This is a genomic window from Micromonospora sp. RP3T (genome assembly GCF_003027925.1).
Taxonomy (GTDB): Bacteria; Actinomycetota; Actinomycetes; order Mycobacteriales; family Micromonosporaceae; genus Micromonospora.
The window spans coordinates 1-56590 of the sequence record NZ_PYPS01000025.1 but is presented as its reverse complement, the minus strand read 5'-3'; the positions used below and the strand labels follow the sequence as shown (position 1 = coordinate 56590).

Sequence of the window (56590 nt, the reverse complement as noted above, 5' to 3'; positions counted from 1 at the left end):
GGAAGCTGTGAACGCTCCGTATCCGCCGCCCCCGCCGCCACCGGCCGCGGGCCGGGACCGGACCACGTTCTGGGGCGTCCTCGGCATCGTCTTCGGCCTGTTCTGCTGCGGCATCCTGGGAATCGTCTTCGGCTGGTTGTCGATCCGCGACGCGCGCCGCAACGGCAAGTCGCAGCTGCTCGGCTGGCTGGCCATCGCATTCGGTGTGATCAACATCGTGGCCAGCGCCATCGTGCGGGCCCGGGGCAGCTACTACTACCCGTACTGGTACCGCTGAGCGTGAGGGGGCCGACCGGAACCGGTCGACCCCCTCGCCGTGTCAGCTGACCGCTCAGCGGCCGGACATGAGCTCCCGCATCAGCTCGGCGGTCTCGGTCGGAGTCTTGCCGACCTTGACGCCGACCGCCTCCAGCGCCGCCTTCTTCGCGTCGGCGGTGCCGGCCGAACCGGAGATGATCGCGCCGGCGTGACCCATGGTCTTGCCGGGCGGGGCGGTGAAGCCGGCGATGTAGCCGACCACCGGCTTGGTGACGTTGGCCTTGATGAACTCGGCCGCCCGCTCCTCGGCGTCGCCGCCGATCTCACCGATCATGACGATCGCGTCGGTCTCCGGGTCCGCCTCGAAGGCGGCCAGCGCGTCGATGTGGGTGGTCCCGATGATCGGGTCACCGCCGATGCCGACGCAGGTGGAGAAGCCGATGTCGCGCAGCTCGTACATCATCTGGTAGGTCAGCGTGCCGCTCTTGCTGACCAGGCCGATCCGGCCGACGCCGGTGATGTCGGCCGGGATGATGCCGGCGTTGGAGGCGCCCGGCGAGGCGATGCCGGGGCAGTTCGGGCCGATGATCCGGGTGCGCTCGCCCTTGGCCACGTTGTACGCCCAGAACGCGGCGGTGTCGTGCACCGGCACGCCCTCGGTGATCACCACGGCCAGGTCGATGCCGGCGTCGATCGCCTCGACCACGGCGGCCTTGGTGAACTGCGGCGGCACGAAGATGACCGTGACGTCGGCCCCGGTGGACTTCATCGCGTCCGCGACGGAGGCGAAGACCGGCAGCTCGGTGCCGTCGAAGTCGACAGTGGTGCCGGCCTTGCGCGGGTTCACGCCGCCGACCACGGTGGTGCCGGCGGCGAGCATCCGCCGGGTGTGCTTGGAACCCTCGGAACCGGTCATGCCCTGCACGATGACCTTGGAGTCCTTGGTCAGCCAGATAGCCATTGTCAGACCCCCGCCGCTGCCAGCTCGGCGGCCCGCTCGGCCGCGCCGTCCATGGTGTCGACCCGCTGGATGAGCGGGTTCGCCGCGCCGTCGAGGATGGCCCGGCCCTCCTCGGCGTTGTTGCCGTCGAGGCGGACCACGAGCGGCTTGGTGGCCTTCTCGCCGCGCTGCTCCAGCAGCGCCAGCGCCTGCACGATGCCGTTGGCGACCGCGTCGCAGGCGGTGATGCCGCCGAAGACGTTGACGAAGACGCTCTTCACCGACGGGTCGGAGAGGACGATCTCCAGGCCGTTCGCCATCACCTCGGCGCTCGCGCCGCCGCCGATGTCGAGGAAGTTGGCCGGCTTGACGCCGCCGTGCCGCTCCCCGGCGTACGCGACCACGTCGAGCGTGGACATGACCAGGCCCGCGCCGTTGCCGATGATGCCGACCTCGCCGTCGAGCTTGACGTAGTTGAGGTCCTTCTCCTTGGCGGCCTGCTCCAGCGGGTCCACCGACGCCTGGTCGACCAGGGCCTCGTGGTCCGGGTGCCGGAACCCGGCGTTCTCGTCCAGCGTGACCTTGGCGTCCAGGAGCAGCAGCTTGCCGTCCTTCGTGGTGGCCAGCGGGTTCACCTCGACCAGGGTGGCGTCCTCGGCGACGAACGCCTGCCACAGCCCGACCGCGACGTCGACGATCTGGTCGGCGACCTCGGCCGGGAAGCCGGCCGCGGTGACGATCTCCCGCGCCTTGGCCTCGTCCACACCGGTGTTCGCGTCGATCGGCGCCTTGACGACCTTCTCGGGGGTCTCGGCGGCGACCGCCTCGATGTCCATGCCGCCGGCGACGCTGGCGATGCAGAGGAAGGTGCGGTTCGCCCGGTCGAGCAGGTACGAGAAGTAGTACTCCTCGGCCACGTCCGCGGTCACCGTGATCATGACCTTGTGGACCGTGTGACCCTTGATGTCCATGCCGAGGATGTCGGTGGCCCGGGCCACCGTCTCCTCCGCGCCCTCGGCCAGCTTCACGCCGCCGGCCTTGCCGCGGCCACCGACCTTCACCTGCGCCTTGACGACCACCCGGCCGCCGAGGCGTTCGGCGATCGCGCGGGCCTCCTCCGGGGTAGTGGCGACGCCGCCGGCGAGCACTGGCAAACCGTGCCGCTCGAACAGGTCCCGCCCCTGGTACTCGTACAGGTCCACGATTGCGCGTCCCGTCCCGTCTCCGCGGCGCGCCGTCGCGCCGCCACCAGCGTTGGAAAATCAGTTTGACGCCTGTCATCAGAACAGACAGGCCATTTGCCGCAGCCTAACGAGATGGGAACCGGCGGCAACCGAGCGGGTGCGGGGTGTGCGGTAATGCACAACCGTCGTCGCGACAGCGCACCACGAGAGATGCGGCGTCAGCCGTCCGGGGGATGTCCGCGTCGGGGCGTAACCCCCGGTCAGGGGCGTCGTTGAGTCTGATGTCGGAGCGCTGGTCAAGCGCGACGACGGGAGCGGCCGATGCCCTGTCGGTCGAGGGGTGGCGGCGGGGCATCGTGCATAGAGGGGCCGGGCGTGTGAGGGGTGCGTCCGGCCCCTCCCCCTGCCCGGAATCAGCCGACCGGCTGGGCCACGTTCTCCCGCACCCAGTCGACGATCGACCCGGTGGTGGCGCCCGGCGTGAAGATCTTCGCGACGCCGAGCCGCTCCAGCTCCGGGATGTCGGCCTCCGGGATGATGCCGCCGCCGAAGACCACGATGTCGGCCGCCTGGCGGTCGGTGAGCAGCTCGACGACGCGCTTGAACAGCGTCATGTGCGCGCCGGAGAGCACCGAGAGGCCGACCGCGTCCGCGTCCTCCTGGATCGCCGTCTCGACGATCTGCTCGGGGGTCTGGTGCAGGCCGGTGTAGATGACCTCCATGCCCGCGTCCCGCAGCGCACGGGCGACGACCTTCGCGCCGCGGTCGTGGCCGTCCAGGCCGGGCTTGGCGACGACGACCCGAATCCGAGAGCTCATCTGCGCACACCTTTCACCGGCACCGGCACTGCTGACCTGAACGAACGGTAACCCGGGCGGACCGGCGGCGGGAAGCCGGGCTGCGCCATACCGCCCACCCGGGCCCGCCGGAAGTCGGACACCTCCGCCGATCGGTCACGGTCCGCGACGAAAGGCCAGTCGACGGGCCATCCGACCGGCGGCACGAGATGACACAAGACAGGATGTAAACGGACATAACGAAACGCCGATTCGGCGCTTCGGCTTGTGACAGGAGTGGCGGTTGGCTAACGTGTCCACGGTTGTCATCAAGTCCACGGACGGGTGACGACGCGGCACCGGACGTTCGGCAGAGCTTCACCGAACGGCCCGAGGTCGCATCGGATCCCCGACAACGGAGGGTGTGCGTGCGCCAGCGCCTGTCGTCTGAGCCCGATCGATATCGCGGTCGTCGCCGCGTACCCACCCCCCCGCGGAGCCGCTACGCGGCGGTCGTCACGACCGCCTTCGTCGGCGCCGGCATCGTCGCCCTCGGCGCGAACGCCCTCCCCGACGCCAAGAGCGTCAGCCCGTCCGTCCTCGACGAGCTCCGGCAGGCCTCGGTCGCCAGTCAGGACGCCGCGGCCCGCGCCGACAGCGCCGACCGCGCCACCCGCGACGACCGGTCGGGTGGCGACACCGCCGCCACCGAGCAGGACCCCTGGCTCCTCCCCCTGCACGGCTACGACTTCAAGTCGCCCTACGGCATGCGCTGGGGCAAGCTGCACACCGGCATCGACCTGGTCGCACCGGAGGGCACGCCCTACAAGGCGGTCCACGCCGGCACCGTCACCAAGGCCGGCTGGTTCGGCGGCTACGGCTACGCCGTGATCGTCAAGCACTCCGACGGCAGCGAGGCCATCTACGGCCACTCCTCCGCGGTCACCGTCAAGGAGGGCCAGCAGGTGAAGGCCGGCGACCAGCTCGGCCTGGTCGGCAACACCGGCCACTCCTACGGCTCGCACCTGCACCTCGAGGTGCATGTCAACGGCGAGCCGCGCGACCCGGTGACGTTCCTCCAGGAGCGCGGAGTGGACATCAAGCTCGAAACCGAGGCACTCTACGGCGACGTAGCCGCCTCCTGACACTCCGCACCGCCCGATGACCGCCCGGATCCCGCGATCCGGGCGGTTTCGCGTGGGGGCATGTCTGCCCCGTCACACCGCACGATGTGAGCGGGTCCACACCACCGGGTGATCGACGCTTGTCGTGAATCGCCCAGCCGGGCCCGATCGCGGACACGATCCGGCGACGCACCCGACCGGGCCGCGAACCCGCCACCGGCGCGCTCGGAGACCGACACCAGTATTTCCAGGTCCACGTGCCCCTCAACTGGTGAAGGTTCCCGTGCAGCACAGCAGTCCCACCCCGAACGGCGCCACCCCGGACCCCGCCCCCGCCCGACACCGGCGGACCGGCCGGCGGACCGCGTACCTGGTCACCGGCGCGCTGGCCCTGCTCGGTCTCGGCCTCGGCGGCGTCCTGGTCGCCACCGAGGACAGTCCGGCACCGGCGCCGGCCGCTGTCGACTTCGACGCGCGGGCCCGCGCCGAGGCCGCTGCCCGCGCCGACCGGTCGGCCCGCGAGTCGCTCCGCCCGGTCACCCCGTCCGCGACGCCGGCCAGCCCGTCCCCCAGCCCGAGCGCGACCAGCCCGAAGTCGAAGCAGACCGTGCCGCCGAAGCCGAAGCCGAAGCCGACGAAGAAGAAGGCCGCGCCGAAGCCGAGCTGGGTCATCCCGATGCGGGGGGCCGACATAACCTCCTGCTTCGGGCCGCGGTGGGGCACGCTGCACGCCGGCATCGACTTCGCCATGCCCGCCGGCACCCCGATCCGGGCCGCCGCGTCCGGCACCGTGGTCAAGGCCGGTGACGTGGGCGACGGCTACGGCAACTCCGTCTTCGTCGACCACCACAACGGCTACCTGACCCACTACGCCCACCAGAGCCGGCTGCTCGTCGACGTCGGCGACCGGGTCAAGGCCGGTGAGGTCATCGGCTACGAGGGCGCCACCGGTGACGCCACCGGCCCGCACCTGCACTTCGAGGTGCACCAGGGTGCGATGTGGAACCAGATCGACCCGGCGCCGTTCCTGCGCGCCCGCGGCGTCGACGTGGCCTGCTGACGGGCACCGCACGACGAGGAGGCCCGGCCCGGTTGTGACACCGGACCGGGCCTCCTCGACGCTCAGAGCTTGTCGATCGGGGCGTGCCGCAGCACCAGCCACATGGTCTGTTCGCCGAAGTCGATCTGCGCCCGGGCACCCGGCCCGGCACCCTCCACCGCCAGCACCCGGCCCAGGCCGTAGCGCTGGTGGTTGACCCGGTCGCCCACCGAGACCTTGGGCGCCTGCTTCAGGTCGCTCGCGGTGGCCAGCCGGCTGGCGTCCACGCCGAGACGCTTGGCGAGCTGCGTCGCCCGGGGCGTACCGCCGGTGAAGCCACCCCGGCCGCCGCCGGACATCCGGTCCGCCCGGCCACCGACGCCACCACCGCCGCCGCCCCACGAGGTGTACGACCCCTCGGTGCGCTCCCACCGCACCAGCTCCGGCGGCAGCTCCTCCAGGAACCGCGACGGTGGGTTGTAGGCCGGCGCACCCCAGGCCGACCGGGTGACCGCCCGGGACAGGTAGAGGCGCTGCCGGGCCCGGGTGATGCCCACGTACGCCAGCCGGCGCTCCTCCTCCAGCTCGCGGGTGTCGCCGAGCGAGCGCAGGTGCGGGAAGACGCCGTCCTCCAGGCCGGTCAGGAAGACCACCGGGAACTCCAGCCCCTTGGCGGTGTGCAGCGTCATCAGGGTGACCACGCCCTGGTGGTCGGGGTCGTCGGAGGGGATCGCGTCGGCGTCGGCGACCAGCGCCACCTGCTCCAGGAAGCCGGCCAGCGTGGCCCGCTCGTCGTCCGCGCCCAGCGACTCGATCCGCTCGGTGTACTCCCGGGCGACACTCACCAGTTCCTGGAGGTTGTCCACCCGGCCGGCGTCCTGCGGGTCGAGGCTCTCCTCCAGCTCGGCCAGGTAGCCAGAGCGGGTCAGCAGCGCCTCCAGCACCTCCTCCGGGGTGCCGGTGGCGGTCAGCTCACGGGCCGAGTCGAGCAGCCCGACGAACTCGGCGATGCCGTTGGCCGCCCGGGTGGAGATACCCGGCGCGTCCTTCGCCCGGCGCAGCGCGGCGCCGAAGGAGATGCGATCCCGGGCGGCCAGCGCCTCGACGCAGGCCTCGGCCCGTTCGCCGATGCCCCGCCGAGGGGTGTTGAGGATCCGGCGCAGGCTGACCGTGTCGTCGTCGTTGACCACGGCCCGCAGGTAGGCCAGCGCGTCGCGGACCTCCTTGCGCTCGTAGAAGCGCACCCCACCGACCACCTTGTAGGGCAGGCCGACCCGGATGAACACCTCCTCGAACACCCGGGACATGGCGTTGGTGCGGTAGAAGACCGCCACGTCGCCCGGCCGGGTGTCGCCGGCGTCGACCAGCCGGTCGATCTCCCGGGCCACCCAGTCCGCCTCGGCGTGCTCGGTGTCCGCCACGTAGCCGACGATCTGCTCGCCCGCGCCGGCGTCGCTCCACAGCCGCTTGGGCTTGCGTGAGGTGTTCCGGTCGATGACCGCGTTGGCCGCGTTGAGGATGGTCTGGGTCGAGCGGTAGTTCTGCTCCAGCAGGATGGTGCGGGCGTCGGTGAAGTCCCGCTCGAACTCCAGGATGTTGCGGATGGTCGCGCCCCGGAACGCGTAGATCGACTGGTCGGCGTCGCCCACCACGCACAGCTCGGCCGGCGGGATGCCCTCGGTGCCGGAGACCAGCTCCTTGATCAGGACGTACTGGGCATGGTTGGTGTCCTGGTACTCGTCGACGAGCACGTGCCGGAACCGGCGCCGGTAGCTCTCCGCCACGTGCGGATGTGACTGGAGCAGGTGCACGGTGGTCATGATCAGGTCGTCGAAGTCCAGCGCGTGGGCCTCACGCAGCCGGCGCTGGTAGAGCGCGTACGCCTCGGCCAGCGCCCGCTCGTTCGGCCCCTTGGCCCGGCCGGCGAACTCCTCCGGGTCGACCAGCTCGTTCTTCAGGTTGGACACCTGGGCCGCGAGACCCCGCGCCGGGTAGCGCTTCGGGTCCAGGTCCAGCTCGCGGGCCACCAACTGCATCAGCCGCCGGGAGTCGTCGGCGTCGTAGATCGAGAACGTCGACTTGAGGCCGGAGTGCTCGTGCTCGGCCCGCAGGATGCGGACACAGGCCGAGTGGAACGTCGACACCCACATCATCCGGGCGCGCGGGCCGACCAGCGCGGCCACCCGTTCCTTCATCTCGCCGGCGGCCTTGTTGGTGAACGTGATCGCGATGATCTCGCCGGGGTGCACGTCCCGGGCGGCGAGCAGGTAGGCGATCCGGTTGGTCAGCACGCGCGTCTTGCCCGAGCCCGCACCGGCCACGATCAGCAACGGGGAGCCGGCGTGGGTCACCGCGTCCCGTTGCGGGCCGTTCAGGCCGTCGAGGAGGGCCTGCGGATCCGACCGGGCGCCCCCGGAACGGCGCGGCGGGTTCGGCCGGGACTCCGGCGCGGGCGGGGACGCGGGAATGTCGAAGAGAGGATGCATCGCAGCCCGAGTCTATGCCGTCGCCCGGACACTTCCCCGTCCGCGCGCCCGGGTCCCCTTACCGCGTTCCGTCCCACCTGTTGGCCGGTTTCCTTGCGCGTCCGCCCCGCCGGTCGGCATACTCGACGACGTGTTCGACAAGCGCTTTTTTTACTACGGCACCGGGAGTCCGGCAGCCGTGGGTCGCGCCTGATCACATCAGACCTACGAAATGCCCCGGGCTCCCCGAGCCCGGGGCATTTCCGTCCCGGGATCCGGGTACCGGGTCCGAGCCCCGAGAGGGACGACGATGATGACTGACGTGGTGGAGTCCAGCGGCGGCCTGGCGCGGCACGACCGGAAGGCCAGCGGTGACCCGACCGGCGCCGCGGCGGCGCGGACCGGCACCGACGACTCGGTGGCCGCGGAGCGGATCGGTGAGATCCGGCGCCGGATCGACGAGATCGACCGGACGCTCGTCGCGCTCTGGCAGGAACGGGCCGCGCTCTCCCAGGAGGTCGGCGCGACCCGGATGGCGGCCGGGGGCACCCGGCTGGTGCTCTCCCGCGAGCGGGAGATCCTGGAACGGTTCCGTACCGAACTCGGCGCCGACGGCACGCAGCTCGCGCTGCTGCTGCTGCGCGCCGGCCGCGGCCCGCTGTGACCCGCCCCACCACGCAGACGACGAACCGCCTGCCGGAAACAACAGATCGCCTGCCGGCGTCGGGCTGACGCCGGCAGGCGGTCCGGTCTGGTTCAGGCCACCTCGTGGGTGACGACGATCTCCCGCTTCTCCGCGAAGTGGCAGGCGCTCGGGTGGTCCGACCCCGGCCGGATCTCCAGCAGCGGCACCTCCTGGGCGCAGACGTCCTGCGCCTTCCAGCACCGGGTGCGGAACCGGCAGCCCGAGGGCGGGCTGACCGGCGAGGGGACGTCACCCTGGAGCCGGATGATCGCCTTGCTCTCCCGCACGGTCGGGTCCGGCACCGGCACCGCCGACAGCAGCGCCTGGGTGTACGGGTGGGTCGGCCGCTCGTAGATCTCGTCCTCGGTGCCGACCTCCACCATCTTGCCCAGGTACATGACAGCGACCCGGTCCGACAGGTGGCGCACGACCGACAGGTCGTGGGCGATGAAGACGTACGACAGGCCGAGCTCGGCCTGGAGCTTCTCCAGCAGGTTCATCACCTGGGCCTGGATGGACACGTCCAGGGCCGACACCGGCTCGTCGCAGACGATCACCTCGGGCCGCAGCGCCAGCGCCCGGGCGATGCCGATGCGCTGCCGCTGACCGCCGGAGAACTGGTGCGGGTACCGGTTGATGTGCTCCGGGTTGAGGCCGACCAGGTCGAGCAGTTCCTTGACCTTGTTGCGTCGGCTGGCGCGCGGAGCCACCTCGGGGTGGATCTCGAACGGCTCGCCGATCAGGTCACCGACCGTCATCCGGGGGTTCAGCGAGGTGTACGGGTCCTGCATCACCAGCTGGATCTGCCGGCGCAGCCGCCGCAGCGCGCCACCGGAGAGCTTGGAGATGTCCTGGCCCTTGTAGAGCACCTGGCCGGCGGTCGGCTTCTCCAGGTTCATCAGCACCCGGGCGAGCGTCGACTTGCCGCAGCCGGACTCGCCGACCACGCCGAGCGTCTCGCCGGCCTTCAGGTCGAAGGAGACGCCGTCGACCGCCTTGACGTGACCGATGGTCTTCTTGAACACCACACCCTGGGTCACAGGGTAGTGCTTGACCAGGTCACGAACCTCGATGATGTTCTCAGTCACGGTTCACGAGCTCCTCGGCGAAGTGGCAGGCGCTGGCCCGGCCGTGGCCCAGTTGCAGCAGCGGCGGGACCGTCTCCCGGCACACCGGCTGCGCCATCGGGCAGCGCGGGTTGAAGGCGCAGCCCGGCGGGATGTTCATCAGGTTCGGCGGCAGCCCCTTGATGGTCCGGAGCTCCTGACCCTTCTCGTCCATCCGCGGGATCGAGTTGAGCAGGCCGAGCGTGTACGGGTGCGCCGGCTTGCGGTACAGGTCGTAGACGTTGGCTTCCTCGACGATCCGGCCGGCGTACATGACCGCGATCCGGTCCGCGACGTCGGCGACCACGCCGAGGTCGTGGGTGATCAGGATCATGCCCATCTGCCGTTCCCGCTGGAGCTCGCCGAGCAGGTCCATGATCTGGGCCTGCACGGTCACGTCCAGCGCGGTGGTCGGCTCGTCGGCGATCAGCACCTCCGGGTCGAGCGCGATCGACATCGCGATCATGGCGCGCTGCCGCATACCGCCGGAGAACTGGTGCGGGTAGTTGCTGAACCGACCCTTGGCGTTGGGGATCTTCACCTGGTCGAGCATCTCGATCGCGCGCTTCTTGGCGTCCGAGCGGCTGAGGCCGCGCCGGATGCGGAACTGCTCGGCGATCTGGAAGCCGACGGTGAAAACCGGGTTGAGGGCCGAGAGCGAGTCCTGGAAGATCATGGCGATGCCCTCGCCACGGATCCGTCGCCGCTGCTCGGCGGACTGCTTGAGCATGTCCTTGCCGTGGAAGCGGACCTCGCCGCCGGTGACGAACCCGGGCGGGGTGTCCAGGATGCCCATGATCGTCTGCGCGGTGACGCTCTTCCCGGAGCCGGACTCGCCGAGCACGGCGAGGGTCTCCCCCGCGTCGACGTGGTACGTCACACCGTTGATGACCTTGGCGACGCCGTCCCGGGTGCGGAACTCGACCCGCAGGTCGTCGACCTCGAGCAGGCGGCCCGAGGGGCGGCCGGATCCGTCGGCGCCGGCCGCGGACTGCTCGGACACGAGAATGTCGGACAACTCAGTTCCCCTATCGGAGCTTCGGGTCGAGGGCCTCGCGGACCGCCTCGCCGAGCATCACGAAGCTCAGCACGGCGGTGACGAGGAACGCGGAGGGGAAGAACAGCAGGAACGGCGAGACCCGGATGTAGTTCTGCGCCTCGCTGATCATGATGCCCCAGGAGACCACCGGGCTCTTCAGGCCGATGCCCAGGAAGGAGAGCGTGGCCTCCGCGCCGATGAACGAGCCCACCATGATCGTGCCGTAGACCAGCAGCGGCGCCAGGCAGTTGGGCAGCAGGTGCTTCAGGATGATCCGGCCGGTGCCGGCACCCAGCGCGCGGGCGGCGACGATGTAGTCGGCCTCCTTGGTGGCGAGCACCGAGGAGCGCATCAGCCGCATCACCACGGGCCAGCTCAGCACGCTCAGGGACAGGATGACCAGCCCCATGATCGTCCACTCGCCGTTGTCGGTGCCCGAGCCGTTGAACGTGGTCAGGATGACGATCGAGCCGAGCACGAACGGCAGGCCGAAGAAGATGTCCGCGACCCGGGACAGCACCGCGTCCACCCAGCCGCCGCGGTAGCCGGCGATGATGCCCATCGCGCCGCCGAACAGCAGCGTGAGGATGGTGGACACCAGCGCCACCACGATCGACGCGCGGGCGCCGTAGATGACCCGGGAGTAGACGTCGCGGCCCTGCACGTCGTAGCCGAACCAGGCCGACGACGACGGCTCGACCCGGCTGCGCTCCAACGCGCCGTTGACCGCGTCGCCGGAGGTGAACAGCGCCGGGAACGCGGCCATCACGATGAAGAGCAGGATGAACGCGGCGGAGATCCAGAACAGCGGCTTGCGACGGAGGTCGAGCCAGGCGTCGCCGAGCAGGCCGCGCGGCTTCTGCTGCTTGGCGCTCTCCGGCAGGCCGGCGTTGGTGGGCGCACCGGACCCGGCCTCGGTGGGCATGGTCGCGGGCGGCGTCGACACGATCGACGCGGTACTCGGGTCACTCATGCCCGCACCTCGCTGCGCTCGGCACGGGCGTGGTTGCCCGCGCAGACTGCTGGGACGATTCGTTCGCTGCGGCGCTCGTCACTCATAGCGGATCCTCGGGTCGAGGGCGGCGTAGAGCAGGTCCACCAGCAGGTTCATCACGAGGTAGACGACCACCAGCACCACCACGATGCCGACAACGGTAGCGCTCTCCTTGGTGACGATCGAGCGGAGCACCTGCCGGCCGATGCCGTTGATGCCGAAGATGCCCTCGGTCACGATCGCGCCGCCCATCAGCGCACCGAGGTCGGTGCCGAGCAGCGTGACCACCGGGATGAGCGAGTTGCGGAGCAGGTGCACGCCGACCACCCGGCGCATCGGGAGGCCCTTGGCGATCGCGGTACGCACGTAGTCGGCCCGCCGGTTCTCGGCGATGCTCGTGCGCGCCACCCGGGCGATGTACGCCATCGAGGCGCTGCCGAGCACGAAGCCGGGCACGATCAGCTCACTGAACCGCATCTCGTTGGAGACGGTCGGGTTGATGATGCCCCACTTGACGCCGAGCACCCACTGCAGCACGAAGCCGATGACGAAGACCGGCAGGGCGATCAGGAACAGGGTGGAGACCAGGACCAGGTTGTCCAGGAATCCGTTGCGTCGCAGACCGGTCAGGATGCCCGCGCCGAGACCGATCACGGCCTCGATGGCGAGCGCGACCACCGCCAGTTTCAGGGTGTTCGGGTACGACGTGGCGATGATGTCGCTGATCTCGCGACCGCCGAACGTGATACCGAAGTCTCCCTGGAACAGGTTCTTCATGTAGCTGGCGTACTGCACCCAGATCGAGTCGTCGAGATGGTACTTCTCGGTCATCATGGCCCGGTAGTTCGGCGGGCAACCGCGGTCCCCGCACTTGCCGGCGAAGGGGTCACCGGGCACCGACCAGACGAGCCAGTAGATCAGGAACGTCGTGCCGATGAACACCGGCACGAGTTGCAGCAGCCGTCTCAAGAGATAACGGCCCATGGGGTGGTCCTCCAGACAGGGAGCGCCGGGCACCCGACGCGGTGACGACAACGTGCGAGGGGTTTGTTGTACACCCCCTCGCGGAACGGCCCCGGGCCGGGCTCACCGGTAGGCGAGCCCGACCCGGGGTCAGACCGTTCGGATCAGAGTTCGACCGAGGTGATGTCGAGCTCGCCGACGTTGGTCAGCTCCAACTTCTTGATCTTCTCCGAGTGGCCGGACTGCTCGCCGCTGAAGTAGATCGGGATCGTCGGGACGTCCTGGTCGATCAGCTTGACGGCCTCGGCGAACTTCTTGTGGGCCTCCTCGATGCTGGGGGCCGCGGAGGCCTCCTTGGCGAGGGCGTCCACCTGCGGGTTGCTGTACTTGCCGTCGTTCGAGGAACCGCCGGTCACGTAGAGCGGGTTGATCCAGTTCTCGACGTCCGGGTAGTCCTGCTGCCAGCCGGCGCGGTACATGCCGGTCATCTTGTAGTTGTTGATGTTGGCACGGAAGACCGCGAAGGTCGGCACGCCGACGGCGACCGCGTCGATGCCCAGGTTGGTCTTGATCTGCTGGGCGACGGCCTCCATCCACTCCTTGTGGCTGGCGTCCGCGTTGTACGACAGGGTCAGCTTGCCCTGGAAGCCACCGGCCTCCTGGAGGAGCTGCTTGGCCTGGGCCACGTCGAACTTGCAGGCGGTGCAGTTGCCCGGCTCGGCGCCCGGGGTCAGCGGGTTGGCCCAGCTGTCGGCCGGCTTGCGGTTACCGAAGAAGATCTTGTCGGTGACGGCCTGCCGGTCGATGGACAGCGAGATCGCCTTGCGCAGCTTCGGGTTGGTGAAGCGCTTGTCGTAGATCGGGAAGGCGATGATGCCGGTCGACGGAACGGTCGTCTGGATCGCCCGCTCGCCCAGGTCGGTCTTCCACTTGTCGCCGGCCAGCGACGAGACCGGAACCTGCTGCTGGAAGTCCAGGTTGTTGGCGAGCAGGTCGTTGTAGGCCGCCGTGTCGTCCTGGTAGATCTTGACGGTGACGTCCTTGATCTTCATCTTGTCGCGCAGGCTGTAGTCGTCGAAACGAGTCAGCTTGATCTCGACGTCGTCCTGCCAGGCAACGAGCTTGACCGGGCCGTTACCGATCGGCTTCTTGCCGAACTCCGCCGGAGTGGTGGCGAAGAACGCGTCCGGCAGCGGCATGAAGGCGCTGTAGCCGAGCTTGGTCGGGAACACGGCGGTCGGCGCGGAGAGCGTGACCTCGAAGTTCCAGTCGTCGACGACCTTCAGGCCGGACATCTCCTTGGCCTTCGGCTCCGGGGCCTTCTTCGGGCCGTCCGGGCCGTCCGGGTCCTCGGTGTAGACGTCGCCGAAGCCCTGGATGTCGGAGAAGAAGGAGGCGTTCTGCGCGCCGTTCGGCCCGTACGCCGCCCAGTTCCAGGCCTTGACGAAGCTCTCGGCCTTGACCGTGGTGCCGTCGTGGAACTTGGTGTTCTGCTTGATCTTGATCTTGAAGACCTTGGAGTCGCTCGTGTCGATCGACTCGGCAAGCAGGTTCTGCGGCGCCCCACCGTTGTTGGGGTACTCGACCAGGCCGCTCCAGACCCAGTCGATGATCTTGCCGCCACCGGTCTCGGTGGTGTTCGACGGAACCAGCGGGTTCTCCGGCTGGGTGCCGTCGATGACGATGGCACCGTCCTTGCTCGCGCCGGTGTCGCCACCGTCGTTGTTCCCGCTGGAGCAGCCGGACGCGACGAGCGCGAATGCCGCGCCCACCGCGAGCGCGCCGCTCGCCCGCTTCGAGACTCTCATTGCGAGGGGCCTCCTCTTTCTAACCTGGTTCCGTCGTGGGTTTCACGCACGTGTGGGGGGTGACACCGCCGACGACCCGAACCACAGGTCGCCGGTTTACCGCAGAGGAAATCGGGACACCCCTGGGGTACCGATCCGCCGGGCGCCACACCCTTCGACGAGGACATCACGCAGGATCGACCACCACGGGGCGGCGCGGTTGCGGCGTTCCGTGGTCGTCGGGCCCGACGAGATGCCTCACACCGGGGGGTGAGGTGCTGCCACTGTGACACCCACCGGCCCTTTCCGTGAAGGTGCCGTTATCAAGCCGTTAGTTGCCCGCCACGTCGCTGATACCTGAGGAAAGATCACAAATGGCGCGGATCACACGCCTCTGACCAGGCACGACATGCCCACCTCGATCGATACCACCCCGTACCTCCGGCACGGGGGCCGGCCGCGGCCCGCCAGGGAACACCCGAACGAACGCCGGGTACGCGCAGTTTTTACCCGTACGGCTGAGGTCCTCGTCGACTGTGCGGGCACCCCCGCCGACCAGGTGGACGAGGCTGCCGGCGATCAGACCAGGCGGCGGTCGGCGGCCCAGCGGGACAGCTCGTAGCGGTTCGACATCTGGAGCTTGCGCAACACGTTGGAGACGTGCGTCTCCACCGTCTTGATCGAGATGAACAGCTCCTTGGCGATCTCCTTGTACGCGTACCCCCGGGCGAGCAGCCGCAGCACCTCGCGCTCCCGGTTGGTGAGCTGATCCAGCTCGGGATCGGCGACCGGCGCGTCCGGCCGGGACGCGAACGCGTCAAGCACGAACCCGGCCAGCCGCGGACTGAACACCGCGTCCCCGTCGGCCACCCGGCGGATCGCGTCGGTCAGTTCCTCGGGCGAGATGGTCTTCGTCACGTACCCCCGGGCACCCGCCCGGATCAGCCCGATCACGTCCTCGGCCGCGTCGGACACGCTCAGCGCCAGGAACCTCACCTGCGGGTGGGTACGCCGCATCGCCTCCAGCACGGCGCGGCCACCCCCGTCCGGCATGTGCACGTCCAGCAGCACCACGTCCGGCTGGGTGACCGCGATCCGGGCCACCGCCTCCGCCACCGAACTGGCCTCGCCCACGACCTCGACCCGGGTGCCCAGCTCGGCGCGGACGCCGGCCCGGAACATGGCGTGGTCGTCGACGAGGAACACCCGCAGCGGCCCTCGCGGCGCCGCGCCCTCGACCGGTTCCTGCTCGGACATGGTCACCTGTCCCTTTCCGCCGTGGAGCCGGCACCGGAGCCGGAGCCGCTGATCGGCAGGATCAGCCGGACCTCCGTCCCCTCGCCCGGCTCGGACCGGATCTCCGCCCGGCCGCCGTGCCGCCGCATTCGTCCGATGATCGAACCCCGGACGCCGTGCCGGTGATTCTCCACCGTATCCGGGTCGAAGCCTTTGCCCCGGTCCCGCACGAACGCGCTCACCTGCTCCGGCTCCACCTCGGCGTAGAGCGAGACGGTCTGCACCCCGGCGTGCCGGGCCGCGTTGACAAGCGCCTCCCGGGTGGCCGCGACGAGCGCGCCGACCCGCTCGTCGGTCTCCCGGTCACCCACCACCACCGCCTCGACCGTGATCGCGAACGTGTCCTCCACCTCGGCGGCGGCCTGCTCCAGGGCGGCCGCGAAGCGCTCGGTCGGCGAGGCGGCCGGCTTGTAGAGCCAGCTGCGCAGCGAGCGCTCCTGACCACGGGCCAGCCGCTGCACCGTCTTGACGTCGGCGGCGTTGCGCTGGATCAGGGCGAGCGTGTGCAGCACCTGATCGTGCACCATGGCGGCCAGTTCGGCGCGCTCCTGCTCGCGGATCCGCCCCTCCCGCTCCGACCGGAGCTGGTTCCAGGTGCGCCACAGCACCGGGCCGGTCACCACGCCCACGCCGGCCAGCCCGACCAGCGCGAAGATGACGCCGTTGAGCACCGCGTCGAAGTTCTGCGCCGGGGAGTAGACGGCGGCCACGCCGATGATGCCGACCGCGACCAGCACGCCGCCACCGATGAAGCGGAGCACGAACGCCCGCCGGTCGCTCTCCTCCACCACCGCGCCCAGCCAGGGCACCGCCGAGTCGCCCCACTGCCGGCGACGCTCCGGGCCGGACTGGTGCCAGATGACCCCGGCGCCGACCGCGATGATCGCGACCAGCCAGCCCGCGGTGCCGGCCGCCCCGACCGAGTCGAACGCGACCACCTGGAGCAGCAGCACGCCCAACCCGATCGCCACGAACGGCAGCAACTGGGCGAGATCGCGGCGGGGCGGCACGGCGGTGTCGCCGGGCCGGGGCGGGAGCACCGCCCAGAACGCGGCGTAGAGCAGCAGCCCGAGCCCGCTGAGCCCGAGCAGCACCATGAACGCCACCCGGACCCGGAGCACCGGGATGCCCAGGTGCTCGGCGATGCCGGCGGCCACCCCGGCGGCCAACCGGTGCTCGGTGGCCCGGTAGAGGCGCGGGGGATGCGGCGTGACGGTGCTGCTGATCTTCGGACTCCCGGTTCGACGCGAGGTGCCGGCGGCGGCCGACGACCCGATCGTCACACGATCGGAACGCCCCGGACCACGGGGACGCCCCGGACATTCCCCGCCGGGGGATCTCAGGGTGGGGTCAGGGTCGGTTCCGGAGGTCGTCCGGGCGGCCGGGGCACCACTATCGGAGGCATGACCGAGGACGCTGCCCGTCCGCCCCGCCCCTGGGCGGCAGCACAGGACGATCCACCGCCGCCCCCGCCGGGGCCGGACCCCACCGCCGACGACACGCCTCCGCCGCCCGGCGGCGGCGCGCCGTTCGCCGAACCACCCCCCGGCGGGTACGCCCCACCGCCCGGCGCCGCCGGCTTCACCACCCGGTACGGGCTGGTCCGCCCGCGGGAGGGCCGCTACCTGGCCGGGGTGTGCGCCGCCATCGGCCGGGCCACCAACACCGACCCGGTGCTGTGGCGCGTCCTGCTGGCCGTGCTCGGCTTCTTCGGCGGCATCGGCATCCTGGTCTACGTCGCCGCGTGGCTGATCATCCCCGGGGAGGGCGACACCGCCTCACCCGTGGAGTCGATGCTCGGCCGGGGTCGCTCCAGCATGTCCCCGGTCACCGTCATCGTGCTCGGCATCGTGGTCGCGGTCGGCTTCGCGTACGTCGTCACCGACGGCTTCCGGGCCATTCTGCTCGGCGCCGTGATCCTGATCGGCGGTGCGCTGATGCTCAACCGCGACCAGCGCGGGCCCGTCCCGGGGGCCGGCGCGTACCCCGGTCCGGTGCCGCCGTCCGGCGGGCCGTTCCCCCCGCCACCGGCTGCCTCGTGGGCCGGTCCGCCCGCCGGATCCGGGCCGACGCCGCCCGCGCCGCCGTGGCCGGGCGGACCCGCCGGGTACGCGCCCGCGGCCGGAGCCGGCACCGCGTCCCGGACCGACGAACCGGTCGAGGTCACGCCGGGATGGCCGGTCGGCGCGCCCGGAGCCGGCTCCGCACCGGCCGCCCGGCCCGCAGCGGGCGACCCGGTCACCGCGTCCACCCGGACCGAGCCGGGCCACCCCGCCGCACCGCACGCGGACACCGAGCCCGGCTACCCACCCAGCCACGCCGAACCCGGTTATCCGGCCACCCCGCTCCCCGGCCAGCCGGCCACGCCGCCCGGTCACGCCGAACCCGGCTACCCGCCGGCACCGGCCACCGGTGCCGGGATCGGCCACCCGGCCGCGCCGCTGCCCGCCCCGGGTTGGCCCGCCGCGGCCGGCACCCGCCCGGTCCGGTCCGAGCCGGTGACCGCCGCGTTGCCCGCGGTGACGTCGCCGGCCGGTGACACCGGCACCGGGCCGGGCCCCGGCGCGGCCCCGGGCTGGCCCGCCGCGCCGACCATCGGCGCGCCGCTCGGCGGGCCGTCCGCCGTGCCCCCGCCCGCCCCGGTGGGCGCGCCGCTGCCGCCGGGCGGCTACCGTCCGCCGTTCGCCCCGCACGGCCCGTACGCCGGGTCGCCGCCCGCACCGCCGCCGGTCCGGCCGCCGCGACCGCCGAAGCGGCCGAAGGAACGCTCCCCGCTCGGTGCGATCACGTTCTCGCTGATCTTCCTGGCGCTGGGCCTGGTAGCGATGCTCGACCTGCTCGGCGTGTTCCCGGTCAGCGCGGCCGGCTACTTCGCCGCGGCGCTGGCCACCATCGGCCTCGGGCTGCTCGTGGGCACCTGGTTCGGCCGCGCCCGTTGGCTGATCGCTCTCGGTCTGGTGACGGCGGCGGCGCTGGGCGTCGCCACCGTCGCCGAGTCCTACGACCGGGTGCGCGGCATCGACGGCAACGTCACCTGGGCCCCGACCGACCGCCGCGACCTGGCCGACAGGTACGAGAACAATCTCGGTGACGCGGTGCTCGACCTGCGGGCCATCGACTTCGACAGGCAGGACATCCAGGTGACAGTGGACGTGAACCTCGGCAACGCGACGGTGGTCGTGCCGGCGAACGTGGACGTGACCACGGTGGCCGACGTGAACGCCGGTGACGCCTCCGTCTTCGGCCGGCACACCGGTGGGCTGAGTGGTCGCCGCTGGGAGAGCACCGACGCCGGCGCGGACGGCCCCGGCGGGGGCAAGCTGCGTCTCTACGTCCACGTGAACGCCGGCAATCTGGAGGTGACCCGGTGAAGGCCCACCGTACGGACATCGTGTCGTTCGCCTTCGGACTTGTCTTCCTCGGGCTCGCCCTCTGGTGGCTGCTGGCCCGGATCCTCGGGCTGGACGTGCCCCCGGTGGGCTGGTTCCTGGCCGGCGGGCTGGTCGTGATCGGGTTGCTCGGCCTGGTCGGCGCGCTGCGCTCGGTCCGCGGCCCGGACCGGCCGACGGCACCGGCTCAGCCCGACCAGCCCGACCGGTACGGGCAGCCGGGCGGCGCGGAGACGACGGTGGCCGCGCCGTACCGGGACGGCACCCCGGCCGGCGACGGCCCGGCTGCCGAGCGGGCCGACGAGTGGGCCACCGACGCGGTGACCGAGGTGCCGGCGTCGGCTCGGGAGGACCTGCCGGTCACGCAAGGGGCGGACCGGTCAACGGCCGGACCGGCGACCGGGAAACCGGCCACCGCCGAACCGGAGGACCGGTCCGGGCCGGCCACCCGCGAGCTGCCCGCGGTCGACCCGGAGGCCGTCGCGCCACCGGCCGGACGGCATGCTCCCGGGGAGCCACCGGCCTGACCGCGCCGGTGCGGCGGCCCGCGGGCGCGGCCTATGCTGGGTCGAGGGAGACCTCGCCTTCCGCCGTCCGGGCCGGGCCGCCCCGACCCCGCCCGGCGCTCCCGCTCCGCGCCGGCCGGCCGGTCGCGTCGCCGTAGCGGTCCCCGTCCGTCCCTACCGCGTCAGGAGCTCGTCCGACATGACCCAGTCCCCCGCCGTGCGTGTCACCGGTCCGTCCGGTGCGGTCCGCATCGGCGAGCGCGCCGCCCGCACGCTCGTCAGCGAGTTCGCCCGGCGTAACGACCCGAAGACCGGCCTGCTGGTCGGCGCGACCCCGGAGTCCGCGGTGCTGGCCGCGGCGATCGAGGCGCTGCTCCCGGGCGACCGGCTGGTCGTGGTGCCGGCGGAGGGTGCCGCGGCGGCGGCGCTCCGCGAGCACGTGACGGCCCAGGGCCGCTGGGTCGCCGACCGGGTACGCGTGGTCGACACGCTGACCGAGGCGGACGCCGCCGCGGTGGTGTTCGTCGCCGAGCCGTTCACCGGCACCGCCGAGGAGGCCCGTGCCGCGGTGGACGGCCTGTCCAAGTACCTGGCCGACGGCGCGGTGCTCAGCGTCGCCGCGCCGCTGTTCCGCACCGGGGGCGCCGGCCCCGAACTGGAGCGGCAGGGCGTGCTGCACGGCGTCCGCACCGACGTGGTGCTGCGCAACTCGCCGCCGGTCCGCGTGCACCACCTGCGCCTCACCCCGGCGCCGGCCGCGCTGGCGGCCTCGCTGTCGCCGGCGTACCGGCCGTCGAGCGTGCCGGTGACCCGGCAGATGCACATCGACTCCAACGGGGTGGCCGCCGCCGGCATCACGCTCGGCCTGGCCGCCCTGGCCCGGGCCGCCCGGCCGAAGTCCAAGCTCTGGCTGGTGCCGGCGCTGGCCGCGGCGCCGGTGGCCGCGTTCTTCCGGGACCCGCAGCGGGACGTCCCGGAGGACTCGTCGGCCGTGGTCGCCTCCGCGGACGGCCAGGTCCTGTCCGTGCAGCGGCTCACCGACGAGCGCTTCGGCGACGGCGAGTGGCTGCGGGTCGCGGTCTTCCTGTCGGTGCTGGACGTGCACGTCAACCGGGCTCCGGTGGCCGGCAAGGTGGTCGACTACTTCGTCGCCGACGGTGGTTTCGTCAACGCCATGAAGCCGGACGCCGAGCACAACGTGGCGGCGTACACGGTGCTGGACACCGACCACGGCACGGTGGTCGTGGCGCAGCGCACCGGCCTGATCGCGCGCCGTATCGTGCAGCGGGCACCGGTCGGCTCCCTGCTGGCGAAGGGCGAGCGCTTCGGCCTGATCCGGTTCGGCTCGCGCACCGACGTCTACCTGCCGGTCGACGCCGCGGACCCGCTGGTCGGCCCCGGCGACAAGGTGATCGGCGGGTCGACGGTCATCGCCCGCTGGCGCTGACCCGCCCGCGAGGACGGAAAAGGGGCGCCGCTCTCGCGAGCGACGCCCCTTTTCGGCGTTATTTGACGCGTGTCAGGCGTCGCGGCGCTGGTGCAGCCAGAGCAGCGGGCCGCTGGCCAGGTAACCCACCACCACGAGGGCGAAGGTGAGCCGGATGTCGACGAGCGCGCCGACCACCGGGGCCGCCCAGAGCCACGGCGGCAGCTTCAGCAGCCGGGCGAGCTTGGCGTAGGGGAAGCTGGACACCATCGCGAAGGCGAGCAACGCCACGCCGGCCACCATGACCAGGCCGGGGACCGGCACGCCGATCGCCACGGTCAGGGCGAGCACCATCGCCGCCATCGTGGTCGGCACGCCGCAGAAGAAGCGGCCGTCCTTCGGCGAGACGTTGAACCGGGCGAGCCGAATGGCCGCGCATGCCGCGACCAGGGCACAGGCGACCGCGGCGGCGGCCGGCGGCACCGAGCCGGCCAGCGAGGCGTAGACCACCACCGGCGCGGCGAGGCCGAACGAGCACATGTCGGCAAGCGAGTCCATCTGCGCGCCGAACGGGCTGGCCACGCCGAGCTTGCGGGCCAGGGCGCCGTCGAGGCCGTCGAACGCGACGCACGCGATCAGGCAGACCGCGGCGAGCCGCACCTCACCCTGCATGGCCAGGAAGATGGCCAGCATGCCGAGCATGAGGCTGCTCAGGGTGCACGCGTTGACCAGCGCGAACTTGGCGCGCCGGGCGGCGGTGCGCTCGCCGGGCAGCAGCGGGATCGACATGGCCGGGGACTCGTCGACCGGCGCGGCCGGGGCGAGCGCCGGGCTGATCGGGCGTACCGCTTCGACGTCGGCGTCGAACCGGCCGTAGCGGAGACGCTGGCGGTCGGCGTAGCGGCGGTCGGGGGTGACCAGGTCGGTCCCGGGGCCGGCCAGGCCGTCCCGGCGGCCCACCCGGACCAACAGCACCTGGCGGGCGAACGTGCTGCTGCGGCGCAACCGGCCCGCCCAGCGACGCCCTGCGGGGCGCGGACTGTCAGTAGTACGACGCCGGCGCCATGGGGCTCTCGGCACGTTTCCTCCATCACCGGATCGGCTGGCCGCCCACGTCGGGGCGGGTGTCCGGCTGTCTCGTGCCGGACCTTTCGGGCCCGGCAGCCCATTTGCGGAGTACACCATTGCACAGGGGACGGGGGCTTGGCGATAGCTGCCGGCGGTACTTATATCTGCCTCAACCGCACTAACCGCTCAGTTATTCCCATCTCGGGCCGCAACGCCCTTTTCTCTCCGTCATCCCTCTTCCCGACTGTACCGGAGGTGGCCCGGGGCGGCTCGGTGAGCGGTTCAGCTCACCCCGTGCCGGGTGGCCCGGACCGCCACCTCGGTCATCGACAGACCGGCCACCTGCGGTCGGGTGAACCAGGCGGCCCGGGCGGTGGAACCGCCGGCCAGTTCGGTCACCACCGCCTCGGTCGGCGCCTCCACCCGGACCCGGTAGATCACCCGGATGCCGTGCCAGTCCAGCGGGCGGCCCTCCGGGCCGAGCGCGGCGGGCGTGTGCAGGTTGTCCACCGCCAGCAACTCGACCACGCGGCCCAGTTGCCCGGCCTCCTCGACCAGCTCACGGAGCAGCCCGGCGGCCGGCTGCTCGCCGTGGTCGGTGCCGCCGCCGGGCAGGTGCCACTTGCCGGCACCCGGATAGCCGGGGGCGATCATGGTGAGTAGCACCCGGTCGTCCGGGTCGGTGACCAGCCCGTACGCGGCGAAACGCTGCCGGCGGTCGGTGGCCGGCGCGGCCGGCAGGGCCCGGGGCAGGTCGGTCGGCAGCGGCGACACGGGCAGCCCGAGCAACTCGGCGGTGAACGGCATCAGCAGCCGGCCCGCGGCCTCGTCCGGGGTGAACCAGCCCAGCTCGTCGCTGCCGCCGCCCGGTTCGGGCCGCGGCCGTCCACCCCGGGCCTCGACCTCGAAGACCAGCCGGTCGGTGTGCACCGCCACCGCGTCGGTGCGGGAGACGGCCACGTCGGCGACCGCGGCGCGGACCGCGCCTACCGCCACGGTCAGCCCGGTCTCCGCGGCGAACCCGCGCACCACGGCGTCGGCCGGGTGCTCGGCGTGCTCGACCGCACCGCCCGGCAACTGCCACACCCCCGGGTACGGGCCCTCGTCGGCCCCCCGCGCCAGCAGCACCCGCCCCGTCCCGTCCCGGAGAACCCCGTAGGCCCCCACCCGCCGCCACCGCTCCACCCCGCACCCCTCCCCGACCCATTCCTGCGTCGATCATGAGGTTAGCGGCCCCGGGACGGACATTTCGTCCCGCCAACCTCATGATCACCGACGCGGGTAGGGCGGTGGGGTGGGCTCAGAGGAGGTGGGCGGCCTGGACGGCTTCGGCGGTGACCTCGGTGAGGCGGTCGGTGGGGAGGGCGCCGAGCTCCTCGCGCCGGAACCAGCGGGCCTCGCACGTGGAGCCGCCGACGTCCGCCACGGTGGGCGGGGCGGGCTGGTCCACGACCACCCGGTAGAAGGCGCGGACGCCGTGCCAGTCGATCGGGTAGCCCTCGGGGCCGAGCGAGGCGGCGTCCCGGTGGCTGGCCACTCCGAGCAGCTCGACCAGGCGGCCGGTCTGCCCGGTCTCCTCCACCAGCTCCCGGATCAGCGCCGCGGCGGGCTGCTCGCCGTAGTCGGTGCCGCCGCCGGGCAGGTGCCAGCAGCCGGCGCCCGGATAGCCGTCGGAGACGCGGGTCAGCAGCACCCGCTCCTCCGGGTCGGTCACCACCGCGTACGCGGCGAAGCGCTGCGCCCGGTGCAGCCCGTCCGGGCCGGGGACGGCGTAGAACGAGGGGAACTCGGGGACCTCCTCCGGCACCACGTCGTGCGAGGAGGTGGGCAGCCCCAGGGCACGCGCGGTGAACGACCGCAGCGGCAGCCCGCGGGCTTCGTCGAGGGTGAACCAGCGGGCCAGGTCGGTGGGGCGGTCGACCCGCTCGGTGAGCGTCCCGCCCCGCACCGACACGGTGTAGAGGAGGCGGTCGGTGTGGATCGTGATGTGCCGCTCGGGCAACGCCCGCATGTCGGCCAGCACGTCCTGGAGGCCGGCGACGGCGACGGAGAGCCCGGTCTCGGCCGCGGTCTCCCGGACGACTGTGTGCTTGGGGTCCTCACCGTGGTCGACCGCTCCTCCGGGGAGCGACCAGGTGCCGGGGGTGCCGGAGCGCTCCGATGCGCGGACCAGCAACACTCGGCCGTTCGAATCAGCACAAACTGCGTATGCCGCGATCCTGCGCAGCGGCTCCAGCGAGGTGGTCACGGGAGCAAATTCTCCCCGGGCCGGGTTACCTCCATCGAAAAGAGTCAGATTCCTGACTCTTTGCTGGCGCCTCAGGGACAGGTCAGGGTAGGTGTCCGGGCGGTCACCGAGGTCGCCCGCCGTGCGCCGCGCAACCGTGGAGACATGACCTCCACGAACCCCTTCCAGCCCCCGTACAAGCAGCTCCGCCGGCCGGTCAGCGACCGCATGATCGCCGGCGTGGCCAGCGGCCTCGGTCGCTACTTCGCCGTCGACCCCACGCTGGTCCGGGTGGCCTTCGCGGTCACCACCGTGCTCACCGGCGGGCTGGCCGCGCTCGCGTACCCGATCATGTGGTTCCTGATGCCGGAGGAGCCGGCCGGCGCGCCCGCCTGGCCGCACCCGGCGGGCACCGCGCCCGGCTGGCCGCCGGTCCCGCCGGCCGGGCCGGGGCCGCAGGCCGGGCCGCCGCCCGCCGCCTGACCCGGCCTCACTCCCACTCGATGGTGCCCGGCGGCTTGCTGGTCACGTCCAGCACCACGCGGTTGACCTCGGCGACCTCGTTGGTGATCCGGGTGGAGATCCGGGCCACCACCTCGTAGGGCAGCCGGGACCAGTCGGCGGTCATCGCGTCCTCGCTGGAGACCGGTCGGAGCACCACCGGATGCCCGTAGGTGCGCCCGTCGCCCTGCACGCCGACGCTGCGCACGTCGGCCAGCAGCACCACCGGGAACTGCCAGACACCCCGGTCCAGGCCGGCGGCGGTCAGCTCCTGCCGGGCGATCAGGTCGGCCTTGCGGAGCACGGCGAGGCGCTCCTCGTCGACCGCGCCGATGATCCGGATCGCCAGGCCCGGGCCGGGGAACGGGTGCCGCCAGACCATCGCCTCGGGCAGGCCCAGCTCCAGGCCGATCGTGCGGACCTCGTCCTTGAACAGCGTGCGCAGCGGCTCGACCAGGGAGAACTTCAGATCCTCGGGCAGGCCGCCGACGTTGTGGTGGCTCTTGATGTTGGCGGTGCCGGTGCCGCCGCCGGACTCCACCACGTCCGGGTAGAGCGTGCCCTGCACGAGGAACTCCACGTCACCGTGGGCGGCGATCTCCCGGGCGGCGGCCTCGAAGACCCGGATGAACTCGCGGCCGATGATCTTCCGCTTCTGTTCCGGATCGGTCACCCCGGCGAGCGCGCCGAGGAACCGCTCCCGCGCGTCGACCACCTTGAGCCTGATCCCGGTCGCCGCCACGTAGTCCTTCTCCACCTGCTCGGCCTCACCGGCCCGCAGCAGCCCGTGGTCGACGAAGACGCAGGTGAGCTGGTCCCCCACGGCCCGGTGCACGAGCGCCGCCGCGACCGCCGAGTCGACGCCGCCGGACAGGCCGCAGATGACCTCCTTGTCACCGACCTGCTCGCGGATCCGGGCGACCTGCTCGTCGATGATGTTCTCCGGCGTCCAGGTCGGGGCCACGCCGGCGATGTCGTACAGGAAGCGGGTCAGCATCTCCTGCCCGTGCGCGGTGTGCCCCACCTCGGGGTGGAACTGCACGCCGGCCCGGCGACCGGCCAGGTCCTCGAACGCGGCCACCGGGGCCCCCGCCGACTCGGCGGTCACCGTGAAGCCGGCCGGCGCCTCGGTCACGCAGTCGCCGTGGCTCATCCACACCGGCAGGTCGGCCGGCAGGTCGCGGAGCAGCACACCGGGCTCGGTCAGGCGCGGGCGCAGCGGGGTGCCGCCGTACTCCCGGTTGCCGGTACGCGAGACCGTGCCGCCGAGCGCCTGGGCCATCGCCTGGAAGCCGTAGCAGATGCCGAAGACCGGCACGTCGGTGTCGAACATCCCGGCGTCGATCTGCGGGGCGCCCGGAGCGTAGACGCTGGACGGGCCGCCGGACAGGATGATCGCGGCCGGGTTCTTCGCCAGCATCTCGGACACCGGCATGGAATGCGGGACGATCTCCGAGTAGACCTTCGCCTCGCGGACGCGGCGCGCGATGAGCTGGGCGTACTGGGCTCCGAAGTCCACCACGAGGACGGGGCGAGGCGTGCTCATGTGCGCAAAGCCTACCGACAGTCACCGGCGGCGCGGACGCGCCCCGGCGGTGTGGCGGCTCGAACGTGTTAACAAGGGGCCCCGCCTCTACCGGAGGCGTTAAGAAGGGGCCCCTCCTTTCACCGCAACGCGGCGGGGGCGTGCGGGGGGACCGCCGGCGTGCGCGGGGGGACGGCGGGCAGGCGGGTGTACGGGGAACCGGGTGCGGGGCGGGGGTCCGGGTCGCCCTTGTTGGGCCAGAACGACATGGCGCGCTCCGCCTGCGCGGTGATCGTCAGCGACGGGTTGACGCCCAGGTTCGCCGAGACCGCCGCGCCGTCCACCACGTGCAGCCCCGGATGGCCGTACACCCGGTGCCAGGGGTCCACGACGCCGTCGGCCGGTGTGGCGCCGATCACCGCGCCGCCGAGGATGTGCGCGGTCATCGGGATGTTGAACGGCTCGGTCACCGCGCCGCCCGGCGTGCCGTCGATCTCCTCGGCGAGCAGCCGGACCGCCTCGTTGCCGGCCGGGATCCAGGTCGGGTTGGCCGCGCCGTGACCCGGCCCGCTGACCAGCCGGCGGCCCCGCCAGCGGGTGGTCAGCGAGTTGTCGACCGACTGCATGACCAGCGCGATCACGGTGCGCTCGGACCAGCCCCGGACGGACAGCATCCGGGCCGCCAGCCCCGGCTGCCGGACGATGCTGCCCAGCCACCGCCGGACCCGGTGCGGCCCGCCGTCGACCAGCAGCGACTGGAGCAGCCCCATCGCGTTGGAGCCCTTGCCGTAGCGGACCGGCTCGATGTGCGTCTGCGGATCGGGGTGGAACGAGCTGGTGATCGCCACCCCCGCCGAGAAGTCCAGACCGCGCCGCCGGGCCGCGCCCGAACCCACCGAGGCGCCGAGGATCGCCTCCGAGTTGGTCCGGGTCAGCTCGCCCAGCCGGGGCGAGAGCGCCGGCAGCGCGCCGGTCGCCTTCATCTCGTGCAGCAGCCGCTGGGTGCCGAGCGCGCCGGCCGCGAAGACCACCTGGTCGGCGTGGATCACCGCACGGCGCCTGCGCAGCCAGGCCCCGGTACGCGCGGTGTGCACCGCGTAGCCGCCGGCCGGGTCGGGGCGTACCGCGGTCACCGTGGTCAGCGGGTGGACCTGCACGCCGAGCCGCTCGGCCAGCCAGAGGTAGTTCTTGACAAGCGTGTTCTTCGCGCCGTGCCGGCAGCCGGTCATGCACGACCCGCAGTGGCTGCACCCGGTGCGGTCCGGCCCCACCCCACCGAAGTACGGGTCGGGCACCCGCTGGCCGGGACGGCCGATGTGCACGCCGACCGGCGTCGGGTGGAACGTGTGCGCCACGCCCATCCGCTCGGCCACCGCCCGCATGGCCCGGTCCGCGCCGGTGTCGATCGGGTACGTGGTCACGCCGAGCATCCGCTTCGCCTGGTCGTAGTGGCGGGCCAACTCGTCGCGCCAGTCGGTGATGTCCCGCCACTGCGGATCGGCGTAGAACGCGTCCAGCGGCTCGTAGAGCGTGTTCGCGTAGACCAGCGAGCCGCCGCCCACCCCGGCGCCGGAGAGCACCAGCACGCCGCCGCCGGCCTTCCGGTCGGCGGAGCGGAGCAGCGTGATCCGTTGCAGCCCGAAGCAGCCGAGTCGCGGCGCCCACAGGAACCGGCGCGCCTGCCAGGACGTCTTCGGGAACTCCTCGTCGGCGAAGCGGCGGCCGGCCTCCAGGACGCCCACCGAGTAGCCCTTCTCGGCCAGCCGCAGCGCGGTGACGCTGCCGCCGAAACCCGAACCGATGACGACCACGTCGTAGCGCATGCACGCATCATTACCGACGGGTAGCTATGGCGCCAGCACGCGTTTTTCGCAGATCATGCAGAGCGCTTCCGGCCGCCGGTGCAACCCTCGGCACCCCCGGACGCGTCGAACACACGGGGAGAGGAAAGAACGCGTGACGAGACGACGCCTGCTCGGCCTGGCCGCCCTGGTGGCGGCACTGCTGGTCGCCGGCGGCACGGTGGTGACCACCCGGCTGGTGGGCAACCACGCGCCGACCCGGGCCGCCGCGCCGGCCACCTCGCCGCCCGGCGCGCCCACGCCGGCCCCGACCACCGCCAGCCCCACCCCGCCGCCCGGCGCCGACCTGACCGGCCCGCTCAACCTGATGCTCGTCGGCGTGGACACCCGGGTCAGCATCCCCGGCTGGGAGCCGCACGCCGACGCCGTACTGGTGCTGCACGTGCCCGCCGGGCTGGACCGGGCGTACCTGTTCTCGCTTCCCCGCGACCTGGTGGTCGACATCCCCGCCTACCCGAAGGCCCGCTACCCGGGCGGGAAGACCAAGCTCACCCACGCGATGAGTTACGGCAGCCGGGTGCCCGGCGACAAGGCCCACCCCAGCACCGCCCAGGGGTACGACCTGCTGCGGGCCACTGTCGCCCGCTACACCGGGCTGCGCATCGACGCCGGCGCGGTGATCACGTTCGGCGGCTTCGACAAGCTGGTGGACACGCTCGGTGGCGTCGACCTCTACGTCGACCAGAAGGTCGCCTCCCGGCACCGCCGGCCGGACGGGACGATGCGCCCGCTGGGCGGCGGCGGGTACACCGGGCCGCAGATGGTCTACCAGAAGGGCCGGCGGCACCTGGTCGGCTGGCAGGCGCTCGACTACGCGCGGCAGCGCTACACCGCCGGCGGCGACTACACCCGGCAGCGGCACCAGCAGCAACTGCTCCGCGCGCTCGCCGGCAAGCTCCTCGACCAGGGCACGGCCCGCGATCCGCAGCGGGTCGAGCAGGTCGTCGCCGCGCTCGGCAAGACCCTGGTGTACGTCGGCGGCGGCCGGAAGCTTGTCGACTTCGCGTACACGCTGGGCGGGATGCCGACGGACCGCATCACGCTGGTCGGGCTCCCCGGCACCGGGGTGGGCAGCGGCGGCGCGTACCGCGGCGAGCAGCTCCAGCCGCTGGGCCGCGACTTCCTCACCGCGTTGCGCGGTGGCAAGGCCGACGCGTTCCTGGCCGCCCACCCGTCGCTGCGCGTCCGGACCTGACGCGCCTCACCGGGATTTCGGCAGCGGCGGGCGCTCGGTGCCGAACAGCCACGCGTCGAAGAGCTTGTCGAGCTGCTTCCCGGCCACCCGCTCCGCCAGCGCCACGAAGTCCGCGGTGGTGGCGTTGCCGTTCTTCCGCTCGGCCGCCCAGGCCCGCAGGATGCCGAAGAACCTGGTGTCGCCCACCGCGATCCGCAGCGCGTGCACGGTCATCGCACCGCGGTCGTAGACCGAGCTGCCGAACAGGTTCTCCACCCCCGGCCGGCCCGGCGGCGTGCGCCACACCTGGGCGGAGGCGCCCGCGTACTTCTGCTCGAACGTGCGCTGCACGGTCGAGGAGCCGCTGTGCTCGGCCCAGAGCCACTCCGCGTACGTGGCCAGCCCCTCGTTGAGCCAGATGTCCTGCCAGCGCTGGATCGAGACGCTGTCGCCGTACCACTGGTGGGCCAGCTCGTGCGCCACCACCTCGGTGTTGTCGCCCTGCCGGAAGAAGCCGGCCGAGTAGACCGGCCGGCTCTGCGTCTCCAGCGCGTACCGGATCCGTGAGTCGGCGACCACCACACCCCCGTACGCGTCGAACGGGTACGGCCCGAACAGGCTCTCCAGGTAGTCGGCGACCTCGACGGTACGGGCGATCGAGCGGTCCGGCGCGCCCTCGGGCAACTGCGTGGTGACCGCGCTGAAGACCGGCCGGCCCTTGTGCTCGGCGGTGGTGACCCGGAACTTCCCGATCGCCACGGTGGTCAGGTAACTGGCCATCGGCGAGGTCTCCGACCAGCGCCAGGTGGTCCAGTCGCCGGCTGTCGATTTCCCCTTCGGCACGCCGTTGCCGACCGCCGTCAGCCCTTTCGGCACGGTGATCTCGACGTCGTAGGTGGCCTTGTCCGACGGGTGGTCGTTGACCGGGAACCAGGTGCTCGCCGACTCCGGCTGGCCGAGCGCGATCGCCCCGTCGGCGGTGTGCAGCCAACCGCCCTCGCCGAGCGCCTCGGTACGCAGCGGCGTCGGCTTGCCGTCGTACCGGATCTCGGTGACGAAGCCGTTGCCGGTGGTGAGCCCGGTGGCCGGCGTGACGACCAGTTCGTCGTCGGTGCGGGCGTGCCGGGCGGCGGCGCCGTCCACGGTGACCGAGCGGACGGTCAGCCCGGCCAGGTCCAGGTTGAACGCGGACAGGTCGGCGGTCGCGGTGGCCCGCACCGTGGTGGTGCCGGTGAGCTTGTCCGTCTCCGGGTCGTAGCGCACCTTGATGGTGTAGTTCGCGACGTCGTAGCCGCCGTTGCCGTAGCTCGGGAAGTAGCTGTCGCCGACGCCGGCCGCGCCGGGCGCGAAGCTCCGGGCGGCCGTGGGACCGGGCGCGGTCGTCGCGGCGCCCCGGTCCGGTTCGGCCGGTCCGCAGCCGGCCAGCAGCAGCGTCCCGCAGGCCAGCAGCCCGAAACCTCGTCGTCCGCGGCGCCGCGTCATCGTCCCGACCCCTTTCGAATGCCTGCTCAGCGGTCCAGGACCAGGCCGACCTTCTGGAACTCCTTGAGGTCGCGGTAGCCGCACTTCGCCATCGCGCGGCGCAGGCCGCCGAAGAGGTTGAGCTGCCCGTCCGGCTCGTCGGCCGGGCCGAACAGCAGCCGCTCCATCGAGCCGATCGGCTCGCCGGCCACCTCGAACGCGCCCCGGGGCAGCGACGGGTGACTGGCCGCGGAGTGCCACCAGGCGCCGCCGGCCGGGGCCTCCTCGCAGAGCGAGAGCGGCTCGCCGAGCATCACCGCGTCCGCGCCGCAGCCGAGCGCCTTGGCGATGTCGCCGGAGGTCTGCATGTCGCCGTCGGCGATCAGGTGGACGTACCGGCCACCGGTCTCGTCCAGGTAGTCGCGGCGGGCCGCGGCGGCGTCCGCGATCGCGGTGGCCATCGGCACCCGGATGCCGAGCACCGACTCGGTGGTCGACCAGTCGTCGCCGCCGATGCCCACGATCACGCCGGCCGCGCCGGTGCGCATCAGGTGCAGCGCGGTCTTGTAGTCGGTGCAGCCACCGACGATGACCGGCAGGTCGAGGTCGGCGATGAACTCCTTGAGGTTCAGCGGCTCGTCGGTGGTGGAGACGTGCTCGGCGGAGACCAGGGTGCCCTGGATGACCAGGATGTCCACGCCGGCGTCCAGGATCACCGGGGCCAGCGCCAGGGTGTGCTGCGGCGAGACCCGGACGGCCACCGTGCCGCCGCCGGCCCGCAGCTCGCGGACCCGCTCGGCGATCAGGTCGGGGCGGATCGGCTCGGCGTAGACCTCCTGGAGCCGCTTGGTGGCCCGGGCGTCCTCGCCGAGACCGGCCAGCTCCTCCAGGATCTTGGCCGGGTTCTCGTAGCGGGTCCAGAGGCCCTCGACGTTGAGCACACCGAGGCCGCCCAGCTCGCCGAGGCGCACCGCGGAGGCCGGGCTCATGGTCGCGTCCGAGGGGTGCGCGACGCAGGGGATGCCGAACGGGTAGGCGTCGAGCTGCCATGCGGTGGAGACGTCGTCGACGTCCCGGGTGCGGCGGCTCGGCACGATGGCGATGTCGTCCAGGTGGTAACCGCGCTGCGCGGTCTTGCCCAGCCCGATCTCGACCACGTCACGCATGGGGACTCCAGGTGTGTTCGGGGGTGGAGGGAGAGGTCAGCGGGAGTGGTAGTTGGGTGCCTCGACGGTCATCTGGATGTCGTGCGGGTGGCTCTCCTTCAGCCCCGCCGCGGTGATCCGGATGAGCTGGCCACGCCGGTGCAGCTCCGGGATGCTCTCGGCGCCCACGTAGCCCATGGCGGCGCGCAGGCCACCGGTGAGCTGGTGGGCGACCTGGGCGAGCGGGCCCCGGTAGGGAACCTGGCCCTCGACGCCCTCGGGGACCAGCTTGTCCTCGGCCATCACGTCCTGCTGGAAGTAGCGGTCCTTGGAGTACGACTTGCCCTGACCGCGCGACTGCATCGCGCCGAGCGAGCCCATTCCCCGGTACGCCTTGTACTGCTTGCCGTTGATGAAGATCAGCTCACCGGGGCTCTCCTCGCAGCCGGCCAGCAGGCTGCCGAGCATCACCGTGTCGGCGCCGGCCACCAGCGCCTTGGCGATGTCGCCGGAATACTGGATGCCGCCGTCGCCGATCACCGGCACGCCGGCCGGTCGGGCGGCCCGGGCCGCCTCCATGATCGCGGTGACCTGCGGCACGCCCACCCCGGCCACGATCCGCGTGGTGCAGATGGCACCCGGACCCACGCCCACCTTGACGCCGTCGGCGCCGGCCTCGACGAGCGCCTTCGCGCCCGCGTACGTGGCGATGTTGCCGCCCACGATGTCGATGGTCACGTCCCGCTTGAGCCGGGCGACCATCTCCAACACGGCCCGCTGGTGGCCGTGCGCGGTGTCCACGATGACCACGTCGACGCCGGCGTCGACGAGCGCGCGGGCCCGCTTGTAGCCGTCCTCGCCCACGCCGACCGCGGCGGCGACCCGGAGCCGGCCCGCCTCGTCCTTGGTGGCGTTCGGGTACTGCTCGCTCTTGGTGAAGTCCTTGACCGTGATCAGGCCACGCAGCGCGCCGGCGCCGTCCACGATCGGCAGCTTCTCCACCTTGTGGCGGCGCAGCAGGTCGAGCGCGTCGTCCTTGCTCACGCCGACCGGCGCGGTGATCAGCGGGGTGCGGGTCATGATGTCGCGGACCGGCGTGGCCGGGTCGGAGACGAAACGCATGTCGCGGTTGGTCACGATGCCGACCAACTGGCCCTGCCCGTCGACCACCGGCACGCCGGAGATGCGGTAGCGACCGCAGAGCGCGTCGACGTCGCGGAGCGTGTCGTCCGGGCTGGCGGTCACCGGGTTGGTGATCATGCCGGACTCGGAGCGCTTGACCAGGTCGACCTGGAGCGCCTGGTCCTCGACGGAGAGGTTGCGGTGCAGCACGCCGATGCCGCCCTGCCGGGCCATGGCGATCGCCATCCGGCCCTCGGTGACGGTGTCCATCGCGCTGGAGAGCAGCGGCACGGTCAGCTCGATGTTGCGGGTGAGCCGGGTGCGGGTGTTCACCCGGCTGGGCACCACGTCCGACTCGCCCGGCTGGAGGAGCACGTCGTCGAAGGTCAGCCCGAGCGGCACCACCCGGGCGGAACCGGCCGGCAACTCGGGCAGATGGCCGCCCAGCTCGCCGCCGTCGGGGCCGGTCGGGTTCTCGGTGCTGGGCGAATTCTCCACGATTGCTCCCCTGAGCTGGTCGAACGGGCTGCAGCGAGGCGGCGCGCGCGGACGCCGGCGCGCACCGGTGTGACGGCGTGTGGCCTCATCGTACCCACTGGCCCGGTGAGCCCCGGGCAGCGGCGGGCCCGGCGTAGGCCGGGCCACAGCGGGGCGGGGGGCGGGCTTTCCGGCGGCGCGGGGTCTACGGTGAGGGGGTGCACGACGAGCCCATCGACCCGTTCAACGGCGACCCGGCCGATCCGGCTGCCGGCCTGCACGACTCCGGCGAGGAGGACGCGCTCGACCCGCTGACCGAGGTCGAGCGCCAGGACGTGCTGGAGGATCTGGCCGATCTGGAGATCTACCAGGCCCTGCTCCAGCCGATCGGGGTGCGCGGCCTGGTGATCGAGTGCGAGGACTGCCGCGAGCCGCACTACTTCGACTGGGACCTGCTCCGGGGCAACCTGCGCCACCTGCTGAACTCCGGCCGTCCGCGGGTGCACGAGCCGGCCTACGACCCGGACCCCGACCACTACGTGAGCTGGGACTACGCCCGCGGCTACGCGGACGGCGTGCACGACACGCTCACCGAGGGCACGGAGGACGCCGCGTCGGAGTGAACCCGGCCGGGCTCAGGCGACCAGGCCGGCCCGGAAACCGGCGGCCACGGCGTGCGCCCGGTCCCGGGCGCCGAGCTTGCGGAACAACCGCCGGGCGTGTGTCTTGACGGTGTCCTCGGAGACGAACAACTCCCGCCCGATCTCCGCGTTGCTCTTGCCCTCCGCCATGCCGAGCAGCACCTGAAGCTCGCGCTCGGTGAGCCCGATCGCGCTGCGCGGGGTCCGCGCCGGGCGCTGGCCGGGCGGGGGCGTCTCCGACCCCTCCGTCGCCGGGTCGTTGGCGTCCTCGCCCCGCTGGACCGGCACCATCGTGGGCAGGCCCGCGGGGTCCGTCGCCGGCCAGCCCGGCCCACCCGGGGTACGCCCCGGCGTCGCCGTCCGGGTCGGCCCGCCGACCGCCGCCGCGTCCCGGGCGGTGTCGGCCACCCGGTGCCGGTTCGCCCGTCCCGGGGCGGAGAGCAGCAGCAGCGCCTTCGCCACCGCGCTGGTCAGGTCGTGGTCGGCGTTCTGGATCAGGCCACGCGCCCCGGCACTGATGGTGGCCGCCGCCGACTCCGACTCCTCGGCGCCGAGCAGCAGCACCGCGGCCTGGGGGGCGCGGGCGAGCACCCGTCGCACGAATCCGGCGCTGTCCGGCCGGGTCAGGGCGGTGTCGGCCAGCACGACGTCGACCGGACGCTCCGCGAGCCGCAACATCACCTCGGGGTCGGAGACAGCCGTCCGGACAGCGCCGGACAGCCCGAGCCGCGCCGCCGCGGAGGTCAGATGCTGGGCTGCCAGTGGGGTCCGAACGCAGATCAGAACGCTACGCACTGTGGTCTCCTCTCCGACTCAGAGCAGACCACGTGCGGGTGGGGTCGGGAGGGGGTTCCGAGCAATCATCCGAACTTTTCCGACAGATGGGGCATATGGCATCGACTGTCCGAGGTTTTCGATCACAGATGTGTGAGCCGGCGACGGCTCGGGTACCGACTGGTTCATCCGGAACCGGCATCCCGCGCGGACCGCCGCCCGGTAGCTGGCCACAACATTCTCCGCGGTGCCGCGCGGGAGGAGGGGTGCTGATGTCGAACGTACGTAGGCTGCCTGGACCCATCGTCGACCTCTGGGACTGGCAGCGGCTCGGCGCGTGCCGGGGCCGCGACAGCGCCCAGTTCTTCCACCCCGACGGCGAGCGCGGCTCGTCCCGCCAGCGCCGCGAGACCGGCGCGAAGACGGTCTGCCGTGCCTGCCCGGTGCGCGCCGAGTGCGCCGCGCACGCCCTCGCCGTCCGCGAGCCGTACGGCGTCTGGGGCGGCTTCAGCGAGTCCGAGCGGCTGCGGCTGCTCGCGCTCGGCTGGGAGGACCTGGCCGACCGCCGGCAGGCCCGGGTCGACATCGCCCGCCTGGAGGCCCGCCTCGGCCGGCCGCACAAGACCGCCGTTCCGGACCAGCGCAAGGTCGCCTGACCGCTCGCACTTCCCGCCGCCGCGCCCCGCACCTCGGGGCGCGGCGGCGCTTCGTTCGCGCCGACGCGCGCCGGACCGTCACCGCTTCTCGGCACTGCCCGCCCGTCTCGCGGAACCGGTCGCCCGTCTCGCGGAACCGGCCGCCACGCGGAACCGGCCGCCTCGCGGAACCGGTCGGTCGCCGCCCGTCGCCCCGCCGCCGGTCGCCCCGCCGCCGGTCGGGTAGTCGCCGGTCGTGCCACGACGGCCGACAGCACTGTCCGACGCCTGCAAACTTGAGCGCATCGACGACTCACGCGGGAACGGCCGCCGCACTGGTAGCCGACGCGCTCGCCGAGCCCTCGTCGCCTTCGCCGGTGCGGCGGACGGCAAGGGCTGGTCGGTCGAGGGCAGGACACCGGTCCAGCGCCGGCCGTCGGCCGCTGACCCGTTCACGCCATCAAGTTGGTAGGCGGCCATGACGACGGCCTTCACCCCGAGTTGTTCCGGCCGCCCCGCCGGTCCGCCATGCCGTGGAACCAGGTGACCAGCAGCCGGCGGGTCAGCCGACGGTCACCGTGACGGTGTGCCAGCCGGTCGCGCCGTCCGGGGCCACCGGGCTGCGCTGCTCCGGCTGCGTCTCGCCGGCCGCGTCGGTGGCGCGCACCTGGAGGCGGTGCTCGCCCGGGGTGGCGTCCCAGCGCCACGACCACTGGAGCCAGGTGTCCGAGGACACGGCCGGGGCCAGCGTCGCCTCCCGCCAGGGACCGTCGTCGACGCGTACCTCGACGCGGCGGACGCCCCGGTGCTGCGCCCACGCCACGCCGGCGACCGTCACCGGGCCGGCGGCCGGACGGCTGCGGGCGCGGGGTGTGTCGATCCGGGACTGCGTCTTGACCGGGCCCTGGGCGGACCAGCCACGCGGCACCCAGTACGCGTCGAAGTCGGCGAAGCTGGTCAGCTCCAGCTCGGTCAGCCACTTGCACGCCGAGACGTAGCCGTAGAGGCCGGGCACCACCATGCGGACCGGGAAGCCGTGCTCGATCGGCAGCGGCTCGCCGTTCATCCCGACCGCGAGCAGCGCGTCCCGGCCGTCGCGCAACACCGACGTGGGGGTGCCGCAGGTCCAGCCGTCGACCGCGCGCCCGACCACCTGGTCCGCGCCCTCCTCCGGGTCCGCCTCGTCCAGCAGTTCCTTGAGCGGCACCCCGAGCCAGCGGGCGTTGCCGATCAGATCGCCGCCCACCTCGTTGGAGACGCAGGCCAGCGTCACGTAGCGCTCGACCATCGGCCGGGCCAGCAGGTCGTCGAAGCTCAACTCGATCGGGTTACGGACCCGGCCGTGGATGCGCAGCTTCCAGGTGACCGGGTCGACCTGCGGGACCACCAGGGCGGTGTCGATCCGGTAGAACTCCCGGTTCGGCGTGACGTAGGGGGCGAGCCGGGGCAGGGACAGGTCCGCGCCGGCCGGCACCGGCGGGGCGGGCGCCGCCGGGGCGGGCAACGTCACCGCCTGCCGGGCCGCCGAGACGCCGCGCCGGCCGGCCAGCCAGTGGCCGCCCAGCCCGGCCACCGCCGCGGCACCGGTCAGCAGGCCGGCGCCGCGCAGGAACCGGCGCCGCGAATCCAGGTCCCCCCCGCGCTCCAGCGGCTCCCAACCGCCCGGGTCGTCCTCCTCACGCGCGAGCGCGGCGGCCACCGGAGACTGCGGCAGGGTGGCGGCCGGATCGCGGTCCGGTCGCAGCGGGCCGGCCACGAAGGCCCAGAGCGTGAGCCCGCCGAGCGCGCCGCCGACCAGGGCGGGAAGCGCGTCGAACGCGTCCGCGCCGGCCCGGGTCAGCGCGGCGACGACACCGAGCACGGCGAACGCGGCGATGCCGACCAGGCCGACCACCAGCCGTCGGGCCGCCGCCAGGCCGAGCAGCGCCGCGAAACCCGCCAGCAGTAGCGCCGTCCCGACCAGCAGGGCGATCTTGTCGTACGTGCCGAAGACGTCGATGGCGAACTGCTTGAGCGGCTCGGGCACCAGGTCGACCACGAGGCCGCCGACGGCGATCAGCGGGGCGGACCGGGGACCGGTCAGGACAGCCACCGGCTCGGCGACGCCGAGCGCCACCACGGCGGCGACGACACCGGACACTGCCGCGTGGCGGCGGGAGATGGTGCTCACCCGGCCCAGTCTGGCCGACCGGTCGGGCCGGCCGCCAATTCCGTCAGCGTTCCGTAAGCGGTGCGGCCGCGCCGTCAACGGCCCGAACAGGCGTCAGGGCACACCGCCGGCTCGGCGGTGTGCCCTGACGTCGGGCGTACTCCTCGGGTCAGAAGCCCGGGCCGTGCTGGTGGCCGTGGCCATGGCCGTGGCCGTGCCCACCGGCGGCGGCGGGCTCCGCCTCGGCCGGCTTCTCCACGACCAGACCCTCGGTGGTGAGCAGCAGGCCGGCGATCGACGCGGCGTTGGAGACCGCGTTCCGGGTCACCTTCACCGGGTCGAGGATGCCGGCCTTGGCCAGGTCGACGTACTCGCCGGTGGCGGCGTCGAGGCCGTGGCCCCAATCCTGACCGACGACCTTCTGCACCACCACGTAACCGTCGTGGCCGGCGTTCTGGGCGATCCAGCGCAGCGGCTCGACGAGCGCCTTGCGCACGATCGAGACACCGACCTTCTCCTCACCGGTGAAGCCCAGGTCGTCGTCGAGCACCGGCAGGATCTGGGCCAGCGCGGCGCCGCCGCCCGGGACCGTACCCTCCTCGACCGCGGCCTTGGTCGCGGCGATGGCGTCCTCGATGCGGTGCTTGCGCTCCTTCATCTCGACCTCGGTGGCCCCGCCGACCTTGATCACCGCGATGCCGCCGGAGAGCTTCGCCAGCCGCTCGGCCAGCTTCTCCCGGTCCCACTCGGAGTCCGAGGCCTCGATCTCCTTGCGGATCTGGGCGACCCGGTCGGCGACCTCGGCGGACTGGCCGCCGCCGTCGACGACTGTGGTGTTCTCCTTGTCGACCACGACGCGGCGGGCGGTGCCGAGCACCTCCAGGCCGACCTGGTCGAGCTTGTAGCCCAGCTCCGGGGCGACCAGCTCGGCGCCGGTCAGGATCGCCATGTCCTGCAGCATCGCCTTGCGACGGTCACCGAACCCGGGGGCCTTCACCGCGCAGACCTTGACGGTCTTGCGGATGGCGTTGACCACCAGCGTGGACAGCGCCTGACCCTCGACGTCCTCGGCGATGATGAGCAGCGGCTTGCTGTTCTGGAGGACCTTCTCCAGCAGCGGCAGCAGCTCCTCGATGGCCGAGATCTTCTGCGTGGTGATCAGGATGTACGGGTCCTCCAGGACCGCCTCCTGCCCCTCCGCGTCGGTGACGAAGTTCGGCGAGATGAAGCCCTTGTCGAACTGGAGACCCTCGGTCACCTCCAGCTCGGTGGTGAGCGCGGAGCCCTCCTCGACGGTGATCACACCGTCGCGGCCGACCCGCTCCATCGCCTCGGCGATCAGCTCGCCGATCGTGGCGTCCTGCGCGGAGATGGTCGCCACGTGCGCGATCGACTCCTTGCTGGCGACCTCGACGGCCTTGCCGAGCAGCGCCTCGGAGACCTTGGCGGCCGCCGCGTCGATGCCCCGCTTCAGGCCGGTCGGGTTGGTGCCGGCGGCCACGTTGCGCAGGCCCTCCCGGACCATGGCCTGGGCCAGCACGGTGGCGGTGGTGGTCCCGTCGCCGGCGACGTCGTTGGTCTTGGTCGCCACCTCCTTGACCAGCTGCGCACCGAGGTTCTCGTACGGGTTGGTGAGCTCGATCTCCTTGGCGATGGTCACGCCGTCGTTGGTGATCGTGGGCGCACCGAACTTCTTGTCCAGGACGACGTTGCGCCCACGCGGGCCGAGGGTGACCTTGACCGCGTTCGCGAGCGCGTTGACACCGTGCTCGAGCAGGTGCCGGGCGTCATCCGAGAAGCTCAGGATCTTTGCCATCAGTATCCCTTCGAAGCGACGTTGCCCCGGCCCGGCGAGCCGGACCGGGGCAACGACACTGATCGGTTGCTTACTTCTCGATGACCGCGAGGACGTCGCGGGCGGAGAGCACCAGGTACTCCTCGCCGGCGTACTTGACCTCGGTGCCGCCGTACTTCGAGTAGAGGACGGTGTCGCCGACCTTCACGTCGATCGGCACGCGGTTGCCCTTGTCGTCGATCCGGCCCGGGCCGACAGCGAGGACGGTGCCCTCCTGCGGCTTCTCCTTGGCGGTGTCGGGGATCACGATGCCCGAGGCGGTGGTGGTCTCGGCCTCGTTCGCCTGCACCACGATGCGGTCCTCGAGCGGCTTGATCGCAACCTTGGTCGCGGTAGTCACGGGCATACCCTCCTGGGGTACTTGGTGTCGTTGCCGGTCGACACGCCGACCGGCGTCAATCTGCCACATGCCACCGGGCGGGGCCGTCGTCGCGGGTGCCGGTCCGCCTGGCGTTCAACGCTCGGGCACCAGGCCCGGGCATTGGCACCCTCAGGGTGAGAGTGCTAATCGCAGGTTATTCCTCGGCTAGCACTCCGTCAAGGAGAGTGCCAGCGCGTCGCCCCTCGTGTCGCCTCCGGGACGGGTCGGGAGAATGGGCGGATGGATCTCGACCAGCTCACCGCGCTGCGTACCCCCGAGGGGTCGGCCGCGCTCGCCGCGGCGGAGCGGGTGGCCGGCGGCGACCCGCTGGCGGCGGCCGCCGCGCTGCGCTCGGCCGGGATCCCGGGCGGGCTCGCGGCGGCCGCGCTGACCCAGGCGGAGCTGCGCCGCCGGGCGGTCGGCAAGTTCGGCACGGCGGCGGCCCGAATGTTCCTCACCCGCCCCGGGCTGGAGCAGGCCACCCGCCGGGGGGTCGCCGACCGGCGGGCCGCCCGGCTGCGCGCCGCGGGCGTGACCACGCTTGCCGACCTCGGGTGCGGGCTGGGCGCCGACGCGCTCGCCGCGGCCCGCGCCGGCATCCGGGTGTACGCGGTGGAGGCCGACCCGGTCACCGCCGCGATGGCCGCCGCGAACGCCGAGGCCGCCGGGCTGGCCGGACTGGTCACCGTCGAGTGCGGCGACGCCACCGCGTTCGACGTGACCCGGGTCGACGGGGCGTTCTGCGACCCGGCGCGGCGGCGGGCCGGCACCGGGCGGCGCATCTTCGACCCGAACGCCTACTCGCCGCCGTGGGACTTCGTCACCGGGTTGGCCGCGCGCGTGCCGCGCACCGTGGTCAAGGTGGCGCCCGGCCTGGACCACGCGCTGATCCCGGCCGGCGCCGAGGCGGAGTGGGTGAGCGTCGACGGCGACCTGGTGGAGGCCGCCCTCTGGTGCGGCCCGCTGGCCGCCGTCCCCCGTCGCGCCACCCTGCTCCGGGAGAAGGAGGGGCCCCCTTTTAACGCCTCCGGTAGAGGCGGGGCCCCTTCTTATCGACTGACCGGCAGCGGCGCCGACGAGGCGGAGGTGGGCGCGGTCCGGCGGTTCCTGTACGACCCCGACCCGGCGGTGGTGCGCGCGCACCTGGTCGCGGAGCTGGCCGCCGACCTGGACGCCACGCTCGCCGACCCGTCGATCGCCTACCTGTACGCGGACACGGCACACCCCACCCCGTTCGCCCGCTGCCTGGAGATCACCGACGTGCTGCCGTTCTCGCTGAAGCGGCTGCGCGCCCTGCTGCGGGAGCGCCGGGTCGGCCGGGTGGAGATCCTGAAGCGGGGCTCGGCGCTGGAGCCGGAGAAGCTGCGCCGTGACCTGCGCCTGGCCGGCGACGAGGCGGCCAGCCTGGTGCTGACCCGGGTGGCCGGCGCGCCCACCGTGCTGATCGGCCGCCCGGCCCCGACCACCGGCTGACCGGCCCCGACCACCGGCTGACCGGCGCCGTCCGGCCACCGCGCCGCCCGTATCGGCTCGCCGGGATCCGGCGGCCGGGTTAGCTTGACGGTCATGGCGGGACAGGGCACTCCGGCGACCATGCTGCTGACCAGGCGGAAGATCGCGCACAGCACCCACCCGCACGCCGTGTCGCCGGACGCGCCGAACTACGGCGCGTTGGTCGCCGACGCCCTCGGGGTGCCACCGGAGCGGGTGTTCAAGTCGCTGGTCACCGACGTCGACGGCGGGTTGACCGTGGCGGTGGTGCCAGTGACCGGGGAACTGGACCTGAAGGCCCTCGCCGTGGCGGTCGGCGGCAAGCGGGCCGCGCTGGCCGACCGGGCGGTGGCCGAGCGGGCGACCGGTTACGTGCGGGGCGGGATCAGCCCGCTGGGGCAGCGCCGGGCGCTGCCGACCGTGGTCGACGCGTCCGCGCTGGCACACCCGACGGTGTACGTCTCGGCCGGTCGTCGCGGCCTCCAGGTGCAACTCGCGCCGGGCGATCTGGTGGCGCTGACCGGGGCCGTGACCGCCCCGATCGCGGCCGGCTGAACCGGACGGTGGGAGCGTTTCCGCAGCCGGTGTCCGTGGGGTGACAACCGCGTTGCTGAATTGTTACCGCCGCCAACAAACTTCTGACCTCGGCACTCTTGCGGAGCGCGGGAAGCGCGGAATACGTTGCCGGACACAACAAAACACCGTCAACAACTCCCCCACCCCCGAAAGGACCCGTGCACATGCGCAAGGGCTTCCTCACCTTCGCGGCCGTCGGTCTCCTCGCGACCGGCAGCATGGCCGCCTGCGGTGACAACGGCGGTTCTTCCGACCAGGCCGGCGGTTCGAACGACAAGAAGCCGAAGATCGGCGTGATCCTGCCGGACAGCAAGTCCTCCGCCCGCTGGGAGGGCGCGGACCGCAAGTTCCTCAAGGAGGCGTTCGACGCCGCCGGCGTCGAGTCCGACATCCAGAACGCGCAGAACGACAAGACCGCGTTCCAGACCATCGCCGACCAGATGATCACCAACGGCGTCAACGTGCTGATGATCGTCAACCTGGACTCCGGCACCGGCAAGGCCGTGCTCGACAAGGCCAAGTCGCAGGGCGTCGCCACGATCGACTACGACCGGCTGACCCTTGGCGGCTCCGCCCAGTACTACGTCAGCTTCGACAACGAGGCCGTCGGCAAGCTCCAGGGCGAGGGCCTGAGCAAGTGCCTGACCGACAAGGGCGCCAAGAACCCGTCGATCGCGTACCTCAACGGCTCGCCGACCGACAACAACGCCACCCTGTTCAAGAACGGGTACGACTCGGTGCTCAAGCCGAAGTTCGACTCGAAGGAGTACACCAAGGTCGCCGACGACTCGGTGCCGGCGTGGGACAACGCGCAGGCCGCCACGATCTTCGAGCAGCAGCTGACCAAGGCCGGCGGCAAGATCGACGGCGTGCTCGCCGCCAACGACGGTCTCGGCAACGCGGCCATCTCGGTGCTGAAGAAGAACAAGCTCAACGGCAAGGTCCCGGTGACCGGCCAGGACGCCACCAAGGAGGGTCTGCAGAACATCCTCGCCGGCGACCAGTGCATGACCGTCTACAAGGCGGTCAAGAAGGAGGCGGACGCCGCCTCCGAGCTGGCCATCGCGCTCGCCAAGGGCGAGACGAAGGACACCGGCCAGACCGTCAAGGACCCGGAGGGCAACCGGGACGTGCCGGCCGTGCTGCTGGAGCCGAAGGCCATCTACAAGGACAACGTCAAGGACGTCGTGGCCGACGGCTACATCACCAAGGACGAGCTCTGCACCGGTGCGTTCGCCAAGCTCTGCACCGACGCCGGCGTGAGCTGACCCACCCCGCCTCAGGCGGCGCCGCCCGGCACGGGACCACTCCCGCGCCGGGCGGCGCCCACGCCGGACGGGATCCGAGACCTCCCTCCGCCCAAAGGAGACCCCCGTGTCCGCAACCCCCCTGCTGGAGCTACGCGGGATCGACAAGAGCTTCGGTCCCGTCCAGGTGCTGCGTGACGTCGCCTTCGCCGCGCACCCCGGCGAGGTGACCGCGCTGGTCGGCGACAACGGCGCCGGCAAGTCGACCCTGGTCAAGTGCATCAGCGGCATCTACCCCACCGACGCTGGCGAGTTCCTCTTCGACGGCCGACCGGTGAGCATCAGCAGCCCCCGGGACGCCGCCGCGCTCGGGATCGAGGTCGTCTACCAGGACCTGGCGCTCTGCGACAACCTCGACATCGTGCAGAACATGTTCCTCGGCCGGGAGAAGCGCAGCGGCATCGTGCTCGACGAGCCGACGATGGAGCAGATGGCCGCCGAGACGCTCGCCGGCCTCAGCGTCCGGACCGTGAAGTCGCTGCGCCAGCACGTGTCCAGCCTCTCCGGCGGCCAGCGGCAGACGGTGGCCATCGCCAAGGCGGTGCTCTGGAACAGCAGGCTGGTCATCCTGGACGAGCCGACCGCCGCGCTCGGCGTCGCGCAGACCGCCCAGGTGCTGGAGCTGGTCCGCCGGCTGGCCGACAACGGCCTGGCCGTGGTGCTCATCTCGCACAACATGAACGACGTCTTCGCCGTCTCCGACCGGATCGCGGCGCTCTACCTCGGCCAGATGGTCGCCCAGGTGAAGACCACCGACATCACCCACTCGCAGGTGGTCGAGCTGATCACCGCCGGCCGCTCCGGCGGCCTCGGCCTCGCCGGCGAACCGGGCAGCAACGGCACCGGCGCCGCGCCCGCCGACACCACACCAGGAGCCGTCCGATGACCGCCACCGTCGTGAAGAAGGAAGGCCCGGCCGGCGTCGCCCCGGCGCCGACCGTGGGCAGCCACGTGAACAACTACTGGCGCCGGGTACGCGGCGGCGACATCGGCGCGCTGCCCGCCGTGGTCATGCTGGTCGTGCTCGCGGTGGGCTTCTCGATCGCCCGCCCGTCGTTCTTCACGGCCGGCAACCTCGCCAACCTGTTCACCCAGGGCGCCGCGGTCACGCTGATCGCGATGGGTCTGGTCTTCGTGCTGCTGCTCGGCGAGATCGACCTCTCCGCCGGGTTCGCCAGCGGCGTCTGCGCGGCGATCCTGGCCAACACCGTCACCGTGCTCGGCTACCCCTGGTACGTGGCGGTGCTGGCCGCCGTCGTCACCGGCGTGGTGATCGGCGTCGTGCTCGGCCTGCTGGTCGCGAAGGTCGGCATCCCGTCCTTCGTGGTCACGCTCGCCGGCTTCCTGGCCTTCCAGGGCGTCGTGCTGACGCTGATGGACGAGGGCGCGAACATCGCGGTCCGCGACGACGTGCTGGTGGCGATCGCCAACCGCAACATCTCCCCGGTGCTGGGCTGGGCGCTGGCCGCGCTGGCCATCGCCGGGTACGCGGCCGTGCAGCTCCTGCGGCACCGCAACCGGTCCGCCCGGGGCCTGGTGACCGACCCGATCGCGGTGGTGGCCGCGCGGATCGGCGGGCTCGCCGTGGTGCTCGGTGTCGCGGTCTACGTGCTGAACCTGGAGCGCAGCCGCAACGTGCTGGTGGTCTCGCTCAAGGGCGTGCCGATCGTGGTGCCGATCATCGCGCTGCTGCTGGTCGTCTGGACGTTCGTGCTCCAGCGCACCAGCTACGGCCGGCACATCTACGCGGTCGGCGGCAACGCCGAGGCGGCCCGCCGGGCCGGCATCAACGTGGACAAGATCCGCATCTCGGTCTTCGTCATCTGCTCCGGGATGGCCGCCATCGGCGGCATCGTGGCGGCCAGCCGGGCCAACTCGGTCGACCCCAACACCGGTGGCAGTAACGTGCTGCTGTACGCCGTCGGCGCGGCGGTGATCGGCGGCACCAGCCTCTTCGGCGGCAAGGGCCGGGTCCTCGACGCCGTGCTCGGCGGCGCGGTGGTCGCGGTGATCGACAACGGTATGGGACTGATGGGATACAGCTCGGGCGTCAAGTTCGTGGTCACCGGCGTGGTGCTGCTCGCCGCGGCGACCATCGACGCGCTGTCGAGGCGGCGGGCCGCCGCCACCGGCACGCGCTGACCCGGGTACGGACACACCATGGCAGTGGCAATGCGCGCGGGTCCCAGTCAGGACGAGATCCGACGGCAGAACCTGGGCGCATTGCTCCGCTACGTGCACGTGCACGGGGCCACCACGCGCGCGGAACTGACCACCGCGCTCGGGCTCAACCGCAGCACCATCGGCGCGCTGACCGCCGACCTGGCCGGCGCCGGTCTGGTCAGCGAGGGGACGCCGAAGGAGACCGGCCGGGCCGGACGACCGTCACTCGTCGTCCGGCCCGAGTCGGGACGGGTCTACGCGTACGCGTACAGCGTCGAGGTGGACCGGCTGCGGGCCGCGCGGGTCGGTCTCGGCGGTGAGGTGCTCGACCGCCGGGAGCTGGACCGGCCGCGCAACCTGGTCGCCGGCGAGGCCGCCCCGCTGCTGGCCGGCGCCGTCAAGGAGATGCACCAGGCGGTGCCGGACGGCTCGTTCTGCGTCGGCGCCGGAGTGGCGGTCTGCGGCATGGTGCGCCGCGACGACGGGCTGGTGCGGCTCAGCCCCACCACCGGCTGGGTGGACCAGCCGATCGGCGCGGCGCTCGCCGCCGAGCTGGGCATCGACGTCCCCATCACGGTGGGCAACGTGGCCGACGTGGCCGCGTTCGCCGAGCACGCCCGCGGCGCGGCCACCGGCTGCGACAACGTCATCTACCTGTACGGCGACGTCGGCGTGGGCGCCGGCATCATCGCCGGTGGCCGGCGGCTGACCGGGCACGGCGGCTACGGCGGCGAGGTCGGCCACATGGTGGTGGTCCGCGACGGGGCGCGCTGCGACTGCGGTCGGCACGGCTGCTGGGAGACCGAGATCGGCGAGCACGGGCTGCTGCGGGCCGCCGGCCGGGCCGAGGCGCGCGGCCGGGACGCGCTGCTGAGCGTCTTCGACGCGGCCGACCGCGGGGACGCCCGCGCGCAGAGCGCGGTACGGCAGGCCGGCGACTGGCTCGGCTTCGGCGTGGCCAACCTGGTCAACATCTTCAACCCGGAGATGGTCATCTTCGGCGGCACCATGCGCGACCTCTACCTGGCCGCCGCCGCCCAGGTGCGCAGCCGGCTCAACCGCAACGGGCTGCCCGCCTGCCTGGAGCACGTGCGGCTGCGGACCCCGGAACTCGGCGACGACGCGGCCCTCGTCGGCGCCGCCGAGCTGGCCTTCGAACGCCTCCTGGCCGACCCGCTGAACTGATCGGCCCGGTGATCCGTACCAACGTGCGGACGGGCGGCCGGTGGGCTCGGCCGTCCCGCGACCCCGCGTACCGGTCCGGACCGAGGAGGCACCGCAACCATGGCATCGCTGGAATCCGCACGTCGCCGGCTGGCGCACCGGGTGACCCTGCTGCTCGTCGCGATCGGCGCGGGGATCGGCGTTCTTCCCGGCGCGGCTCTGGCCGCACCCAATCCCGGGGTGCAGATGAACGCCGCGGACATGACGCTGCTCAACGGCGTCCGACTGGCCGGCCTCTGGGAGATGCCGGCCGGCACGATGGCCGCCGAGAAGGGCCAGTCCCCCCGGGTACGGGAGGTCGGCGCGGAGATCGCCCGCCAGCACGGTGTCCTGGACCAGTTGGTGGTCGAGGCGGCGAACAAGCTGGGGGCGGTGCTGCCGACGGACCCGACGACCCAGCAGAAGGGTTGGCTGACCGAGATGCAGAACGCCAGCGGCGCGCAGTTCGACCAGATCTTCGTCACCCGGCTCCGGGTCGCCCACGGCAACATCTTCCCGGTGATCGGGGCGGTGCGGGCGAGCACCAAGGACCCGGTCGTGCGCAAGCTCGCCGAGGACGCCAACAAGTTCGTCAACGACCACATGACCATGCTGGAGAGCACCGGGCTGGTCCGCTGGCAGCAGTTGCCGCCGCCCGCGCTGCCGGCCGCGCAGAGCGACTCGCTGGTCGCCGCCGCCCAGGCCAACGCGTCCAGCGGCGGCGGGCTCCAGGTGGGCACCGGGATCGTGTGGGCGGTCTTCCTGCTCGCGTTGGGCACCGGCGGGTACACCACCTGGCGGCTGATGCGCCGCGCCTGACGGGGTGTTAAGCGGGGCCCCTTCCTATACGCCAGGCGTTAGGAAGGGGCCCCTCCTTACGCGGACGCCGTGACGACCGTCGCCTAGCGGTCGACCTCGGTGAAGTCCCAGCTGTGCGGTGCACGGGCGACCAGGCGAGTGGGCGGTTCGGGCAGCTCCCGGGGGTTGTTGCGCCACTTCGAGATGACCACGAGCCGGTGGTCGGTGGAGGAGAACACCTCGCTGCCGACGTGCATCGGGTCGTGCTCGAACTCGGGCAGTGCGGTCTCGCACACCCAGGTGATCAGCTCGGCGAAGCCGTACGGTTCGGCCTTCGCCTCCCACATCCGGACGATCATGTCGGTTCCTCCCCGGTCAGACGCTGACCACGGTCAGCGGCATGGCCGAGTCGGCCGGCAGGTCCAGCCGGCTCGGGGCGACCCCCGCGGCGACCAGGTGCGACCCGAGCGCCGCCACCATCGCGCCGTTGTCCGTGCAGAGCTTCGGCCGGGGCGTACGCACCCGGACGCCGTGCTTCGCGGCCCGCTGCTCGGCCATCGCCCGCAGTCGGGAGTTGGCCGCCACCCCGCCGCCGATCACCAACGTGTCGATCCCGCTGCTGCGGCAGGCGTCAAGCGCCTTGCCGACCAGCACGTCGCAGACCGCCTCCTGGAAGGACGCCGCCACGTCGGCCACCGGCACCGGCTCGCCGGCCCGCTGCCGCGCCTCCACCCAGCGGGCCACCGCCGTCTTCAGGCCGGAGAAGGAGAAGTCGAACCGGTGTCCGACCAGGTCCTTCGCGGCGGTCAGTCCGCGCGGGAAGGCGATCGACGCCGGGTCGCCGGCCCGCGCCTCCCGGTCGATGTACGGGCCACCGGGGAACGGCAGCCCGAGCAGCCGGGCCACCTTGTCGAACGCCTCCCCGGCCGCGTCGTCGATGGTGGCGCCGAGCGGCACCACACCCCGGGCCAGGTCGTCGACGCGCAGCAGCGAGGAGTGCCCGCCGGAGACCAGCAACGCGATCGCCGGCTCGGGCAGCGGGCCGTGCTCCAGCGTGTCCACGGCCACGTGCGCGGCGAGGTGGTTCACCCCGTACACCGGTTTCTCGGCGGCCACCGCGTACCCCTTGGCGGCGGCGACGCCGACGAGCAGCGCGCCGGCCAGACCCGGACCGGAGGTGACCGCGATGGCGTCGATGTCGGCGATGGTGACGCCGGCTTCGCGCAACGCCCGGTCCATGGTGGGCACGATCGCCTCCAGGTGGGCCCGGCTGGCCACCTCGGGCACCACCCCGCCGAACCGGGCGTGCTCCTCGACGCTGGAGGCCAGCGCGTCGGCGAGCAGCGTGTGCCCGCGCACGATGCCCACACCGGTCTCGTCGCAGGACGTCTCGATGCCGAGGATCAGGGGTTCGTCAGCCATCCGCGTTCAGTCCTCGTGGCGCTGCATGACCAGCGCGTCGGTGTTGCTCGGTTGGTAGTAGCCGCGCCGCACGCCGATCGGCTCGAAGCCGTACGTGGCGTAGAGCCGCTGCGCGGGAGCGTTGTCGGCGGCGACCTCCAGCAGTGTGCTGCGGATGCCGCGCCGGGCCGCCTCGGCGAGCAGCGCCTCCAGCAGCAGCCGGCCCACGCCCCGGCGTTGGGCGTCCCGGCGGACCGCGATGTTCTGCACCCACGCCTCGTCGGGCGGGGCCACGGCCAACCCGGCGTAGCCGGCCACCGTGCCGTCGTCGTCGACGGCGACCAGGTAGAAGTGCCCGTTGGCGAGTTCGTTCCAGAACATGCCGGGGGACCACTGCTCGGCGCCGAACAGGTCCTCCTCGATGGGCAGCACCTCGTCGACGTGCCACCAGCGGAACCGGCTCAGCCTCATCGCAGGACCGGCTTGTGGCCGGTGGCCGCCACCGCGTCCGGGCGGCGCAGGTAGAGCGGGGTGAGCGCCTCACCCGGGGCACCCGCGCGGATCCGCTCGGCGGCGAGTCGGGCCAGCGCCAGCGGGTCCGGGTAGCGCGGCTCGGCCCGCAGCGGCAGGCCGAGCACGTCCGCGTACCGCTGGGCGCCGTCGCCGACCGCGACGGTGACCGCCAGGTCGCGCGCCCGCTCGGCGACGACCGCCGGAGCGGCCACGTCCGGGCCGGCGACGCGCTGCCCGGCGCCGTCGTAGACGGCCCAGTAGACCTCGCGCCGTCGCGCGTCGCTCGCCGCCAGCACCAGCTCACCCGCGGCGGCGGAATGGCCCGCGGCGGCGGGGTGGCTTGCGGCGGCCGGCTGGCCGAGGCCGTCCAGCGAGCAGACGCCGTACGTCGGGACGCCGAGCACCTGGCCCATGGTGGCGGCGGTGACCAGCCCCACCCGCAGCCCGGTGAACGGGCCGGGGCCGAGCCCGGCGACGATCGCGCCCAGGTCGGCCGGGCGCGCGCCCACGTCCGCGAGCGCCGCGTCGACCTGCGGCGCGAGCAGCTCGCCGTGGGCCCGGGCGTCGACCGTGCACCGGGACGCGCGCAGCACGACGCCGTCCGCCGAGACATCGGCCAGCGCCGCGGTCACCGCGGGCGTCGAGGAGTCCACCACGAGTACGAGCACGGTAAGCCAGCCTAGCCCGTCCCCCGACCTGGGCCGCCCACCGCATGCCGTCACGGACGGTAGCGTCCGGAGGAAACACCATGCGGTGCAGCGATATACCCAGGTGTCATAAAGATGACCCAGCGGTATATCGCTCCGCCGCGATGTGCCACCCTGCCGGGATGACGGAGAGTCACCTGGCCCACCAGATCGCCCGCACGCTGCGGCACGAACGCGACCGGGCCGGGCTCACCCAGCAGGCACTGGCCGCCCGCGCCGGGCTGAGCCAGGCCGCCATCGCCCGGATCGAACGAGGCGACCGGCTACCCGGCCTGACCACCGTGGAGCGTCTCCTCGCCGCACTCGACCGGCAGCTACGGATCGAGGCCGAGCCGCTCGACAGCCACCTGGACGCGGCGCTCGACGAGCTGGCCGGCACCGACCCGGTCGAGTGACTCGATCGGCTCGGGCTGGACCGCCTGGTCGACGCGCTCGGCGACCTGCCCCACGTGCTGGCCGGCAGCACGGCGGCCGTGGTGCAGGGCGCGCCGATACCGGTGGAGGCGGTCGAGATCGCTGTGCGGTGGCGGGACTCCCCCTCGTTCACCGCGTTCCTGTCCCGGGCGCTCGCGCAGCGGTGGAACGCCCGCTGGGAGGAGTGGGGCGGCGTGCGCCACGAGCCCGAGGAGCCGGGCGAGCACCGCTGGCGGACCCGCCACGGCGAGCTGCGGGCCCGGATGGTCGAGGAACTGCCCGAGCCGATCGAGGTGCGGCTGGGTGGGCGCACCTACCCGGTCGAGCCGCTGGTCCAGGTGGAGGTGGCCGACCGGCACGCGGCCGAGCTGCTGCGCCGGCACCGGCACCGCCTGGCGGCAGGCGCAGCAGGGACGGCCGGCGCAGCAGGAACGGCCGGCACGGCCGGCCCCACCGGTGGGTCAGCCGGCTGAGCGCTCCCAGTCGACGGTGGGCAGACCGGCGTCGGCGAGCGCCTTGTTGGCCGCGCTGAACGGCCGGCTGCCCAGGAAGCCGCGCGGGTTCATCGGGCTCGGGTGCCCGGCCTCCAGCACCACGTGCCGCGGATTCGTGACCAGCGCCGCCTTCTTGCGCGCGTAGCCGCCCCACAGCAGGAAGACCACCCGCTGGTCGAGCCCGTCGAGCGCCCGGATGGTGGCGTCGGTGAACTCCTCCCAGCCCCGGTTGGCGTGCGAGCCGGGGGTGGCCTGGCGGACCGTGAGCACCGAGTTGAGCAGCAGCACACCCTGGGCGGCCCAGCCGTCGAGGTTGCCGCTGCGCGGCTTCGGCACGCCCAGGTCCTCGCCCAGCTCCTTGAAGACGTTGCGCAGCGACGGCGGCACCGCCACGCCGTCCCGCACGCTGAAGCTCAACCCGTGCGCCTGCCCCGCCTTGTGGTAGGGGTCCTGCCCGAGGATGAGCACCCGGGTCTCCGCCGGCCCGCACAACCGGTAGGCGGAGAACAGGTCCGCCAGCGGGGGGAAGACCGTGGCTGTCGCGTACTCCCCGGCGACGAAGTCGGCCAACGCCGCGGTGCGGGCCGGATCAAGGTGCGGGGTGAGCGCCTCCCGCCACGGCTCGGGCAGGAGCGCCAACAGGTCGAGGGCGGGAACGTCGTCGGGCATCGGCAACCTTTCGCAGTCGTCCCCGGGACTCTAGGCAGCGGGTACGACAGCGCTCAGTCGAGGGTCGCCAGCCGGGCCGCCCAGTCGCCGCCCACCGGTTCCAGCGTGACCACCCGCGTGTCGTCGTCCCGCCGGTCGATGCGGACCCGAAGGTGCGCGTCGACCAACTGCTCCACCATCCCCTCGCCCCACTCCACCACGGTCACCGCCTCGTCCACCGAGGCGTCGAGGTCGAGGTCGTCGATCTCGGCGCGCGGATCGGCGGACTCCCCCAACCGGTACGCGTCGGCGTGCACCAGCGTCACCCGGCCACCCCGCGCCAGGTCCGGCCGGTGCACGCGGGCGATGACGAAGGTGGGCGACGTGATGTCGCCGCGTACGCCCAGGCCGGCGCCGACGCCCTGGGTCAGCGCGGTCTTGCCGGCCCCCAGCGGACCGCTGAGCAGCAGCAGGTCGCCGGCGCGCAGCACCCCGGCCAGCCGCCGCCCGAACCCGTGGGTGTCGTCGAGGGTCTTCAGCTCCACCACCACCGTCACAGCGACTCCAGGAACCGCTCCAGCGCCGCGTTGACCTCGTCGGCGTGCTCCAGCATCACCACGTGCCCACTGTCGTGGATCTTCACGAACTCGGCGTCCGGCAGCCGCCGGACGATCTCCTCCGAGTGTGTCACCGGCGTGATCATGTCCTTGTCCCCCACGATCACCAGCACCGGCGTGCCGGCCAGCGCGGCGAGCGCCGGGAACCGCGAGTGCGTGGCCAGCGTCCGCAGGTAACGGGTGACCGTGTCGGCCGAGGTGCGGGAGTTCATCGTCTCGACGTATGACACCAGGGCGGGGCTGGGCTTCGGGGTGCCGAAACCGTACTTGCGGGTGAGCAGCCAGGCCACGTTCGAGGTCGACCTGCGGGCCTTGTCGATCACCGTGCCGCCGTACCGGGTGGCGTTGCTCATCATGTAGAGCACCGGCGCGCCCACGCGTCCGAGCAGCGCGGGCGCCACCAGCTTCGTCTCCGCTGCCAGACCCCCGGAGGTGGCCATCAGCACGGTGCCGACCACCCGGTCGCCGAACAGCTCCGGGTACAGCTCGGCCAACGCCATGATCGTCATGCCGCCCATCGAGTGCCCGATCAGCACCAGCGGCCCCTCCGGGACCACCTCGTCGAGCACCCGGCGCAACGTGCGGCCCAGCGCGGTCAGGTCGTACTCACCGGTCTCCAGCCGCCCGGACCGGCCGTGCCCCGGCTGGTCGTACGCGACCACCCGGTAGTCGCCCCGCTCGGCGAGCAGCTTGCGCTGGAAGTGGAACGTGCCCATGTCCAGGCAGAAGCCGTGCACCAGCACCACTGTCGGGTGCCCGGCGACCGGCCGGGTCGGCTCGACCACCTCCACGTGGATGTCGGTGCCGTCCGGCATCTCCAGCCGGTACGCCTCGTCGTGGCGCTGCTGCCCGAAGACCTCGTGCGCGTACCGGTCGGTGGGGTCGTTCTTGAGCCGGCGGACCAGCACCCGCTCGCTGACCACGCCCGCCGCGAGCCCGGCGGCGGCCACCCCGACGGCGGCGCCGACCAGCCCGGCGACCTTCCCCGCGGCGCCTCGCGGACGTGGCACCCGCAGCCGCTGGCTCATGGCTTCTCGCCGTCGTAGACGCGGGGCACCCGCACACCGCCGAACCGGGTGACGATCTCGTAGTTGATGGTGCCGACCGCCTCGGCCCAGTCGTCGGCGGTGGGCTCGCCGGCCGCGCCGCTGCCGAACAGCGTCACCACGTCGCCGGCGGCCACCTCGTCGTCACCGCAGTCGACCACGAACTGGTCCATGCACACCCGGCCCGAGATGGTCCGCCGCTCGCCGCCGAGCAGCACCGGACCGGTGTTCGAGGCGTGCCGGGGCACCCCGTCGGCGTAGCCGAGCGGCACCACGGCCAGGTTGCTCTCCGCCTCGGTGAGGTAGGTGTGGCCGTAGGAGACGCCGGTGCCGGCCGGCACCCGCTTGGTCAGCATCACCCGGGCCCGGGCGGTCATCGCCGGGCGCAGACCGAACCGCTCGCCCGCGATCGGCGACAGACCGTAGACCGCGATGCCGGGACGGACCAGGTCGAAGTGGGTGTCCGGCCGGGTGAGCGTGGCCGCCGAGTTGGCCAGGTGCCGGTAACGGGGCCGCAGGCCGGCCCGCGTGACCATCTCCAGCCCCTCCCGGAAGACGGCGAGCTGGCGATCCGTGGTGGGGTGGCCGGGCGAGTCCGCGTACACGAAGTGGCTCCACACACCGACCACCTCGACCAGGCCGTCGGCCTGGGCCTTCGCGGCGGCCTCCAGCAACGTCGGCCAGTCGGCGACGGTCGCCCCGCCCCGGGACAGCCCGGTGTCGATCTTGAGGTGCAGTCGGGCCGGGCGGTCCGCCCGGCGGCTCGCCTCGATCATCTCGTCGAGCTGACCCAGGCTGGCGCAGCCCAGGTCGACGCCGACGGTGATCCCGTCGTGCAGCGGCAGACCCGGATCGAGCAGCCAGGCCAGCACCGGCGCGGTGATCCCCTCCTGACGCAGCCGGAGCGCCTCGTCCAGGGTGCAGACGCCGAGCTGGTCCGCCCCGGCGTCGAGCGCCGCGCGGGCCGCCGGCGCCATGCCGTGCCCGTACCCGTCGCCCTTGACCACCGCCATCAGCTCGGCGCTGGTGCCGGCCTTGAGACGGGCCACGTTCTCCCGGATCGCGTCGAGATCGACGCGCACCTCCGACTGCCACATGCCCCCAGCCTACTTCCGCCGGTGATCATCGTGGCCGGGAGCCGCGCGGCCGGCGCCCCCGCCGGCCAGCGCCGGCACCCGGATCAGGCCAGGCGGGCGAGGACCGGGCGCAGCGCGACGGCCACGTCGGGCGCGGTCACCGGGCCGCCGCGGGCCGCCTCCCGACCGGCCAGCCCGTGCAGGTACGCCGCGGCGGCAGCCGCCCGTTCCGGGGCCAGACCGGCCGCGAGCAGCGAGCCGAGCAGCCCGGCCAGCACGTCGCCGGTGCCGCCGGTGGCCAGCGCCGGGGTGCCGGTCGGGTTCACGTACGCCCGGCCGTCGGGCGTGCCGACGATCGTCCGGTCCCCCTTGAGCAGCACCACCGCGTTCATCCAGGCGGCCAGCCGCAGCGCCGCGGCGACCCGGTCCGCACCGGGCATCTCGCCACAGAGCCGGGCGTACTCCCGGTCGTGCGGGGTCACCACGATCGGGGCGTCCCGCCCGCGCAGCCGATCGGCGAGCTTGCCGTCGACAAGCAGCGTCAGCGCGTCGGCGTCCAGCACCACCGGCACCGACGTGGCCAGCACCGCGCGCAGCTCGGCGGCGGACGCGTCACCGGTGCCGAGCCCGGAGCCGCAGACCCAGGCCTGCACCCGGCCGGCGTCGGCGACCCGGTCGGTGGCGATCACGGACGGGTGCTGGTGCACCACCTCGGCCCGGGCGCCACCGGCGTAGCGGACCAGGCCGGTGGGACCGGCCAGCGCGCCGCCGACCGAGAGCACCGCCGCACCCGGGTAGGTGGCGGAACCGGTCGCCACCCCGACCACCCCGCGGGAGTACTTCTCCGACGCGGCGCCGAGCGCCGGCCACCAGGCGGCCACGTCGGACCACTCGGTCACCCCCAGCGCCGGGGAGCCGCGCAGCCACGGGGTGAGCCCGATGTCGACCAGGTCGACCTGCCCGGCCAGCGCGGCGGCCGGGCCGACCACCAGAGCCGGCTTGAGCACGCCGAACGCCACCGTCACGTCGGCGCGGACCGCGCGCGGCCGGCCGGCGTCGGTAAGCGGGACGTCGCCGGTGTCGACCGCGACGCCGCTCGGCACGTCCACCGCGACCACGGTGGCCCGCGTGCCGTCCCGCCCCCGGTGCTCGGTCAGGCTCGCGGCGAGCTGGTCGGCGGTCTCCCGCAGCCCACCGGTGCCGCCGATGCCCACGATGCCGTCGAGCACCAGGTCGACCCCGGCGGGTGGTCGGTCGACCACCTGCCCACCGGCGGCGCGTAGCGCGGCCAGGCCGTCGGCGTGGGCGCGCTCCGGGGCGAGCAGCAGGGCGGCGACCGCCGCGCCCCGGTGGGCCAGGCGCGCCCCCGCGAAGAGCGCGTCGCCGCCGTTGTCACCGGAACCGACGAGCAGCAGCACCCGGGCGCCGTAGACGCCGCCCCGATCGGCCAGCAGCAGCGCACACCGGCGGGCCAGCCCGGCCGCCGCCCGCTGCATCAGCGCGCCGGACGGGAGGGTCGCCATCAGCCCTGCCTCCGCCGCGCGCACATCCGCGACCCGCCACACCGGTCTCATGCCGTCCCGCCCCGTCCGTGCCCGTCGGCTGCGATCACGGCCTCACCCTACCGGCGGCGCGGGGGCCGGGCGGGGCACCGGAACAGCCCTGTGGACAACCGGGGCCGTTGTCCACAGGGTCGGCGCGGACGACTCCCGCCGGCCTAGCGTCCCCGCTGTCCGGGTCCGGCCGATGGGCTCGGCGGGGTGGGGAGGTCGTCGTGGTCGAGGAGCCGTTCAGCGTCGATCCGGAGCTGCTGCGCACGGTGGCCCGGGAGCTGACCGACGACGCGCACCGGCTGGCGTACGGGCCGGGCGGGGCGCCGGGGCCGGTGGCGCCGCCACCGGACGGCTGGCGGGCCGACACGGCGCTCGACGAGCTGGCCGACGCACTGCGCCGCTGGTCCGGCGCGCTCGCGGCCCGGGTGGCGACCACCGCCGAGGCGCTGCGCGGCGGCGCGGACGGCTACGAGGCGGTGGACGACCGGGCCGCCCGCCGCCTCACGCGGAGCGCCGCCGGCCTCCCCGTCCGCCCGGTTCCGGCGGGCGGCGCTCCGGACGGCGCCCGATGACCAGCGGCGAGACGCGGCGCCGCCCGCGCCCGACCGACGCGACCCGGGGTCCGGGGC

53 protein-coding genes are annotated in these 56590 nt (G+C 72.9%); 21 read left to right on the top strand and 32 right to left on the bottom strand.

What is annotated here, in order from left to right:
• Positions 1–7 precede the first annotated feature (7 nt).
• Entirely contained in the window at positions 8–277 is a 270-nt protein-coding gene (locus C8054_RS20250; RefSeq protein ID WP_107158930.1) for a hypothetical protein, read from the top strand.
• A gap of 54 nt (positions 278–331) precedes the next feature.
• Here C8054_RS20250 and sucD read toward each other — a convergent pair whose 3' ends face one another.
• The 3 genes from sucD to C8054_RS20235 all read right to left on the bottom strand — a co-directional run bounded on the left by sucD (position 332) and on the right by C8054_RS20235 (position 3200).
• Positions 332–1219, bottom strand: a complete 888-nt coding sequence (gene sucD, locus C8054_RS20245; RefSeq protein ID WP_107158928.1) for a succinate--CoA ligase subunit alpha — start codon at positions 1217–1219, stop codon at positions 332–334.
• A gap of 2 nt (positions 1220–1221) precedes the next feature.
• Positions 1222–2400, bottom strand: coding sequence for an ADP-forming succinate--CoA ligase subunit beta (gene sucC, locus C8054_RS20240; RefSeq protein WP_107158926.1), 1179 nt, complete (start codon positions 2398–2400; stop codon positions 1222–1224).
• Between the two features lie 395 nt (positions 2401–2795).
• On the bottom strand, positions 2796–3200 hold the full coding sequence (locus C8054_RS20235; protein WP_107158910.1) for a cobalamin B12-binding domain-containing protein: 405 nt from the start codon (positions 3198–3200) through the stop codon (positions 2796–2798).
• 386 nt (positions 3201–3586) lie between these two features.
• Between C8054_RS20235 and C8054_RS20230 the strand changes: the two genes are divergently transcribed.
• Both C8054_RS20230 and C8054_RS20225 read left to right on the top strand, forming a co-directional pair.
• Positions 3587–4303, top strand: a complete 717-nt coding sequence (locus C8054_RS20230; RefSeq protein WP_107158908.1) for a M23 family metallopeptidase — start codon at positions 3587–3589, stop codon at positions 4301–4303.
• 250 nt (positions 4304–4553) lie between these two features.
• A complete protein-coding gene (locus C8054_RS20225) occupies positions 4554–5342 on the top strand; it encodes a M23 family metallopeptidase (protein WP_107158906.1) in 789 nt (262 codons plus the stop codon).
• A 62-nt stretch (positions 5343–5404) separates the two neighbouring features.
• Here C8054_RS20225 and pcrA read toward each other — a convergent pair whose 3' ends face one another.
• A complete protein-coding gene (gene pcrA, locus C8054_RS20220) occupies positions 5405–7807 on the bottom strand; it encodes a DNA helicase PcrA (RefSeq protein WP_107158904.1) in 2403 nt (800 codons plus the stop codon).
• Between the two features lie 289 nt (positions 7808–8096).
• Here pcrA and C8054_RS20215 point away from each other — a divergent pair, with 289 nt between their 5' ends.
• Complete coding sequence (locus C8054_RS20215; protein WP_107158902.1) at positions 8097–8450, top strand: chorismate mutase; 354 nt, start codon at positions 8097–8099, stop codon at positions 8448–8450.
• A 92-nt stretch (positions 8451–8542) separates the two neighbouring features.
• Here C8054_RS20215 and C8054_RS20210 read toward each other — a convergent pair whose 3' ends face one another.
• The 7 genes from C8054_RS20210 to C8054_RS20180 all read right to left on the bottom strand — a co-directional run bounded on the left by C8054_RS20210 (position 8543) and on the right by C8054_RS20180 (position 16882).
• Entirely contained in the window at positions 8543–9559 is a 1017-nt protein-coding gene (locus C8054_RS20210; protein ID WP_107158899.1) for an ABC transporter ATP-binding protein, read from the bottom strand.
• Positions 9552–10580 (bottom strand): ABC transporter ATP-binding protein, encoded by a 1029-nt coding sequence (locus C8054_RS20205; protein WP_107158897.1) that lies wholly within the window; start codon positions 10578–10580, stop codon positions 9552–9554. The genes C8054_RS20210 and C8054_RS20205 overlap by 8 nt, the downstream gene beginning before the upstream one ends.
• 25 nt (positions 10581–10605) lie before the next feature.
• A complete protein-coding gene (locus tag C8054_RS20200; protein WP_107158895.1) occupies positions 10606–11589 on the bottom strand; it encodes an ABC transporter permease in 984 nt (327 codons plus the stop codon).
• Between the two features lie 78 nt (positions 11590–11667).
• Complete coding sequence (locus tag C8054_RS20195; RefSeq protein ID WP_107158893.1) at positions 11668–12594, bottom strand: ABC transporter permease; 927 nt, start codon at positions 12592–12594, stop codon at positions 11668–11670.
• 143 nt (positions 12595–12737) lie between these two features.
• Entirely contained in the window at positions 12738–14381 is a 1644-nt protein-coding gene (locus tag C8054_RS20190) for an ABC transporter substrate-binding protein (protein WP_107158890.1), read from the bottom strand.
• A 558-nt stretch (positions 14382–14939) separates the two neighbouring features.
• On the bottom strand, positions 14940–15617 hold the full coding sequence (locus C8054_RS20185) for a response regulator transcription factor (protein ID WP_107158888.1): 678 nt from the start codon (positions 15615–15617) through the stop codon (positions 14940–14942).
• 2 nt (positions 15618–15619) lie between these two features.
• Positions 15620–16882 (bottom strand): ATP-binding protein, encoded by a 1263-nt coding sequence (locus C8054_RS20180; protein WP_107159055.1) that lies wholly within the window; start codon positions 16880–16882, stop codon positions 15620–15622.
• Positions 16883–17059: 177 nt separating this feature from the next.
• On the opposite strand from C8054_RS20180, the gene C8054_RS20175 reads away from it, so the two are divergent.
• The 3 genes from C8054_RS20175 to C8054_RS20165 all read left to right on the top strand — a co-directional run bounded on the left by C8054_RS20175 (position 17060) and on the right by C8054_RS20165 (position 20998).
• Positions 17060–19027 (top strand): PspC domain-containing protein, encoded by a 1968-nt coding sequence (locus C8054_RS20175; protein WP_107158886.1) that lies wholly within the window; start codon positions 17060–17062, stop codon positions 19025–19027.
• A complete protein-coding gene (locus tag C8054_RS20170) occupies positions 19024–19572 on the top strand; it encodes a hypothetical protein (RefSeq protein WP_107158884.1) in 549 nt (182 codons plus the stop codon). The genes C8054_RS20175 and C8054_RS20170 overlap by 4 nt, the downstream gene beginning before the upstream one ends.
• 178 nt (positions 19573–19750) lie before the next feature.
• Positions 19751–20998, top strand: a complete 1248-nt coding sequence (locus C8054_RS20165) for a phosphatidylserine decarboxylase (RefSeq protein WP_107158882.1) — start codon at positions 19751–19753, stop codon at positions 20996–20998.
• 72 nt (positions 20999–21070) lie between these two features.
• On the opposite strand, the gene C8054_RS20160 is transcribed toward C8054_RS20165, so the two are convergent.
• The 3 genes from C8054_RS20160 to C8054_RS20150 all read right to left on the bottom strand — a co-directional run bounded on the left by C8054_RS20160 (position 21071) and on the right by C8054_RS20150 (position 24293).
• Positions 21071–21982: a phosphatidylcholine/phosphatidylserine synthase gene (locus tag C8054_RS20160; protein ID WP_107158880.1), complete on the bottom strand. Its 912-nt coding sequence runs from the start codon at positions 21980–21982 to the stop codon at positions 21071–21073.
• 345 nt (positions 21983–22327) lie between these two features.
• A complete protein-coding gene (locus C8054_RS20155) occupies positions 22328–23230 on the bottom strand; it encodes an NUDIX hydrolase (protein ID WP_107158878.1) in 903 nt (300 codons plus the stop codon).
• Between the two features lie 115 nt (positions 23231–23345).
• Entirely contained in the window at positions 23346–24293 is a 948-nt protein-coding gene (locus C8054_RS20150; RefSeq protein ID WP_107158875.1) for an NUDIX hydrolase, read from the bottom strand.
• A gap of 144 nt (positions 24294–24437) precedes the next feature.
• Here C8054_RS20150 and C8054_RS20145 point away from each other — a divergent pair, with 144 nt between their 5' ends.
• Complete coding sequence (locus tag C8054_RS20145; protein WP_107158873.1) at positions 24438–24755, top strand: PspC domain-containing protein; 318 nt, start codon at positions 24438–24440, stop codon at positions 24753–24755.
• Positions 24756–24762: 7 nt separating this feature from the next.
• Here the strand turns inward: C8054_RS20145 and guaA are convergent, their stop codons facing one another.
• Together guaA and C8054_RS20135 are read right to left on the bottom strand one after the other, a co-directional pair.
• Positions 24763–26319 carry a glutamine-hydrolyzing GMP synthase gene (gene guaA, locus C8054_RS20140; RefSeq protein WP_107158871.1) on the bottom strand — a complete coding sequence of 519 codons (1557 nt, stop codon included), beginning with the start codon at positions 26317–26319 and terminating at the stop codon, positions 24763–24765.
• 119 nt (positions 26320–26438) lie between these two features.
• Positions 26439–28121, bottom strand: a complete 1683-nt coding sequence (locus C8054_RS20135; RefSeq protein ID WP_107158869.1) for an FAD-dependent oxidoreductase — start codon at positions 28119–28121, stop codon at positions 26439–26441.
• Positions 28122–28254: 133 nt separating this feature from the next.
• Here C8054_RS20135 and C8054_RS20130 point away from each other — a divergent pair, with 133 nt between their 5' ends.
• Entirely contained in the window at positions 28255–29355 is a 1101-nt protein-coding gene (locus tag C8054_RS20130; protein ID WP_107158866.1) for an LCP family protein, read from the top strand.
• A gap of 6 nt (positions 29356–29361) precedes the next feature.
• Here C8054_RS20130 and C8054_RS20125 read toward each other — a convergent pair whose 3' ends face one another.
• The 3 genes from C8054_RS20125 to guaB are packed head-to-tail and all read right to left on the bottom strand — an operon-like array spanning position 29362 to position 33560.
• On the bottom strand, positions 29362–30816 hold the full coding sequence (locus C8054_RS20125) for a M1 family metallopeptidase (protein ID WP_107158864.1): 1455 nt from the start codon (positions 30814–30816) through the stop codon (positions 29362–29364).
• Positions 30817–30842: 26 nt separating this feature from the next.
• Positions 30843–31961: a GuaB3 family IMP dehydrogenase-related protein gene (locus C8054_RS20120; RefSeq protein WP_107158862.1), complete on the bottom strand. Its 1119-nt coding sequence runs from the start codon at positions 31959–31961 to the stop codon at positions 30843–30845.
• Positions 31962–31997: 36 nt separating this feature from the next.
• Positions 31998–33560, bottom strand: coding sequence for an IMP dehydrogenase (guaB, locus tag C8054_RS20115; protein WP_107158859.1), 1563 nt, complete (start codon positions 33558–33560; stop codon positions 31998–32000).
• Positions 33561–33757: 197 nt separating this feature from the next.
• Here guaB and C8054_RS20110 point away from each other — a divergent pair, with 197 nt between their 5' ends.
• Positions 33758–34162 (top strand): DUF5319 domain-containing protein, encoded by a 405-nt coding sequence (locus C8054_RS20110; RefSeq protein ID WP_107158857.1) that lies wholly within the window; start codon positions 33758–33760, stop codon positions 34160–34162.
• 12 nt (positions 34163–34174) lie between these two features.
• Here C8054_RS20110 and C8054_RS20105 read toward each other — a convergent pair whose 3' ends face one another.
• The gene (locus tag C8054_RS20105) at positions 34175–34975 is read right to left on the bottom strand and encodes a response regulator transcription factor (protein WP_107158855.1); all 801 of its coding nucleotides are present in this window, start codon (positions 34973–34975) and stop codon (positions 34175–34177) included.
• 251 nt (positions 34976–35226) lie between these two features.
• Between C8054_RS20105 and C8054_RS20100 the strand changes: the two genes are divergently transcribed.
• The gene (locus tag C8054_RS20100; protein ID WP_107159053.1) at positions 35227–35610 is read left to right on the top strand and encodes a WhiB family transcriptional regulator; all 384 of its coding nucleotides are present in this window, start codon (positions 35227–35229) and stop codon (positions 35608–35610) included.
• 541 nt (positions 35611–36151) lie between these two features.
• On the opposite strand, the gene C8054_RS20095 is transcribed toward C8054_RS20100, so the two are convergent.
• The 3 genes from C8054_RS20095 to groES all read right to left on the bottom strand — a co-directional run bounded on the left by C8054_RS20095 (position 36152) and on the right by groES (position 39939).
• Positions 36152–37759: a molybdopterin-dependent oxidoreductase gene (locus tag C8054_RS20095; protein WP_107158852.1), complete on the bottom strand. Its 1608-nt coding sequence runs from the start codon at positions 37757–37759 to the stop codon at positions 36152–36154.
• 148 nt (positions 37760–37907) lie between these two features.
• Positions 37908–39554 carry a chaperonin GroEL gene (gene groL, locus C8054_RS20090; RefSeq protein ID WP_107158850.1) on the bottom strand — a complete coding sequence of 549 codons (1647 nt, stop codon included), beginning with the start codon at positions 39552–39554 and terminating at the stop codon, positions 37908–37910.
• 70 nt (positions 39555–39624) lie between these two features.
• A complete protein-coding gene (gene groES / locus C8054_RS20085) occupies positions 39625–39939 on the bottom strand; it encodes a co-chaperone GroES (protein ID WP_018222648.1) in 315 nt (104 codons plus the stop codon).
• A gap of 255 nt (positions 39940–40194) precedes the next feature.
• Here groES and C8054_RS20080 point away from each other — a divergent pair, with 255 nt between their 5' ends.
• The 7 genes from C8054_RS20080 to C8054_RS20050 all read left to right on the top strand — a co-directional run bounded on the left by C8054_RS20080 (position 40195) and on the right by C8054_RS20050 (position 47513).
• On the top strand, positions 40195–41427 hold the full coding sequence (locus C8054_RS20080; protein WP_107158847.1) for a methyltransferase domain-containing protein: 1233 nt from the start codon (positions 40195–40197) through the stop codon (positions 41425–41427).
• A gap of 93 nt (positions 41428–41520) precedes the next feature.
• Complete coding sequence (ybaK, locus tag C8054_RS20075) at positions 41521–42000, top strand: Cys-tRNA(Pro) deacylase (protein WP_107158845.1); 480 nt, start codon at positions 41521–41523, stop codon at positions 41998–42000.
• Positions 42001–42185: 185 nt separating this feature from the next.
• Positions 42186–43289, top strand: coding sequence for a sugar ABC transporter substrate-binding protein (locus C8054_RS20070; protein ID WP_107158843.1), 1104 nt, complete (start codon positions 42186–42188; stop codon positions 43287–43289).
• A 106-nt stretch (positions 43290–43395) separates the two neighbouring features.
• The gene (locus C8054_RS20065; RefSeq protein ID WP_107158841.1) at positions 43396–44214 is read left to right on the top strand and encodes an ATP-binding cassette domain-containing protein; all 819 of its coding nucleotides are present in this window, start codon (positions 43396–43398) and stop codon (positions 44212–44214) included.
• Positions 44211–45470, top strand: coding sequence for a sugar ABC transporter permease (locus tag C8054_RS20060; protein ID WP_107158839.1), 1260 nt, complete (start codon positions 44211–44213; stop codon positions 45468–45470). The genes C8054_RS20065 and C8054_RS20060 overlap by 4 nt, the downstream gene beginning before the upstream one ends.
• Positions 45471–45500: 30 nt before the next feature.
• Positions 45501–46676: an ROK family protein gene (locus C8054_RS20055; RefSeq protein WP_107158837.1), complete on the top strand. Its 1176-nt coding sequence runs from the start codon at positions 45501–45503 to the stop codon at positions 46674–46676.
• A gap of 99 nt (positions 46677–46775) precedes the next feature.
• On the top strand, positions 46776–47513 hold the full coding sequence (locus C8054_RS20050) for a DUF4142 domain-containing protein (protein WP_107158835.1): 738 nt from the start codon (positions 46776–46778) through the stop codon (positions 47511–47513).
• Between the two features lie 83 nt (positions 47514–47596).
• Here the strand turns inward: C8054_RS20050 and C8054_RS20045 are convergent, their stop codons facing one another.
• From C8054_RS20045 to tsaB, 4 genes are read right to left on the bottom strand one after another with little or no spacing between them, the layout of a single operon-like run.
• Positions 47597–47851 (bottom strand): hypothetical protein, encoded by a 255-nt coding sequence (locus C8054_RS20045; RefSeq protein WP_107158833.1) that lies wholly within the window; start codon positions 47849–47851, stop codon positions 47597–47599.
• 16 nt (positions 47852–47867) lie between these two features.
• Complete coding sequence (gene tsaD / locus C8054_RS20040) at positions 47868–48914, bottom strand: tRNA (adenosine(37)-N6)-threonylcarbamoyltransferase complex transferase subunit TsaD (RefSeq protein ID WP_107158831.1); 1047 nt, start codon at positions 48912–48914, stop codon at positions 47868–47870.
• Between the two features lie 6 nt (positions 48915–48920).
• On the bottom strand, positions 48921–49364 hold the full coding sequence (rimI, locus tag C8054_RS20035; RefSeq protein ID WP_107158829.1) for a ribosomal protein S18-alanine N-acetyltransferase: 444 nt from the start codon (positions 49362–49364) through the stop codon (positions 48921–48923).
• Positions 49361–50074 carry a tRNA (adenosine(37)-N6)-threonylcarbamoyltransferase complex dimerization subunit type 1 TsaB gene (gene tsaB / locus C8054_RS20030; RefSeq protein ID WP_107158827.1) on the bottom strand — a complete coding sequence of 238 codons (714 nt, stop codon included), beginning with the start codon at positions 50072–50074 and terminating at the stop codon, positions 49361–49363. The genes rimI and tsaB overlap by 4 nt, the downstream gene beginning before the upstream one ends.
• A gap of 161 nt (positions 50075–50235) precedes the next feature.
• Between tsaB and C8054_RS32835 the strand changes: the two genes are divergently transcribed.
• Positions 50236–50508, top strand: a complete 273-nt coding sequence (locus C8054_RS32835; protein ID WP_233219735.1) for a helix-turn-helix domain-containing protein — start codon at positions 50236–50238, stop codon at positions 50506–50508.
• A 54-nt stretch (positions 50509–50562) separates the two neighbouring features.
• Positions 50563–51000, top strand: coding sequence for a hypothetical protein (locus C8054_RS32830; protein ID WP_233219734.1), 438 nt, complete (start codon positions 50563–50565; stop codon positions 50998–51000).
• On the opposite strand, the gene ung is transcribed toward C8054_RS32830, so the two are convergent.
• The 5 genes from ung to C8054_RS20000 form a co-directional block, all read right to left on the bottom strand.
• Positions 50989–51690 (bottom strand): uracil-DNA glycosylase, encoded by a 702-nt coding sequence (gene ung, locus C8054_RS20020; RefSeq protein WP_107158825.1) that lies wholly within the window; start codon positions 51688–51690, stop codon positions 50989–50991. The genes C8054_RS32830 and ung overlap by 12 nt on opposite strands.
• A 53-nt stretch (positions 51691–51743) precedes the next feature.
• Positions 51744–52226, bottom strand: a complete 483-nt coding sequence (gene tsaE / locus C8054_RS20015; protein ID WP_107158822.1) for a tRNA (adenosine(37)-N6)-threonylcarbamoyltransferase complex ATPase subunit type 1 TsaE — start codon at positions 52224–52226, stop codon at positions 51744–51746.
• The gene (locus C8054_RS20010; RefSeq protein ID WP_107158820.1) at positions 52223–53314 is read right to left on the bottom strand and encodes an alpha/beta fold hydrolase; all 1092 of its coding nucleotides are present in this window, start codon (positions 53312–53314) and stop codon (positions 52223–52225) included. Before C8054_RS20010 ends, tsaE begins: the two co-directional genes overlap by 4 nt.
• On the bottom strand, positions 53311–54429 hold the full coding sequence (gene alr / locus C8054_RS20005; RefSeq protein ID WP_107158818.1) for an alanine racemase: 1119 nt from the start codon (positions 54427–54429) through the stop codon (positions 53311–53313). Before alr ends, C8054_RS20010 begins: the two co-directional genes overlap by 4 nt.
• An 83-nt stretch (positions 54430–54512) precedes the next feature.
• Positions 54513–55982, bottom strand: coding sequence for an NAD(P)H-hydrate dehydratase (locus C8054_RS20000; RefSeq protein ID WP_107158816.1), 1470 nt, complete (start codon positions 55980–55982; stop codon positions 54513–54515).
• Positions 55983–56182: 200 nt separating this feature from the next.
• Between C8054_RS20000 and C8054_RS19995 the strand changes: the two genes are divergently transcribed.
• Positions 56183–56533, top strand: coding sequence for a hypothetical protein (locus C8054_RS19995; protein ID WP_233219733.1), 351 nt, complete (start codon positions 56183–56185; stop codon positions 56531–56533).
• The last annotated feature ends 57 nt before the right edge of the window (positions 56534–56590 follow it).

What these genes read in the sequence shown, in the direction of transcription:
- C8054_RS20135 (WP_107158869.1), bottom strand. Translation starts at nt 28,121, where the DNA reads ATGCGCTACGACGTGGTCGTCATCGGTTCGGGTTTCGGCGGCAGCGTC.
- C8054_RS20080 (WP_107158847.1), top strand. Translation starts at nt 40,195, where the DNA reads ATGGATCTCGACCAGCTCACCGCGCTGCGTACCCCCGAGGGGTCGGCC.
- pcrA (WP_107158904.1), bottom strand. Translation starts at nt 7,807, where the DNA reads ATGCATCCTCTCTTCGACATTCCCGCGTCCCCGCCCGCGCCGGAGTCC.
- ybaK (WP_107158845.1), top strand. Translation starts at nt 41,521, where the DNA reads ATGGCGGGACAGGGCACTCCGGCGACCATGCTGCTGACCAGGCGGAAG.
- C8054_RS20145 (WP_107158873.1), top strand. Translation starts at nt 24,438, where the DNA reads ATGACCTCCACGAACCCCTTCCAGCCCCCGTACAAGCAGCTCCGCCGG.
- C8054_RS20000 (WP_107158816.1), bottom strand. Translation starts at nt 55,982, where the DNA reads ATGAGACCGGTGTGGCGGGTCGCGGATGTGCGCGCGGCGGAGGCAGGG.
- C8054_RS20235 (WP_107158910.1), bottom strand. Translation starts at nt 3,200, where the DNA reads ATGAGCTCTCGGATTCGGGTCGTCGTCGCCAAGCCCGGCCTGGACGGC.
- C8054_RS20175 (WP_107158886.1), top strand. Translation starts at nt 17,060, where the DNA reads ATGACCGAGGACGCTGCCCGTCCGCCCCGCCCCTGGGCGGCAGCACAG.
- C8054_RS20195 (WP_107158893.1), bottom strand. Translation starts at nt 12,594, where the DNA reads ATGGGCCGTTATCTCTTGAGACGGCTGCTGCAACTCGTGCCGGTGTTC.
- rimI (WP_107158829.1), bottom strand. Translation starts at nt 49,364, where the DNA reads ATGAGGCTGAGCCGGTTCCGCTGGTGGCACGTCGACGAGGTGCTGCCC.
- sucD (WP_107158928.1), bottom strand. Translation starts at nt 1,219, where the DNA reads ATGGCTATCTGGCTGACCAAGGACTCCAAGGTCATCGTGCAGGGCATG.
- C8054_RS20100 (WP_107159053.1), top strand. Translation starts at nt 35,227, where the DNA reads ATGTCGAACGTACGTAGGCTGCCTGGACCCATCGTCGACCTCTGGGAC.
- C8054_RS32835 (WP_233219735.1), top strand. Translation starts at nt 50,236, where the DNA reads ATGACGGAGAGTCACCTGGCCCACCAGATCGCCCGCACGCTGCGGCAC.
- ung (WP_107158825.1), bottom strand. Translation starts at nt 51,690, where the DNA reads ATGCCCGACGACGTTCCCGCCCTCGACCTGTTGGCGCTCCTGCCCGAG.
- C8054_RS20055 (WP_107158837.1), top strand. Translation starts at nt 45,501, where the DNA reads ATGCGCGCGGGTCCCAGTCAGGACGAGATCCGACGGCAGAACCTGGGC.
- C8054_RS20185 (WP_107158888.1), bottom strand. Translation starts at nt 15,617, where the DNA reads ATGTCCGAGCAGGAACCGGTCGAGGGCGCGGCGCCGCGAGGGCCGCTG.
- alr (WP_107158818.1), bottom strand. Translation starts at nt 54,429, where the DNA reads ATGTGGCAGTCGGAGGTGCGCGTCGATCTCGACGCGATCCGGGAGAAC.
- C8054_RS20200 (WP_107158895.1), bottom strand. Translation starts at nt 11,589, where the DNA reads ATGAGTGACCCGAGTACCGCGTCGATCGTGTCGACGCCGCCCGCGACC.
- C8054_RS20010 (WP_107158820.1), bottom strand. Translation starts at nt 53,314, where the DNA reads ATGAGCCAGCGGCTGCGGGTGCCACGTCCGCGAGGCGCCGCGGGGAAG.
- C8054_RS20120 (WP_107158862.1), bottom strand. Translation starts at nt 31,961, where the DNA reads ATGCGTGACGTGGTCGAGATCGGGCTGGGCAAGACCGCGCAGCGCGGT.
- groES (WP_018222648.1), bottom strand. Translation starts at nt 39,939, where the DNA reads ATGCCCGTGACTACCGCGACCAAGGTTGCGATCAAGCCGCTCGAGGAC.
- groL (WP_107158850.1), bottom strand. Translation starts at nt 39,554, where the DNA reads ATGGCAAAGATCCTGAGCTTCTCGGATGACGCCCGGCACCTGCTCGAG.
- C8054_RS20060 (WP_107158839.1), top strand. Translation starts at nt 44,211, where the DNA reads ATGACCGCCACCGTCGTGAAGAAGGAAGGCCCGGCCGGCGTCGCCCCG.
- C8054_RS20125 (WP_107158864.1), bottom strand. Translation starts at nt 30,816, where the DNA reads ATGACGCGGCGCCGCGGACGACGAGGTTTCGGGCTGCTGGCCTGCGGG.
- C8054_RS20045 (WP_107158833.1), bottom strand. Translation starts at nt 47,851, where the DNA reads ATGATCGTCCGGATGTGGGAGGCGAAGGCCGAACCGTACGGCTTCGCC.
- tsaD (WP_107158831.1), bottom strand. Translation starts at nt 48,914, where the DNA reads ATGGCTGACGAACCCCTGATCCTCGGCATCGAGACGTCCTGCGACGAG.
- C8054_RS20165 (WP_107158882.1), top strand. Translation starts at nt 19,751, where the DNA reads ATGACCCAGTCCCCCGCCGTGCGTGTCACCGGTCCGTCCGGTGCGGTC.
- guaA (WP_107158871.1), bottom strand. Translation starts at nt 26,319, where the DNA reads ATGAGCACGCCTCGCCCCGTCCTCGTGGTGGACTTCGGAGCCCAGTAC.
- C8054_RS20070 (WP_107158843.1), top strand. Translation starts at nt 42,186, where the DNA reads ATGCGCAAGGGCTTCCTCACCTTCGCGGCCGTCGGTCTCCTCGCGACC.
- C8054_RS20050 (WP_107158835.1), top strand. Translation starts at nt 46,776, where the DNA reads ATGGCATCGCTGGAATCCGCACGTCGCCGGCTGGCGCACCGGGTGACC.
- C8054_RS20215 (WP_107158902.1), top strand. Translation starts at nt 8,097, where the DNA reads ATGATGACTGACGTGGTGGAGTCCAGCGGCGGCCTGGCGCGGCACGAC.
- C8054_RS20190 (WP_107158890.1), bottom strand. Translation starts at nt 14,381, where the DNA reads ATGAGAGTCTCGAAGCGGGCGAGCGGCGCGCTCGCGGTGGGCGCGGCA.